This window comes from Pedobacter sp. G11 (assembly GCF_003860265.1).
GTDB classification, from domain to species: domain Bacteria; phylum Bacteroidota; class Bacteroidia; order Sphingobacteriales; family Sphingobacteriaceae; genus Pedobacter; species Pedobacter agri.
Genome location: NZ_CP034190.1, coordinates 1 through 57,671, shown reverse-complemented (window position 1 = coordinate 57,671; position 57,671 = coordinate 1). Strand labels below are relative to the sequence as shown.

At 38.1% G+C, this 57,671-nt stretch carries 45 protein-coding genes, 2 tRNA genes and 1 rRNA gene (1 of these 48 running past the window's edge); 25 read left to right on the top strand and 23 right to left on the bottom strand.

The window, feature by feature from the left end; all coding sequences use genetic code 11:
• On the top strand, positions 1-157 hold the end of the coding sequence (locus tag EA772_RS00240) for an ABC transporter substrate-binding protein (RefSeq protein WP_124910744.1). The gene continues 1,055 nt to the left of window position 1, outside the view; only the last 157 of its 1,212 coding nucleotides appear in the window; its start codon lies off the left edge, out of view; the stop codon is at positions 155-157.
• A gap of 18 nt (positions 158-175) precedes the next feature.
• Positions 176-1,336, top strand: a complete 1,161-nt coding sequence (locus EA772_RS00235; RefSeq protein WP_124910743.1) for an RsmB/NOP family class I SAM-dependent RNA methyltransferase — start codon at positions 176-178, stop codon at positions 1,334-1,336.
• Between the two features lie 291 nt (positions 1,337-1,627).
• Here EA772_RS00235 and EA772_RS00230 read toward each other — a convergent pair whose 3' ends face one another.
• The 4 genes from EA772_RS00230 to EA772_RS00215 all read right to left on the bottom strand — a co-directional run bounded on the left by EA772_RS00230 (position 1,628) and on the right by EA772_RS00215 (position 7,527).
• Complete coding sequence (locus EA772_RS00230; protein WP_116170839.1) at positions 1,628-2,194, bottom strand: MarC family protein; 567 nt, start codon at positions 2,192-2,194, stop codon at positions 1,628-1,630.
• A 76-nt stretch (positions 2,195-2,270) separates the two neighbouring features.
• On the bottom strand, positions 2,271-3,593 hold the full coding sequence (locus EA772_RS00225; protein ID WP_124910742.1) for a porin: 1,323 nt from the start codon (positions 3,591-3,593) through the stop codon (positions 2,271-2,273).
• Between the two features lie 100 nt (positions 3,594-3,693).
• Entirely contained in the window at positions 3,694-5,151 is a 1,458-nt protein-coding gene (locus EA772_RS00220) for an amino acid permease (protein WP_010603110.1), read from the bottom strand.
• Positions 5,152-5,280: 129 nt separating this feature from the next.
• Positions 5,281-7,527: a sodium-translocating pyrophosphatase gene (locus EA772_RS00215; RefSeq protein ID WP_124910741.1), complete on the bottom strand. Its 2,247-nt coding sequence runs from the start codon at positions 7,525-7,527 to the stop codon at positions 5,281-5,283.
• A 322-nt stretch (positions 7,528-7,849) separates the two neighbouring features.
• Here EA772_RS00215 and EA772_RS00210 point away from each other — a divergent pair, with 322 nt between their 5' ends.
• The 6 genes from EA772_RS00210 to EA772_RS00185 all read left to right on the top strand — a co-directional run bounded on the left by EA772_RS00210 (position 7,850) and on the right by EA772_RS00185 (position 15,147).
• Positions 7,850-9,295: an APC family permease gene (locus tag EA772_RS00210; protein ID WP_124910740.1), complete on the top strand. Its 1,446-nt coding sequence runs from the start codon at positions 7,850-7,852 to the stop codon at positions 9,293-9,295.
• A gap of 313 nt (positions 9,296-9,608) precedes the next feature.
• Positions 9,609-10,643 carry a hypothetical protein gene (locus EA772_RS00205; protein ID WP_124910739.1) on the top strand — a complete coding sequence of 345 codons (1,035 nt, stop codon included), beginning with the start codon at positions 9,609-9,611 and terminating at the stop codon, positions 10,641-10,643.
• Between the two features lie 108 nt (positions 10,644-10,751).
• Positions 10,752-11,699: a TIGR01212 family radical SAM protein gene (locus EA772_RS00200; RefSeq protein WP_010600512.1), complete on the top strand. Its 948-nt coding sequence runs from the start codon at positions 10,752-10,754 to the stop codon at positions 11,697-11,699.
• Positions 11,700-12,044: 345 nt separating this feature from the next.
• Positions 12,045-13,433: an ammonium transporter gene (locus EA772_RS00195; protein WP_010600513.1), complete on the top strand. Its 1,389-nt coding sequence runs from the start codon at positions 12,045-12,047 to the stop codon at positions 13,431-13,433.
• 36 nt (positions 13,434-13,469) lie between these two features.
• Positions 13,470-14,486 carry a porin gene (locus EA772_RS00190; protein ID WP_010600514.1) on the top strand — a complete coding sequence of 339 codons (1,017 nt, stop codon included), beginning with the start codon at positions 13,470-13,472 and terminating at the stop codon, positions 14,484-14,486.
• Positions 14,487-14,568: 82 nt separating this feature from the next.
• A complete protein-coding gene (locus EA772_RS00185) occupies positions 14,569-15,147 on the top strand; it encodes a DUF4468 domain-containing protein (protein WP_124910738.1) in 579 nt (192 codons plus the stop codon).
• A 16-nt stretch (positions 15,148-15,163) separates the two neighbouring features.
• Here EA772_RS00185 and EA772_RS00180 read toward each other — a convergent pair whose 3' ends face one another.
• From EA772_RS00180 to EA772_RS00170, 3 genes are read right to left on the bottom strand one after another with little or no spacing between them, the layout of a single operon-like run.
• Positions 15,164-15,631, bottom strand: a complete 468-nt coding sequence (locus tag EA772_RS00180; protein WP_168187445.1) for an SRPBCC family protein — start codon at positions 15,629-15,631, stop codon at positions 15,164-15,166.
• Between the two features lie 29 nt (positions 15,632-15,660).
• Positions 15,661-16,185 (bottom strand): TlpA disulfide reductase family protein, encoded by a 525-nt coding sequence (locus tag EA772_RS00175; protein ID WP_246834014.1) that lies wholly within the window; start codon positions 16,183-16,185, stop codon positions 15,661-15,663.
• A gap of 48 nt (positions 16,186-16,233) precedes the next feature.
• Positions 16,234-16,707, bottom strand: a complete 474-nt coding sequence (locus EA772_RS00170; RefSeq protein WP_010600518.1) for a ribonuclease H-like YkuK family protein — start codon at positions 16,705-16,707, stop codon at positions 16,234-16,236.
• Between the two features lie 241 nt (positions 16,708-16,948).
• Here EA772_RS00170 and EA772_RS00165 point away from each other — a divergent pair, with 241 nt between their 5' ends.
• The 4 genes from EA772_RS00165 to EA772_RS00150 all read left to right on the top strand — a co-directional run bounded on the left by EA772_RS00165 (position 16,949) and on the right by EA772_RS00150 (position 19,651).
• Positions 16,949-17,167 (top strand): hypothetical protein, encoded by a 219-nt coding sequence (locus EA772_RS00165; protein ID WP_010600519.1) that lies wholly within the window; start codon positions 16,949-16,951, stop codon positions 17,165-17,167.
• A gap of 42 nt (positions 17,168-17,209) precedes the next feature.
• Positions 17,210-18,514, top strand: a complete 1,305-nt coding sequence (locus tag EA772_RS00160) for a DEAD/DEAH box helicase (RefSeq protein WP_124910737.1) — start codon at positions 17,210-17,212, stop codon at positions 18,512-18,514.
• Between the two features lie 159 nt (positions 18,515-18,673).
• Positions 18,674-18,907 (top strand): DUF1456 family protein, encoded by a 234-nt coding sequence (locus EA772_RS00155; RefSeq protein WP_010600521.1) that lies wholly within the window; start codon positions 18,674-18,676, stop codon positions 18,905-18,907.
• Positions 18,908-18,928: 21 nt separating this feature from the next.
• Positions 18,929-19,651 (top strand): GDSL-type esterase/lipase family protein, encoded by a 723-nt coding sequence (locus EA772_RS00150; protein WP_124910736.1) that lies wholly within the window; start codon positions 18,929-18,931, stop codon positions 19,649-19,651.
• A gap of 42 nt (positions 19,652-19,693) precedes the next feature.
• Here the strand turns inward: EA772_RS00150 and ettA are convergent, their stop codons facing one another.
• The 3 genes from ettA to EA772_RS00135 form a co-directional block, all read right to left on the bottom strand.
• The gene (gene ettA / locus EA772_RS00145) at positions 19,694-21,373 is read right to left on the bottom strand and encodes an energy-dependent translational throttle protein EttA (RefSeq protein WP_124910735.1); all 1,680 of its coding nucleotides are present in this window, start codon (positions 21,371-21,373) and stop codon (positions 19,694-19,696) included.
• Between the two features lie 205 nt (positions 21,374-21,578).
• Entirely contained in the window at positions 21,579-22,223 is a 645-nt protein-coding gene (locus EA772_RS00140) for a hypothetical protein (protein ID WP_010600524.1), read from the bottom strand.
• Positions 22,224-22,410: 187 nt separating this feature from the next.
• Positions 22,411-24,684, bottom strand: a complete 2,274-nt coding sequence (locus EA772_RS00135; protein ID WP_124910734.1) for a GH92 family glycosyl hydrolase — start codon at positions 24,682-24,684, stop codon at positions 22,411-22,413.
• Between the two features lie 574 nt (positions 24,685-25,258).
• Here EA772_RS00135 and EA772_RS00130 point away from each other — a divergent pair.
• From EA772_RS00130 to EA772_RS00100, 7 genes are read left to right on the top strand one after another with little or no spacing between them, the layout of a single operon-like run.
• Entirely contained in the window at positions 25,259-28,351 is a 3,093-nt protein-coding gene (locus EA772_RS00130) for a TonB-dependent receptor (RefSeq protein ID WP_124910733.1), read from the top strand.
• Between the two features lie 20 nt (positions 28,352-28,371).
• Entirely contained in the window at positions 28,372-29,727 is a 1,356-nt protein-coding gene (locus EA772_RS00125; RefSeq protein WP_124910732.1) for a RagB/SusD family nutrient uptake outer membrane protein, read from the top strand.
• A 10-nt stretch (positions 29,728-29,737) separates the two neighbouring features.
• The gene (locus EA772_RS00120) at positions 29,738-31,051 is read left to right on the top strand and encodes a beta-carotene 15,15'-monooxygenase (RefSeq protein WP_124910731.1); all 1,314 of its coding nucleotides are present in this window, start codon (positions 29,738-29,740) and stop codon (positions 31,049-31,051) included.
• An 18-nt stretch (positions 31,052-31,069) separates the two neighbouring features.
• Complete coding sequence (locus EA772_RS00115; protein WP_124910730.1) at positions 31,070-32,515, top strand: hypothetical protein; 1,446 nt, start codon at positions 31,070-31,072, stop codon at positions 32,513-32,515.
• Positions 32,516-32,519: 4 nt separating this feature from the next.
• Positions 32,520-33,290 carry a hypothetical protein gene (locus EA772_RS00110; RefSeq protein WP_246834013.1) on the top strand — a complete coding sequence of 257 codons (771 nt, stop codon included), beginning with the start codon at positions 32,520-32,522 and terminating at the stop codon, positions 33,288-33,290.
• Entirely contained in the window at positions 33,290-34,744 is a 1,455-nt protein-coding gene (locus EA772_RS00105; protein ID WP_124910728.1) for a rhodanese-like domain-containing protein, read from the top strand. The genes EA772_RS00110 and EA772_RS00105 overlap by 1 nt, the downstream gene beginning before the upstream one ends.
• Positions 34,744-36,165: an NAD(P)/FAD-dependent oxidoreductase gene (locus tag EA772_RS00100; protein ID WP_124910727.1), complete on the top strand. Its 1,422-nt coding sequence runs from the start codon at positions 34,744-34,746 to the stop codon at positions 36,163-36,165. Before EA772_RS00105 ends, EA772_RS00100 begins: the two co-directional genes overlap by 1 nt.
• Before the next feature lie 51 nt (positions 36,166-36,216).
• Here the strand turns inward: EA772_RS00100 and EA772_RS00095 are convergent, their stop codons facing one another.
• Positions 36,217-37,740 (bottom strand): DUF4394 domain-containing protein, encoded by a 1,524-nt coding sequence (locus EA772_RS00095; protein WP_124910726.1) that lies wholly within the window; start codon positions 37,738-37,740, stop codon positions 36,217-36,219.
• Between the two features lie 53 nt (positions 37,741-37,793).
• Positions 37,794-38,114, bottom strand: coding sequence for a hypothetical protein (locus tag EA772_RS00090; protein ID WP_124910725.1), 321 nt, complete (start codon positions 38,112-38,114; stop codon positions 37,794-37,796).
• Positions 38,115-38,680: 566 nt separating this feature from the next.
• On the opposite strand from EA772_RS00090, the gene EA772_RS00085 reads away from it, so the two are divergent.
• The 3 genes from EA772_RS00085 (at position 38,681) to EA772_RS00075 (ending at position 41,936) form a co-directional block, all read left to right on the top strand.
• On the top strand, positions 38,681-41,233 hold the full coding sequence (locus EA772_RS00085) for an ATP-dependent Clp protease ATP-binding subunit (RefSeq protein WP_010600533.1): 2,553 nt from the start codon (positions 38,681-38,683) through the stop codon (positions 41,231-41,233).
• 184 nt (positions 41,234-41,417) lie between these two features.
• Positions 41,418-41,672, top strand: coding sequence for a hypothetical protein (locus EA772_RS00080; RefSeq protein ID WP_124910724.1), 255 nt, complete (start codon positions 41,418-41,420; stop codon positions 41,670-41,672).
• A gap of 9 nt (positions 41,673-41,681) precedes the next feature.
• Complete coding sequence (locus EA772_RS00075) at positions 41,682-41,936, top strand: CAP domain-containing protein (protein WP_124910723.1); 255 nt, start codon at positions 41,682-41,684, stop codon at positions 41,934-41,936.
• Positions 41,937-42,016: 80 nt separating this feature from the next.
• On the opposite strand, the gene EA772_RS00070 is transcribed toward EA772_RS00075, so the two are convergent.
• From EA772_RS00070 to EA772_RS00020, 11 genes are all read right to left on the bottom strand, one after another.
• Positions 42,017-42,889: a RimK family alpha-L-glutamate ligase gene (locus EA772_RS00070; protein ID WP_124910722.1), complete on the bottom strand. Its 873-nt coding sequence runs from the start codon at positions 42,887-42,889 to the stop codon at positions 42,017-42,019.
• Between the two features lie 35 nt (positions 42,890-42,924).
• Entirely contained in the window at positions 42,925-43,989 is a 1,065-nt protein-coding gene (locus tag EA772_RS00065; protein WP_124910721.1) for a PA0069 family radical SAM protein, read from the bottom strand.
• 55 nt (positions 43,990-44,044) lie between these two features.
• Complete coding sequence (locus tag EA772_RS00060; RefSeq protein ID WP_124910720.1) at positions 44,045-45,280, bottom strand: carboxypeptidase-like regulatory domain-containing protein; 1,236 nt, start codon at positions 45,278-45,280, stop codon at positions 44,045-44,047.
• Between the two features lie 71 nt (positions 45,281-45,351).
• On the bottom strand, positions 45,352-46,587 hold the full coding sequence (locus EA772_RS00055) for a carboxypeptidase-like regulatory domain-containing protein (protein WP_124910719.1): 1,236 nt from the start codon (positions 46,585-46,587) through the stop codon (positions 45,352-45,354).
• A gap of 50 nt (positions 46,588-46,637) precedes the next feature.
• Positions 46,638-48,290, bottom strand: a complete 1,653-nt coding sequence (recN, locus tag EA772_RS00050; protein ID WP_124910718.1) for a DNA repair protein RecN — start codon at positions 48,288-48,290, stop codon at positions 46,638-46,640.
• A gap of 105 nt (positions 48,291-48,395) precedes the next feature.
• On the bottom strand, positions 48,396-50,348 hold the full coding sequence (locus EA772_RS00045) for a M56 family metallopeptidase (protein WP_124910717.1): 1,953 nt from the start codon (positions 50,346-50,348) through the stop codon (positions 48,396-48,398).
• Positions 50,349-50,430: 82 nt separating this feature from the next.
• Positions 50,431-50,802, bottom strand: a complete 372-nt coding sequence (locus EA772_RS00040) for a BlaI/MecI/CopY family transcriptional regulator (protein WP_116170831.1) — start codon at positions 50,800-50,802, stop codon at positions 50,431-50,433.
• Between the two features lie 322 nt (positions 50,803-51,124).
• Positions 51,125-52,018: a DUF4835 family protein gene (locus tag EA772_RS00035; protein WP_124910716.1), complete on the bottom strand. Its 894-nt coding sequence runs from the start codon at positions 52,016-52,018 to the stop codon at positions 51,125-51,127.
• Positions 52,015-53,211, bottom strand: coding sequence for a bifunctional phosphopantothenoylcysteine decarboxylase/phosphopantothenate--cysteine ligase CoaBC (gene coaBC, locus EA772_RS00030; RefSeq protein WP_124910715.1), 1,197 nt, complete (start codon positions 53,209-53,211; stop codon positions 52,015-52,017). The genes EA772_RS00035 and coaBC overlap by 4 nt, the downstream gene beginning before the upstream one ends.
• Before the next feature lie 78 nt (positions 53,212-53,289).
• Positions 53,290-53,616: a DNA-directed RNA polymerase subunit omega gene (locus EA772_RS00025; protein ID WP_010602351.1), complete on the bottom strand. Its 327-nt coding sequence runs from the start codon at positions 53,614-53,616 to the stop codon at positions 53,290-53,292.
• A 7-nt stretch (positions 53,617-53,623) separates the two neighbouring features.
• Positions 53,624-54,568 carry an outer membrane protein assembly factor BamD gene (locus tag EA772_RS00020; protein ID WP_010602350.1) on the bottom strand — a complete coding sequence of 315 codons (945 nt, stop codon included), beginning with the start codon at positions 54,566-54,568 and terminating at the stop codon, positions 53,624-53,626.
• Positions 54,569-55,711: 1,143 nt separating this feature from the next.
• Here EA772_RS00020 and EA772_RS00015 point away from each other — a divergent pair.
• The 3 genes from EA772_RS00015 to EA772_RS00005 all read left to right on the top strand — a co-directional run bounded on the left by EA772_RS00015 (position 55,712) and on the right by EA772_RS00005 (position 57,663).
• Positions 55,712-57,231: ribosomal RNA gene (locus EA772_RS00015) — 16S ribosomal RNA — on the top strand.
• A 270-nt stretch (positions 57,232-57,501) separates the two neighbouring features.
• Positions 57,502-57,576 (top strand) — tRNA-Ile (locus tag EA772_RS00010).
• A 13-nt stretch (positions 57,577-57,589) separates the two neighbouring features.
• Positions 57,590-57,663, top strand: a tRNA-Ala gene (locus EA772_RS00005).
• Positions 57,664-57,671 lie beyond the last annotated feature (8 nt).

Genomic DNA, 57,671 nt, shown 5'->3' with positions numbered 1-57,671 from the left:
TCATTACGGGGAAGATTACCGCGACTACATAACAAAGGAGAAATATAGGGGGCTCCATAATAATTTTTCATTTATTCATGATGAAAAATTAGGCTATATTAACACCAGTTTAATGCTGTTGAAATTCAAAAACTTTGCATTAAATATTATCGAATAATTTACAATTTTATTTTCTATGAGGGCTGACCATCAGTTAAGGGCTTTTGAACAAATTTTAAACACTTATGATGGCAATTTGCCCCTACATCGTTTCCTGCCTGGCTATTTTAAACAAAACAAGCAAATGGGATCGTCTGACAGAAGGTGGGCAACCAGGCATGTTTACAGTTTTTTTAGGTTGGGGAGGGCGTTGCCAAATTTGGCTCGCGAGGAAAGACTGTGCATTGCTGATTTTCTTTGCCACGAAACCTTGAGTCCGGTAGTAGAGCAAAATATGCCAGCATTACAGGATGATATTCAACTTCCACTGGCAGAAAAAATTACGATCATTGCAGAAAAATATCATGATTTTAACCTGGAAGATGTATTTCCTTTCGGAGATAAATTATCTGAAGGGATAAATAAAATAGAGTTTTTTACTTCGTTTTTTAGGCAGCCCGATTTGTTTATCAGGGTTGCGGCGGCTGATATAAAATCAATCATAGCAACGCTTGAGGCGGCAGGCATTACAGTTCATCAAGTCTCAGAAACTGCTTTAGCATTACCGAATGGTACTAAACTCGAAACGGTGTTAAAAGAAGGAACTTATCAGGTTCAGGATTTATCTTCGCAGAATACAGGAAGCTATTTCGAGCCTAAAAAATGGGATAAATGGTGGGATTGCTGTGCCGCATCGGGTGGCAAATCCTTATTGTTACACAGCCTGGAGCCTGTAGTTGAGCTGTTGGTTACAGATTTAAGAGAATCAGTACTGATGAATCTTGACGAACGTTTTCGCCTTGCCGGAATTAGAAAATACCATAAAAAAGAGTTAGACCTATTAAAGAATAATGATCAGGTTTTGCATCATTATCAATTTGATGGGATTATTTTAGATGCACCTTGTACAGGCGCCGGAACCTGGGGAAGAACGCCGGAAATGCTGACTTTTTTTGAGGAAAAGAAGATTAACCAATTCGCAGCAATTCAGAAAGCTATCGGGCCAAACGTAGTAAAATATTTAAAGCCAGGAAAGCCCCTGATTTACATTACCTGTTCTGCCTTTGCTGCTGAAAACGAAGCGGTAGTACAACACTTAACAGATACTTTGCCATTAGAATTAGAAAAAATGGAGGTGATCAAAGGGTTTCAAAATAATGCTGATACCATGTTTGTGGCCAGGCTCATCAGAATTTAATAGCTTCAAAGACCTTGTTATTAATGTTTGTCAGTATAAGCGTTCAGACAAGTTTATACATGCTCAAACCAGGATTTGAAGTTCTTTTTTAGGTATTTTACTGCTTCAATTAAAACAGCAATTGCCCCGATTATTAATGTATATTCCTCGAAGCTGTTCATCTTTGGTTAGCTTTATGTTTAGATGAATATACGAAATTTTTGTTACAGTACGATCTTATAGTAGATAAGATTTCTCGGTCTCGTTGGAAATGACGATTGGCTTACAGTTGATTCTTTGTTGCGGTTTGATCTACAATCCGGTATTATTTCTGAATAATTTGATAGCGATAGCCAGTAAAATTACGCCGAAAGCTTTACGAAGAATGTTTAATCCTGTTTTACCAAATAGCTTTTCTAAGCGTTCGGTGTTTTTTAATACGAAGTAAACAAAAAGCATGTTCAGGATAATACCCACCAAAATATTCTGAGTTTGATATTCGGTTTTGAGCGATAGCAGCGTGGTCATTGTACCGGCACCTGCAATTAAAGGAAATGCAAGGGGCACTATCGAAACCGTTTCTGGCGCCTCTTCTTTGAAGATGGTTAAGCCCAAAACCATTTCCATCGCAATGAAAAAAATTACAAATGAGCCAGCAATAGCGAACGATTCTACATCAAGTCCAATAACTTTTAATAATGATTCTCCCAGGAATAGAAACAAAATCATGAGCGCAGTTGCTACAATCGAAGCTTTTTCAGATTCAATATGTCCCGCTTTCCTGCGAAGTTCGATCACTACCGGAATTGATCCCAAAATATCAATAATGGCGAAAATTACCATCGTAGTGGTCAGAATCTGGTTGAAGTCGAACTTCATGAAATCATATTTCATAGGGAACAAATTTACCCAAAGGTAAGCCAATTGTATTAAATACTTATTATGAAACTATTTATTAAAAGTAGAATTGTGTTCTCAATGTGAACACATTATCTTTCCTGTCTTCAGTATAACCAGAAATTTGGGTTGATTCATTTTTGATCATGTCGTAATATATTACCGCTTTAAAATGGGGATTGAAATGATGCAGGAAGCCAAAGCCAAAAGTATCGAACCGAACATCCGCGGCCGTTAATCCCTTTAATGCTGAAATATCCATCCCTGCAACTTTTGCATTGGGATCGTACCAATCATATTTAAAAATCAATTGATTGTCTGTACTATTTAAAGTTTGTACGAAGGTGAAATAAGCGCCATTAAAATTCCTGGTATAGTAGGGAAGTGCTACCGATTTATTATCAACCGGATAAGAACCAGGCGTTGCCGAGGTAGTTGCTGTGGCCGATTGTAGTCCTGAAATAACTTCTGCCCTTAATTCTGATTTCCAGCTTTTCAGGGCTGTGGCTAACTGAACATCAGCACCGTAATATCTGCGTGGTGCTACCTTATTAATCGTATTTACTGAAGAATCTTTCACCATCGCCAGGCTTCCATTTAAATTTTCCATTCTGTAGCTTACAGGCAAACGATGATTTAATCCGCCTTGCAACGTGCTTATTCCTCCGGCAATAGAAAATCCTAATTTTTTAAATGTGTATGGCTTGTGGCTTAATCTGGCAATTACATCTTTGCTGTTATCAAATTCGCCGGGGCCGGCCAGTCCCTGGCCATTGTAAATACCCAAGTCTAGAACTACATTCTTAAGTTTGGCATCTTTCCAGCGAGGATTAAAAGTGAAGGTTGCGCCCAAATCACGCTCGGTTCTCATTAAAATCTGCGACATCCTTCCGCGTTCGGGAGCCTCTCTACCTGCTGATGAAAGCTGTAGTTCATTTCCAAACGGACGGCCTGATAGTCCCAATGTGACGTGAAAAAGTTTCCACTTATTTTCATAATACCGTCCCCAAAAATCCCGGATATTTACACCCTGTTCAGTTCCATCAAATTGCAATACGAAATAGGTAGATTGATTACCTTTGTCATCCAGCAGCATATAATCTGCCCTTAACCTGCCTCTTCTTAAGCGAAAACGATTGTTACTAAATTCGCCGAAATTTCCACCCTGGTATTCCGCAAGTGTACCGTTTGATTGAGCAGCCTGAAACTGTGGTTGCATGTAACCGCTAAAAGATAGTGAACCGTATTTTTTAGAGATGATAAGCAGGTGGTTAACCGTTGTGGAGTCCATTATATCATTAATGGTTCTTTGTGCTTGAGCGGAGAATGAAAAGAACAGTAAAGTGATAATGGCTAAATGCTTGTTTTTAACTCGTTGCATACGTTTCGATGGATTGTGTGGCAAAGGTACTTTATTAACAATTATTTAACACAAAAAAAGCCCCGACATTTGTCGGGGCTTATAAAATTTATATTATTTGTTATAATTCAGGTTTTGGAGGATCAACAGGATGTACAACTTTTCCTTTGTTGCCTAAAACTGAATTTCCTTTACCGTAGAAGAAATAGATGGCTACACCTAAAGCCATCCAGATTGCTAACCTGATCCAGGCTTCTAATGGTAATGACGACATCAGGTAAACACAAACAATTACACCCATAATCGGCACGAAAGGAACCAATGGTGTTCTGAATGGACGAGCTCTGTTCGGATCCGTTTTACGTAATAACATTACACCGATACATACCAATGAGAAGGCAAACAGCGTACCAATAGATACCATGTGACCCAAATCAGTTACCGGAACAAAACCAGCGAAAATACTTACGAAAACCATAAAGAACAGATTTGTTTTAAATGGTGTTCTGAATTTTGAGTGGATGTTACTGAAGAATTTCGGTAATAAACCATCTTTTGACATGGTATAGAAAACCCTTGATTGTCCCATTAACATCACCAGGATTACTGAAGTATATCCCGCTAAAATTGCGATAATTAATCCCATTTGCAACCAACTGTAACCAGTTACTTTAAATGCAGTAGCTGCCGGAGAAGCATCGCCTTTAAATACTGAGAAAGGTACTAAACCTGTCATCACGTGAGCAAATAATACATAAAGTATGGTACAAACTACCAAAGAACCTAAAATACCAATTGGCATGCCTTTCTGCGGATTTTTTGCTTCCTGAGCCGCTGTAGAAACGGCATCAAAACCAATAAATGCGAAGAATACCAACGCAGCACCTGCAGCGATACCCGAAATACCAAATTCTCCTTTAACACCAGTGTTTTCCGGGATATAAGGCGTATGGTTAGCAGGATTAATAAATTTCCATCCTAATGCGATGAAGATGATTACTACGGCAACTTTAACAATTACCAGGATATTATTTAGGCTTGCAGACTCTTTAGTTCCACGGATGAGCATCAGTGAAAGCAGAGAAACGATGACCACTGCTGGAAGATTGATTCCTCCACCATCTACTTCTGCAAATGATTTTGTGAGGTAGAGCGGCATTTCGAGGCCAAATTCGTGTAGCAGTTTGTTGAAATAACCAGACCAGGAAACCCCAACCGTTGCAGCGCCAAGAGCATATTCTAATACTAAATCCCATCCGATAACCCAGGCCATAAACTCACCCATTGTAGCGTAAGAATAAGTGTAAGCACTACCGGCAACAGGAATCATTGAAGCAAATTCTGCATAACACAAACCGGCGAATGCACATCCAACTGCTGCCAGTACAAATGATAATGTTACGGCTGGTCCAGCGTGATCAGCTGCTGCGATACCTGTTAATGAGAATAAACCTGCCCCAATAATCGCTCCAATGCCCAGAGCAACAAGGCTCGTACTGCTCAGCGTACGTTTGAGCGTCCCCTCGCCACTTTCAGCAGATTCTGCTATAAGCACATCAATAGGCTTTTTAAGATTCATAATTTGTTTAGTCTTTTATGTTTGTTGATTTATGATAATAAGCGGTAAACCTAAATAAAAATTGCGAAAAAGAAAAAGGGATTTTGTTAAAATCCCCATTTCAGTACTATTATCTCTATGTTTTTACAACTAATTTGCCAGTGTATCGGTAGTATTCATTAAAGTGTCGTTAATGATGTTACCTGAAGCATCAGTTTTTTGCTCAATTCTGATTTCTTTGCGAACTTCCTGCCTTTCTTCAGTAGGTATAGCCTTCACTGCGATGTAAGGAGCAATAACCAGCGAAACAATAGACATTAATTTGATTAAAATATTCATCGATGGTCCTGAAGTATCTTTAAATGGATCTCCAACGGTGTCGCCTGTTACTGATGCTTTGTGTGGCTCAGATTTCTTGTAGAACATTTCTCCGTTAATCATTACACCTTGTTCGAAAGATTTTTTAGCGTTATCCCATGCACCGCCTGCATTGCTCTGGAAAATTCCCATCAGTACGCCGGTTACAGTAACACCTGCTAATAGTCCCCCCAAAACTTCTGGTCCGAAAGTGAACCCTATTATGATTGGCGTGATTAAAGCAATTGCACCTGGAAGCATCATTTCCCGTATAGACGCTTTGGTAGAAATGGCCACACATTTTTCATACTCAGGTTTTGCTTTGTATTCCATAATGCCAGGGATTTCCCTGAACTGGCGGCGAACTTCCTGAACCATATCCATAGCGGCTTTTCCAACTGCCTGGATACATAGGGCAGAGAAAATAAAAGGAATCATACCGCCAATAAATAATCCCGCTAATACCGGCGCTTTATAAATATCAATCGCACTAATTCCGGCAATCCCTACAAAAGCAGCAAAAAGTGCCAGTGAAGTTAATGCTGCCGATGCGATGGCAAATCCTTTACCGGTTGCAGCAGTCGTATTTCCTACCGCATCCAAATTATCTGTTCTTTCACGAACCTCAGGTGGGAGCTGACTCATTTCTGCAATACCGCCTGCGTTATCAGCTATCGGCCCGAATGCATCAATGGCCAATTGCATCGCTGTTGTGGCCATCATGCCGGCAGCTGCAATGGCTACACCATATAAACCTGCAAAATAATAGGAAGCCATAATTCCACCAGCTAAAACCAAAATTGGAATTACTGTTGATTTCATCCCCACAGATAAACCTGCAATAATATTTGTGGCATGCCCTGTTGAAGATTGTTGAATGATGGAATTTACAGGGCCTTTGCCCATAGCCGTAAAGTATTCAGTTACCACACTCATAATGGTGCCCACAACTAAACCAACAATGATGGCGTAAAATACATTGATACTGGAAAATGCATAGCCGCGTAAACTTAGTGTTTCCGGCAGCATCCACTTCACAATAAAAAATGACGCAACGGCAGTAATCACAATTGAAGACCAGTTGCCAAGATTTAAGGCGTTTTGAACATTAGATTTTTCATCTTTAATGGTCACAAACCAGGTACCGATAATAGAAAAGATAATACCCAAGCCACAAATTACCATTGGCAATAAGATAGGAGACATCCCGCCAAAATTATCTTTTACATCAATTTCCTGACCTAAAACCATTGTCGCCAAAATTGTAGCTACATAAGAGCCAAATAAATCGGCGCCCATACCTGCAACGTCGCCCACGTTATCACCTACGTTATCGGCAATGGTTGCAGGATTTCTCACATCATCCTCTGGAATTCCTGCTTCCACTTTACCCACTAAATCGGCGCCAACATCTGCAGCTTTGGTGTAAATTCCTCCACCAACACGTGCAAATAAGGCGATAGATTCCGCCCCGAGTGAAAACCCGGTTAATACTTCAATGGCTGTTTTCATTTCTACGCTGTTCACCGATACAACATTGAAGTATTTCAAAAAAACGATGAATAAGCCGCCCAAACCTAATATCGCCAAACCCGCTACACCTAAGCCCATCACGGTACCACCTGTAAAGGATACTTTTAAGGCCTGTTTTAAGCTCGTCCTCGCTGCTTGTGTGGTTCTTACATTAGCCTTTGTGGCCGATTTCATTCCAATATATCCAGCAGTAGCAGAAAAAATGGCACCGATTAAAAAGGATATAGAAATAATCCAGCTGGAGTGCATGGGCACACCTTTAATTTCTGTAATGGTTCCGGAGTAGGCTAATAATGCAGCGGTAAAAACTGCGAAAATACTTAACACTCTCCATTCCGCCTTCAAAAATGCCATGGCGCCATCGGCAATGTAACCAGCCAGCTCCTGCATATTTTTATCTCCGGCATCTTGTTTGTTTACCCAGGCGCTTTTAATCATCATCACAATAATCCCAACCAGGCCCAAAGCCGGGATACTGTAAATTAAGTTCTCTTGTAAAAAATTCATAGTTAATATTTGGTTATTGGTTCGCTGATATCAAGTTCATTGATTTACCCTCATCGGTAAAGAACATTGATTTCTTAAATTTTGGTTATTAGGTAAGCAATATAATAATTTTATTTCCTTGTACTTAAATAAAAAATGAGAGTTTAACGGAATGAATAACGCGATCGATATAATCACAAGAATCATCATTCATCGTCTTTGTGATGTTTTTATTAAATGAGTCGTGAGTCTACGTCAATTAAAATAATACAGTTTAATGGATGTTATTTTATTTATTTATAAATAAATTAGCCGGAAACTAAAGCTAAACCAACAAAAAAAAATGGAAAAACAACAGGGCGAAAGTGCTCCCAAGCGAAAGCTAGGTCTTTTTGATGCTGCAATGCTAGTCATGGGATCGATGATTGGAAGCGGTATTTTTATTGTAAGTGCCGATATCATGAGAAATCTGGGATCTGGATACTGGTTAATTGTGGTTTGGGTGATTACGGGTGTTATGACTGTGGCTGCCGCGATCTCGTATGGCGAACTTTCAGCCATGTTTCCAAAAGCGGGGGGACAGTATACATACTTAAAGGAAATCTTCGGTAAAATGATGGGTTTTTTGTACGGTTGGGGATTATTTACAGTAATTCAAACCGGTACCATTGCAGCAGTAGCTGTGGCATTTGGTAAATTTACAGCTTATTTGATTCCGGCATTAAATGATGCCGCACCATTATTTCAAAATGGCAGTTACAAAATCACCTGGATTCAAATTTTGGCAATTGGCGTTATTTTGCTGCTTACCTATATAAATACTAAGGGCGTTGAGAGTGGAAAATTGTTGCAAAATGTTTTTACCGGATCAAAAATCGTTGCGCTCATTGGGTTAATTCTTTTAGGCTTTCTTTTGGTGAAGAATAATTTCTGGTCTGGAAACATGAGTTTTGGATGGGATGCTTTTAATAATTTAAAAACCGATTCGGGTGGCAACTTTTTAAAATCCGGTTGGGAATCAATTTCCGGGATGGGCATTATGGCTGGAATAGCAGCTGCTATGGTTGGATCTGTTTTTTCGAGCGTGGCCTGGGAAAACGTGACTTTTGTTTCTGGCGAAATCGAAAATCCTAAAAAAAATGTAGTCAGATCGATGGTGTTAGGCACATCGGCAGTAATGATACTTTACCTCCTGGTTAATTTCATCTATCTTAATACCTTAGGTCGCGATAGTATTGCATTTGCAGCTAATGATAGGGTTGCGGTTGCAGCGTCTGAACAAATTTTTGGAAGTGGGATAGGTACAGTGGTGATGGCTGTGCTGGTGATGATTTCAACTTTCGGTTGTGTAAATGGGATTGTATTGGCAGGCGCCAGGGTTTTTCAAACCATGGCACAAGATGGTATGTTTTTTAAAGCTGCGCTTCATAATAATAAAAACGGTGTTCCCGAAAAATCACTGTGGATGCAGGGAATATGGGCTTCTGTGTTGTGCTTGAGCGGTCAGTATGGTAATCTATTAGATATGATCTCGTTTGTGATTGTATTATTTTACATGATTACTGTTTTTGGGGTAATCTATTTAAGGGTTAAAAAACCAGCACTTGAACGCCCTTATAAAACATGGTTATACCCCGTTACGCCCGTTATTTATTTATTAATCGGTGCGGCGTTCTGCATTTTGCTCCTCATTTATAAACAGCAATATACCTGGCCTGGATTGGTAATTGTGTTGTTGGGCGTTCCGGTTTATTTGTTTATTAATCGAAAAAAACAAGAATCAATTTAATGACTTTATACATTTATTAAGTTTAAGCCAAAGGAGGAACAGAAACATGTTCCTCCTTTTTCGATTTATTTGAGCAGCAAAGCGACTGGTGTTAAACGTTTTCTATTAACATATATGCCTGGATTCCGGGATATCCAGAAAAGAATATCAACGCTTTGCTCATTAAGCTCATACGAATAAAAATTGCTATGCAGCAAATACGCTATAGAATCAGGCAAATATGAAATGGGAATTTTCTTTTAATCAGTTTAGCTTATTTTTAGATCGGTAATCAGTTTTATGCAGAACTATTAACGAATTTGAAACTTAAATAATGCGAGTAATAAAATTATCAATCCTGGCGCTTTTCACTTTAGTTTGTCTGAGTTGCAGTTCGCAAGACACTGAAACTTACTGGAAAATAGACAATATTTATCGCGAGGATAAAAAACCATTCATAGGTTTAACAGGTGCATTTATGCAAGAAATTATAGATCATCAATTTCATTTTATAAAAAAGGGTGATAGCCTGTATTTTGATCTGCCAGAGAAATTTCAAATAGATACTAAAAATTTTAAAAGCCTTCGTCAGCTTCATATTACTGATAGGGATTATTATGAGATGTACGCCCAAAATTTCAGCAGCGGCATCTTCAAAATAAAATTTAAGGATAATGCTACGCTTTCAGATTCAAAGAATACCATTATTGAGTTTAAAAAGATTACCAAAGAAGAATATTTAAAAAGTGTTCAGGAAGTTATTAACCATCAAAAATCAATTGAACAAAAGGTAAATTCGTTAAAAAGCCAATTAGAACAGCAACCTCAAATAATTTTAAATCCTGTAAAGAAAATGCCAACAAAAGTAGCAGAGTTGATGAACAATATGGGTGAACAGATCTTTTTAAACATTCCTACAGAAATAGAATTAAGGGAGTCGGGAGATTTAAAAAATGAAGTATTCGGGGATATAAAAATCGGCACATTTAAAGATAAATCAGTGATCTATGATGTAGATCATAAGGAAAACGATTACGGATTAAAACAGTTAACGATATGGATTTCATCAGATTCATCAGCATTTAGTATGGATAGGTACCTGGCTGATCAACCTAATCTCAAGCTTTTCAGGCGGGATGGTAATAATGTTGTTGGTTACGATGTTGGCTACGATGGAAGAGAAGACAAAGCGGTTGTGCAATCGTACTTCTGCTTAAAATACTATAAAGTTGAAAATTCGCACATTTTTATCTATGGCGATGTTTTTCGTTCACAGATGAAAAATGCACCTAATTTGGAGGAGATGAATAAAATTTTAAATTTTAACTATAATATCTCTCAAAACATTTCAGTAAAAGTTAATAATTAAAAATCATTCATCTTGCTAACGCGACCTGATTCTAATAAGCATATAACTTCATAGTCTTAAGTGGTTCCAGCATGATATATTAATTCTATTTTGTGTATTTTTGCAGCAATGGGAACACAGGTAGATATTGGAATTAAGGGTTATAACGCTTACGGGGTTCATTTGCGTCAAAAATATAATGGACAACGGGTATTCAAAGTTATTGTTGATGGCGGCTTTACCTGTCCGAACAGAGATGGAAGTAAGGGTTATGGCGGATGTACATATTGCAATGTAGATTCTTTCACGCCTGAACCGTCTCGTAAAATGCCGACCATTAGAGAGCAGCTGGAAGAGGGGATTAAGCGGGCGAAAAATGGATACAAAGCCGATAAATTCATTGTTTATTTTCAGCCCAATACCAATACCTATGCGCCAGCGCATTATTTAAAAATGATGTACGATGAGGCGCTATCTGTAGAAACTGAAAATATTGTGGGTTTCGCAGTAGGTACTAGGCCTGATTGTATAGATGCAGAGAAGGTGGCACTGTTGGAAAGTTATACCGACCGTTTCGATGTTGATTTGGAAATGGGTATGGAATCTATTTATGATGAAACTTTAGAGCAGATTAACAGAGGCTGCAGTCATGGTGAGTTTGTAGCTGCGGTTAAACTTTTAGAAAATAGCAAGCTTGATTTATGTGTGCATACTATTTTTGGCTTCCCCTGGGAAACCAGAGAGATGATGTATGGTTATATCCATGAAATTAATCGTTTTCCTCAGATTAAGTTCGTAAAATTTCATCATCTGCACATTGTTGAAGGATCAATTATGGGGGCTAAATATAAAAAGGATCCTTTTAAACTATTCACTTTGGAGGAATATACTGATTTGCTTTGCGAATTAATTCCATTGCTTCGACCGGATATCGTAATACAAAGATTATTTGGAATTTCTGACTGGGATTTATTAATTGCTCCAAATTGGGGGTTAAATAAATCGGCGATTCAAACTTATATTGATAAAGAGATCGAAAAACGAGGTGTAGTTCAAGGTTCTCGTTATTTTGACTAAATTTTAATAATTTTTATAATTTTTTAGTAGAAACCCATGAATTTTCATGGGTTTTTTGGTTTTGTATGAATATATATGTCAATATTCTTCAAAAAAATGATAAATATTCATTATTTGTATAAATGATATGATTTTGTTTTTGTTAAAAACGCATCTTAAATAAGTTTATTTTTTGATTAAATTGTATTTTTTGGATAAAATTTTGAGTTGTTTTACAAAAATTTGATGTTTTTGTTATAATTTTTTGATTAAATAGTGTAAAAATTACATTATGTCGTACTTTTATGAAAATATTTATCGAATAATTAAGAGAATTTTTAATAAAAACAAATCAAACTAAAAACTATGAGTAAATTTTCCTTAAAACAGTATGCGCCCTTTGCAGTCTTGATGATTGTAGCGATTGCAGCGCTATTTATTCCACTACTTCCAAATTTCGACGATGGAAAATACAGTGCACCTGATATTGCTTTCGTTTTAATTTCTGCAGCGTTGGTGTTTTTAATGACTCCTGGTCTTGCATTTTTCTATGGTGGTATGGTTCATCGTAAAAATGTTTTATCAACCATGATTAAAAGTGTGGTTGCGGCTGGTGTAATTACTGTTCTCTGGACTGTAGTTGGTTTCAGTCTTGCATTTGGCGAAACAATAGGTGGATTTATCGGAAACCCAGCAACATTCTTGTTTTTTCAGGGTGTAAACTCAGGTCCGGCCTGGGGAACAATTCCATTATCACTTTTTGCTGTGTTTCAATTAATGTTTGCCATTATTACACCAGGATTAGTTGTGGGAGCCGTTGCAGAGCGTATTAAATTTACTTCGTATATTTTATTTATCGTATTGTTCGCAATATTTGTATACTCTCCTTTAGCACACTGGACTTGGTCGCCTGACGGATTTTTATTAAAAATGGGCGTTCTTGATTTTGCTGGTGGAACGGTTGTACACATTTCAGCTGGTATGGCTGCATTGGCTGGTGCATTGGTTTTAAAACGTAGAAAATCACACTTAGAGCATAAAGAGGTTCCACCTGCTAATATCCCTTATGTGTTAATTGGAACAGGATTACTTTGGTTCGGTTGGTTTGGTTTTAATGCAGGTTCAGCTTTAGGTGCAAATTCTTTAGCAGTTTCGGCTTTCTTAACTACCAATACCGCTGCCGGTGCCGCTGGATTATCATGGATGTTCTTCGATGTAGCTAGAGGTAAGAAACCATCAGTTCTTGGTTTCTGTATCGGTGCCGTTGTAGGTTTAGTTGCCATTACACCTGGAGCAGGTTTCGTAAGTATTCCATCAAGTATCTTTATCGGTGTGATTGCATCCGTGATCTCTAACTTAGTGGTTTCGTGGAAACAAAAAACAAGTTTAGATGATACTTTAGATGTTTTCCCTTGTCATGGTGTTGGTGGTATTGTTGGTATGATTTTAACTGGCGTTTTTGCTACCAAAACAGTAAATAGCATCGGTGCTGATGGTTTATTATACGGTGGCACTGAGTTTTTCTTTACCCAGGTTAAAGGTGCGGTTATCGTAATCATTTTCAGTTTTGTGGTATCATTCATCATTTTCAAATTCATTAACCTAATTCAACCAATTCGCGTTTCAGAAGAGGAGGAAGAAATGGGTCTTGATGAATCACAACACAATGAAAAATATTCTCAAGGCACTTTGCTAGTGGAGGAAAGAGCTGTTTATATTGAAAAAAACAGTCCGCTTACTGAACCAATTGCATAAAACAAACTATATCTAAACTCAAATTCAAGCTCAAACATGAAGAAATTTTTAACTGCTATTTTCGCAATGGCCAGCGCTAGCTGCGCCCTGGCTCAGGAAACTACGACCTCTCCACTCGAAATTTCGGGATCGGTTGATACCTACTTTAAATACGACTTTGCTAAACAGCCTAATATTGGAACATCATTTGCATCTGATCATAACTCAGTTTCATTAGGGATGATTGATTTGGTGTTGAAAAAGAAAACAGGAAAAGCCTCATTTGTCGGAGAATTATCTTTCGGTCCGAGAGGACAGGAGCAATCGCTGATAGATGCTTCAAGTGGAACTTCGTCTTTTCATATCCAAAACTTATATGTAAACTATGATTTTACCGATCAGTTTTCGATGACTGCAGGTTACATGGGAACGTTCATTGGTTATGAGGTAATTTCTCCGGTAGGAAACTTTAATTATTCTACTTCATATTTATTTACAAATGGTCCGTTTCAAAATGCCGGTATTAAGGCTACATACAAATTCTCTGATAAAGTGAGTTTAATGGCTGGTTTATTTAATGACTGGAACGTTTACACAGCAACACGTGGGGTATCAAGCATTGGCGGACAATTAATGGTTTCTCCTGTTGAAGGCTGGACAGCCTATATCAATGTATTGTCTGGTGCTGGCGGCGGCGGTTACGGAACCATTGCTGATTTAACAACTGCTTATCAGATTACCGATAAGTTTAAATTAGGCTTAAATGCTGCTAATTACGACATTAATGATGATGCCGGTGGTTATGCAGGGGCTGCGTTGTATCCGCAGTATGCTTTCACTGATGCTGTAGCATTAGGTTTAAGAGGTGAGTATTTCAAATACAAAAATGTTGGTGGTGTTGAAGGGGATAAATATACTTCGGTAACACTTACTGCAAATATTAAATCTGGAGGGTTAACTTTTATTCCTGAGGTAAGGTTAGATCATAGTGGTACCAAACCTTTCGCAAAAGAAAATGGAATGGCTGCACCAAACGCAGGCCAGTTCTCACTAGCAGCAGTTTACGCTTTCTAAAAGCAAATTAATATGATTATAGCCGCCAGTTCATTTAAACTGGTGGCTTTTTTTTACCTTAGTAATTAGTTTAAAAGGATTTATGAGATACATACTTGCCATCGCACTTTCTGTTTTTGTAACCAGTTTATCGGCTCAGGAGAAGCAATTTCCTAAAGATGAAACAGGTAAATTCATTTATTACAAGGTTGTTGATTCACTAGTATTGAGTAAGACAATTTTATTAGAAAGGGCTAAAAATTTTGTGGTATCGACAAATAAAAAAACAATGAAGTTGGAAAGCAGTACCGATACTTCAATTTTGGCAAAGGGCAAAATGATTATCGATAAAACGATATTGGTGGCTGGTCATCCCAGTGGCGAGGTAAGCTACGATTTTGTTTTTGAAGCAAGAGCAGGAAAATATCGTTATTGGTTAACCAACTTTATATTCATTCCTTACCAAAGAGACCGTTATGGAAACTTTGTACCAAAAACAACTATTGGAAGTCCACTCGAAAAATCTGCTGATAAATTAAACGCAGGATCATGGAAAGATATTCAAACAAGCACTTATGCGGAAGTGGCAAAATTTGGAGATTCGTTTAAAAAATTCCTTGCAACAGATAAAAAGAATTCTGAACCCGTTAAAAAAGAAACTGTTTCTACCAAAAAATGGTAATCAGTTCTTTTATTTTTTACATTTTGCCAAATAAGGATTCTACTTTTTTATATCGAAAATTAAAAATCTCATTGATTTTATTGTTCACTATCACACCGTTTGCAACTTTGCCAATAACACCCCAGCCTACACTATAATGGAGAATATCTTTCATTAATACACCGCCGTCAATGCTTTGAAAATGATGTTGATGGTGCCAAAAGGCAAATGGCCCAAATCTTTGTTCGTCAATAAAGTATTCGTTTTCTTTAACGTGAGTAATTTCCGTAACCCAGTCTAGTTTAATCCCGAATAATGGAGAAACTTTGTAGGTGATGATTAAACCAGGATACATTTTGGTGTTTGCCATCTTAGGCGAGGTCACGTCAAATGTCATATCTTTTGGTGTAATCTCTGCAAGGTTTAGCGGCGATGAGAAAAAATCCCATGCGGTATCCAAGTCTACGGGAATTTTCTGAGTAAATTCTAATCGATGTATTTTCAAAGTATCTTTTAGGCTTAACAGCAGTGCTGCTATTTTGTTGCAGATAAACTGAGTTTATCGGTAATTAATTTTACTAATGCATCAAATTCTTTTTGCTCGTAGCCGATAGATTGATAAATGATCTTACCATTTTGATCAATTAAAATGTTCCTTGGTATGCTTTGTTTAGCGAACTTGCTGAAAATACTTCGATCTAAGTCTGGAAGTATTGGGAAGGTAAATCCTTTTTTGCTTTTATAGGGTATTAATTTCTCCCATCCTTCTTCTCTGCCGAATACAAAAAAGGCAAAGTTGCTGTTGTCTTTGTGTTTTTCCCAAATTTGGGTTTGAACCTGTGGCAATTCTTTGTTGCAAGGTGGGCACCAGGTTGCGAACAAATTAATTAAAATCAATTTGCCCTTGTAATCGGCAATGTCAACGGTTTTACCTTTTTCGATCTCAAATTTAAAGGAAGGTATAGTGTCTCCAATTTTGGTAATTGTGCCATCATCAGCAGTTTGAGCCATTACATTGGCAGTGATGAATAAGCAAATGATTAGGAATATCTTTTTCATAATAGGGGATGATGAATAAAGATACTCCTATAAAAAATCTTTACAAAATTAATGTACCATTTTGTCGGCACAGGTTGAGCTGGCAAAGGCTTCAGGTTTGGCTTTAAAAATAAAACCCATGCTTAATATGTAGCCCATGGCATCATTCAATGCTTTATTTGATTTAAATGATGGGTTGGTATTAATGTCTGCATGAACTTCCAGTGCAACGTCATAAATATCCAGTAAATCGCAAATGGAATAAGCCGTTTCAATTGATTTTTGAACTTCCATTAACATCCTTTCTTTAATACCCACTTGCTGAGTATTTTTTTCCTGATGGATGTACATAAAACCGCCGTGATGTTCTCGCAACAATACAATAACGGTAGCAAAATCGGTAACCAGGCCTTTCACCTGCGAATCGGTGCCGATGCAGACTTTCAGTTTATAGCCATTTTCTGTTTCTCTGATAATTGCTTTTTCTACTTCTTCGAGGATAGAAGATTGAATAATTTCGCCACTAAATTTTTTCCAGGTCATACACAATGTTGTTTTGAGGTTAATTCCAAAGAAATTCCTTTGGATACATGGTAATCAGGTTTTTATAAAAATAAGTGCTTGAAATTAAATTTATGTTAAGATGAAATTGTTTATTTGCTAACAGCAGCTTAGTTTTCAACAAGTTAGCGTTTTTTCTGGGGAACGATTGCAATTTTTTTATATTATTTACAACCGAATTGCCGTTTTACTTGTTAGATTAAGAACTAAAATTCAAAAGAATATGAGAGCGGAATTAATTCAGGAACTTCAGCTTTTGCAGAATAGCAGAGCGAATAAATTTGCAGATGATTTATCGGATAGACTAAAATCGTCAGTTGATTTGGTAACAGAAAAAGTCAATTCGTCAATCTCAAAAAGAGGAAATATGTTAATGTTGCTAGAGAAAAAATTTGATTTCTCTACCATCAGAAAACTTAAATCGAAGTTTTTCAAGTTGTAGTGATGTAAGATTGCAGGCGTTGAAATGCTTATCTTTAGCCCGATGATAGAGAACGCCTTAAAAAAATTAAACATTACAGCACTTAACCAAATGCAGGAAGCTGCATTAAAAGCAGTAAAATCCGGGCACGATGTTTTGCTGATTGCACCTACTGGTTCTGGCAAAACACTGGCATTTTTTTTACCGCTACTGGCAAAATTAAAGCCTGATGTTAAAGGTGTTCAGGCGCTTGTTTTAGTGCCATCGAGAGAACTTGCACTTCAGATTGAGCAGGTATTTAGGCAAATGGGCACGCCTTTTAAAGTAAACTGCTGTTACGGCGGCCATGCGGTTCGGGTAGAAAAGAATAATCTTGCTCATCCGCCAGCGGTATTAATTGGCACGCCTGGCCGAATTGCCTATCACCTGGAACATCAGAATTTTGATGAATCTTTCGTAGAAAATCTGATTTTAGATGAGTTTGACAAATCGCTGGAGTTTGGCTTTGAATCCGATATGTCGTACATCATTGGTAAGTTGCTTTCCTTAAAACAACGAATACTTACTTCGGCAACGAAGATGGAAGAAATTCCTGAGTTTGTAAAGTTAAAAAATGCGCTTGATATTGATTTCTCTCAGAACCTTCAATCGAAACCTAATTTAAAACTGAAGAAAGTTACTGCGCCGGCGGCAGATAAATTAGAGGTTTTATTTAAATTGTTAACCAAGATTGGAGGCAAGAATACGCTGGTTTTTTGTAATCATCGCGAAACGGTAGATCGGATTAGCGATATCCTTTTCGAACATGGCTTAGGGCATGATGTTTTTCATGGTGGAATGGAACAAATCGACCGTGAGAAAGCACTTTTGAAGTTTAGAAACGGTAGCCATAAAATTTTAATTACTACAGATTTGGCTGCCCGTGGACTTGATATTCCGGAAATTGAGCACATTGTTCACTATCAATTGCCTTATACGGAAGATGCTTACATTCATCGCAACGGAAGAACTGCACGAATGCATGCAAAAGGTACCGCATATGCTGTAATCACTCCGGAAGAAAATTATAAGTATCTGCCTGAAGATATTGAGGAGGAGCCTCTATCAGATCATTATGAAATTCCTGAAGCGAGTGATTGGGTAACCTTATATCTGGCTCATGGCAAAAAAGATAAAATTAATAAGATAGATATCGTGGGGTTGTTTTTGCAAAAAGGCGGCTTGGCCAAAGATGACCTAGGTTTGATTGAAGTAAAAGATACCACGAGTTACATAGCCGTAAAACGAGAGAAAATTGAAAAACTCTTAAAAATATTAACAGGTGAAAAAATAAAAGGAAAAAAGTTAAAAATGGAAATAGCGAGTTAGGTCGGTTCATTGGTTCAATTGTTCTTTGTTGGAAGGTTTAAACGTTACAACATTCTAACATTTCATTATTCCAATAAAACACATACTAGCAATGTTATTCATTCAAATTCACTTATCAATTATTCACTAATTCAAAATTCATTCATTGAAAATTAAAATATGAGCAATAACGATATATTAAAAAAATTAAGAGTAGCGCTGTCATTAAAGACAGAAGATATTATTACCATTTGCGATTTGGTTGGCTTTAAAGTAACAAAGGCAGAACTGGGTGATATTTTTAGGAATGAGGATCATGAAAACTTCAAACCATGTGGCGATCAGATTTTGCGCAACTTTTTAAATGGTTTGGTAATTTACAAAAGAGGCCCGAAAGAAGAAAAGAAATCTTAGCAGAGCGTTTTAAGCGAAATTATGAAATTTAAATTCCTCTTAATGGGGCTGTTTTTGTACTCAGGCAGCTTGGTTGCTCAACAACGCGAATCTGTTCAGAAAGAAGATTTTTCAGATGACTGGGCGGCACTTTCTAAATATCAGAAAGAAAATGACTCTTTAGGTGCCCCGAATAAGGGTGAAAAGCGTGTGGTTTTTTTAGGTAGTTCGATATTCGAGTTCTGGAAACAGAAAGACCCACAATATTTTAATAACGGCTCTTATCTTGACAGGGGAATTAGCGGACAAATTTCCCCTCAATTGTTAATCCGATTTCGGCAGGATGTACTCAATCTAAAACCAAAAGCTGTGATTATTCTTGCTGGAAGCAATGATCTGGCTGGTAACAAAGGCCATGTAAGTAATGAAACCGTTATGAATAACATCAAATCGATGGCCGAACTGGCCAGGAAAAATCGAATTAAAGTTATTCTCTGTAAATACTTACCAATTTATGAGTATCCCTGGAACAAAAACTTAAAGGGCGTAGCAGATCAGATTATTTCCTTAAATAACGAGATTGTAAGCTATGCGAAAGCCAATCGTTTCGTCATTTTAGATTATTGGACCCCATTAGTTGATGAACGAAACGGACAAAAGGCTGCTTATACTACGGATGGAGTTCATCCGAACCTGGCAGGTTATAAGGTAATGGAAAAGGTTACTGAGGAGGCAATTGACAAAGCTTTGCACAGAAGAAAATAAATATCTGACAAAAAAAGTCCCGATTTTCACCGGGACTTTCTACTAGTTTAATTTTTTATATCTGATTCGTTTTGGAGTAACATCGCCTAAACGTTTCTTGCGATTTTCTTCATAATCAGAATAATTTCCTTCAAAGAAATAAACTTCTGAGTTTCCCTCAAAAGCCAGAATGTGGGTACAGATCCTATCCAGGAACCACCTGTCGTGACTGATGACTACCGCACAACCACCGAAGTTTTCCAATGCTTCTTCTAAAGCACGTAAGGTATTCACATCGATATCATTGGTGGGCTCATCGAGTAAAAGTACGTTTGCACCCTTTTTCAAAGTAATGGCCAGGTGAACACGGTTACGTTCACCACCTGATAAAATGCCTACTTTTTTCTGCTGATCGCCGCCGTTGAAGTTGAATTTAGAAACATAAGCACGGCCATTTACGGCTTTGGTGCCTAACTGAATGTTATCTAAACCATCCGTAATATTTTCATAAACAGTTTTATCAGCATCCAGGTCGTTATGCATTTGATCTACATAACCCAGCTCTACCGTTTCGCCAACCCTGAAAGTTCCATTATCAGGTTCTTCTTGTCCGGTAATTAAGCGGAATAACGTTGTTTTACCCGCACCATTTGGCCCGATAATCCCCACAATACCTGCTGGTGGAAGTGAAAAGTTCAGGTTATCAAATAAAATTTTATCACCATAGGCTTTGGTCACATTGGTTGCTTCAATCACTACATTACCTAAACGCGGTCCTGCAGGGATGAAAAGTTCCAGTTTATCTTCTCTTTCTTTGCCATCTTCAGACGCAAGTTTATCGTAGTTTGCTAAACGAGCTTTAGATTTGGCATGACGGGCTTTTGGTGCCATTCGTACCCATTCTAATTCACGCTCCAGAGCTTTCTGGCGTTTGCTTTCGGTTTTATCTTCCTGAGCCAAACGTTTTGCTTTCTGATCTAACCATGAAGAATAATTTCCTTTCCATGGAATCCCTTCACCACGATCTAATTCTAAAATCCATCCCGCTACATTATCCAGGAAGTATCTATCGTGGGTTACCGCGATCACGGTTCCTTCATAGTTTTGCAAAAATTGTTCTAACCAGTCAATACTCTCTGCATCCAGGTGGTTGGTAGGCTCATCCAGTAACAAAACATCAGGTTTTTGCAGTAATAAACGGCACATCGCCACACGGCGACGTTCACCACCTGAAAGTACGCTAATTTTGGTTTCCGGATCTGGGCAGCGTAATGCGTCCATTGCTCTTTCCAATCTCGAATCAATCTCCCAGGCACCCAAAGCATCAATTTTATCTTGTAGTTCGCCCTGGCGAGCCATCAATTTATCCATTTTATCGGCATCAGAATAGTTTTCTTCTAAACCGAAAGCTTCATTCACTTCCTCGTATTCTTTTAAAATAGCGGTTACTTCGGCAACGCCTTCTTCCACTACTTCGCGTACCGTTTTATCAGGATCAAGAACTGGTTCCTGAGCCAGATAACCTACAGAATAGCCCGGAGAAAATACAACTTCGCCTTGTATTGATTTATCTAAACCAGCAATAATTTTTAATAAAGATGATTTACCAGAGCCGTTTAAACCTACAACGCCAATTTTTGCACCGTAAAAAAATGATAAGTAAATATTTTTTAAAACCTGTTTTTGTGGCGGATAGATTTTACTCACTCCAGCCATTGAAAAGATTATTTTTTCGTCTGACATGTTGAATTTTGCTATTAGTGAATTAAACCTTAATTATAAGGATTTGTAAATAATGGCAAAGATAATAACAACCTGCCGATAACAATTGGTTTATCTGGGAATATTATTTCTGACATCATTTAGTATTTACACGAAAAAGCCCTCAAATTAAAAAGATGAGGGCTTTCAATAAGTGATTATTATTGAATTTAGAGATTATATCTTATTATTTACTGTAAGGGAAATTTCTTGATACTTTTCTCATCATTCTATCGATCAATTCGTCACTTGAGGTAAAAACGCCATCATTCATTGCTTTGAAAAAGCGCCATTGCATATCACCTGTTTTTCCATCATTTACTACCATTGTTAATGATCCAGAACCGGTTTTACTTCCAAGTCCACCAAATAAAACTGTTGTTACAATCGCCCCGGCTTCTGATCGGGTTTGTTCTGTTTCAAATTTACCTGAGATAACTGCATCCACACCTAACGCTTTAGCAACTTCATCTTTTGTAAATTCATCCAGTTTATCTAAAAGCCCCGCTTTTTTTAATAAAATATTTGTCTTTTCAACATCCTGAAATTCTACAGTATAATTGCTTGATTTTCTAAGCAAAAAAGTATACATGCTCGATTGTATAGATGTTGACATCGTTTTCTCCTTTTGTATATGAGCATCAAGATTGAAATCTTTTGGTTGTTTTTTAAAGGAAATTTTTGTGTTAAATGGAAGAATAGCAACAGTTTTGTGTGTAGCAATTACCTCTTTTAATTTTGGACTTTCAAATACTTGCTTGGCATTTTCATATTGAGCCAAAGCAATCAAATTGGTACTAACAAGTACCAGGAGGAGTAACGTTTTTTTCATTATACTTTTTAGTTTGTTTGGAGCAATATTAAAAAAAAATCTTCACTTAATTATTCTTTCTTCAACATCTCAAAAATGGTATCGATAAAAATAAATGACAATGATGACTATGTTTTTAGAAAGTAAACCGTTGTAAAGATTTTGATTAATAACTTTGATTTAATAACCAAGGTATATTTAACAATGTTTATTTGCCCGGCATTTTAAAAGATGGTGGCGTTGCTGCATCATCTGCTGCCCATTGCTTGTTTGGTCTTTTGCCCATTATGAGCTCAAGACTTCCACCTTTCATTAGTTCCTCATGTGTAAACCACGATTTGTTCCAAACCTTTCCATTTAACTTTGCTGATTGGATATATTTGTTTTCTGGAGCATAATTTCTACAGGCAACCTCAAATTTCTTCCCGTTTCCAATATCAATTTTAACGTTTTCAAAAGTCGGGCTTCCTATTACATACATTGGTAAACCCGGTGTAATCGGGTAGAAACCAATTTGAGAAAAAACAACAAATGAGGTTAAACCACCGCCATCTTCATCGCCTGGGATACCCATTAAATCATTTCTAAACCATTGAGATAATAAACTACGCACTCGTTTTTGAGTGCGCCAGGGTTGTCCGGCATAATTGTACAAATAAGGAATGTGCATGGCCGGTTCATTACCCATTGAAAATTGCCCCACATTTCCGGTATGATCTGGTAGTTGTGAATAAAAATCAAATCTGCTTTTCCCCAGCGGCGTATTATACATTTTCTCCAGTTCCTCAACAAAAACGCCTTTACCACCAATCATTTCTACTAAATCATCCACGTTATGCAGCACATCCCAACGGTATAACCAACCATTGTTTTCATCATAAGTTTCTCGTGCACCCAAGCCGCCAGAAAACCTGTAATCCAATGGCTCAATAAATTTTCCACTCGCATCTTTTGGATGGAAAAATTTAGTTTCTGGATTGAAAACGGTGCGATAGGTTAAGCTCTTGTCCAAAAAATGCCTGGCTTCTTCTGTTTTACCTAACTGTTGCGCAATATTTCCTAAACACCATTCATCATAAACGGTGCCTAGTGTAACGGCAATAGGCTGGCGCTTTTCGAATCCGTGAACTTCAGGTGCAGTTTCCTTTTCGCCCGCGGGTAGTGCAGGGAAATAACCATGATCTTTAAAAAACTGATCTAATACACCTGCTTTTTTAGCAGACCATGGAGCCAGCGTTTTTTCAGTAATGCCAGCTTTGCAGTATTGATAAGCTTCTTCCAGGTTAAAGGATCTCAAACCTTTATTATAAGCGTCGATGATGGTTGCCACCCCATGATTACTGTTCATTCTCCGACTATCGCCCGTAACCTCCGGGAATGTTGGCATCCAATGATCGTCCATCTGCTCGGCCATCCTTAAATAGGAATTAATCATATTACTTTCCATTTTTGGCTCGATGATCACACGAAGCGGATGGGTTGCTCTATAGGTATCCCAAATCCAGTCATCTGTAAAAAATGGCGTTCCATTATCGTTATGGATCTTTCCATCAAATGCGCTAAAGTATTTTCCATCTTCCGATAGGTTGATCATCCGTTCGTAAGTACGATATAATGAGGTATAAAAAATGGTTTTGGCATTTTCATCCGAACCTTTAATAGCTATTTTGCCTAAAGTAGTATTCCAGATGTTTTTTCCCAGCTCTGCAACATTTGCTAAATTGTAATCTTTTATTTCGCGTTGCAGATTCTTCTTTGCCTGTTCAACACTGATGAAAGAGATTCCATAGCGGGCTTTCACCCGTTGAGTATTGCCGGCATATTTAAGCACCAAAAAGGCATTACGGCCAGAAACAGCTTTTTTCTGATTTTCGATTGAACTATTTTGATAACTGCCTGCTTCAACAGGTTTCAAATCCGTTTCCAGATAGATAAATACTTTGGTATTATTGCTCAACCGCTGAAAGCCACTTACAGTATTCTCGTTGGTACTCAATTCTCCATCGCGTGTATTTAAAATTAAGTATGAGGATGCCTGGCTTTTACTAAAATTAATTTCATAAATGCCTGATTGATGCGAAGGTGCAAATTTTGCATTAATGCCAAAGTCATCCAGGTCAACTTCGTAGTAATATGGTTTGATGATTTCATTATCATAACCATACCGTATGGTATTCTTAATCTCTCTTACATCTCCCTGAAAAGGGCTTAGGTTAAATGCAGAACTTCCGCGGTGACTTGTAATTACGAGTGGCAATCCATTAACTGTGTTACTGGTGTAGTTTTCTCTTTCCGGATAAAAGCGAAGCATACTGTTTGGCAAGTGAACAGTAGGATAGGTCGGTACCAGCAGGTGGCTGATGTTACCTACATAAGGATTTACATAATCTACAGGTTGTTTGGTAACTTGTGCTGATGTTGATTTTGCTGAAATTGTTATCGATAAAATCGCACTAAAGAGATAGCAGAAATATTTATTCATAATTTATTTGCAGAGGATAGACGCCAAATTTAAGATTTTTACCAGGGGATTTAGCTGATTATCGAACCAGAAGTGTATCAATTGTGTGGTAATAAAAACGATTTAGTTACCGATGGGAGGGAGAAAGCTTGTATTTTCAAATAATACAGTACACCAACTTGTCGACCACAACTGCAATAAAATTTGATCGAATAACATATTTGTATATAAATTCTATAGAATTGGTAGTCTATTTAAAATAATCTTATATATTTGCCGAAACCTTTTACAATTCAATATGATTACATCCCTACTATTTCAATTTTCCCGAACATTTCGAAAAGGAAATCCTTGTCCGCACATGCAATATTGTTGTTGTTGCTAGTATAAGAAAGCACTATAAAGATTCCTTATTCAATCAGAATTCCTCTGAGATCAAACTTTTGTATAATTCAATGAAGTAATTTATAAAATGAAACCGACAAGGAAGCCTTGCCGGTTTGTAGATGAATGACAGCCCAGCCGTAACGCCAATCACTAAACTGGTCTTCATTCTTGGTTCCATTAAGATTTAACCTTAACAAACATTTTAAATATGGAAATAAATATCCATGTCAAGAAATTTTACGATCACAATTTTTCAGACCCTCTTTCCCTAGCGAGCATTATTTTGCTCTTAATTTTCTCACTTTCTGCGTCTGGTCAGGATGTAAAGCCATCCGTTATTAATTCTCAGCTTATCGGTAAGGTAATCGATGTAGCAACTAAAGAGCCGCTACCGGGAGTAGTAGTTAGAATTAAAGGTACTACTCATGCAGTGGCCACATCAGCCGATGGTTCCTTTTCATTTCGAACCGGACAAAGTTTTCCTTATACTTTAACCGTAAGCTTAATTGGTTACGATACTCAGGAAAAAAGAGTTGATGGTTCTCCAGTTACTGTAGCTTTGAAAGCATCGGCAAATCAATTAAACGATGTGGTTGCAGTTGGTTATGGAACACAACGCAAGGCTGATTTAACTGGAGCAGTTTCTAAAATCAAAGCTTCTGAAACGGTAAAACTTCCGGTTGCCAGTTTTGACGCACAGTTACAGGGGCGGGCTGCCGGAGTTCAAATCAACTCCAACTCGGGTGTACCTGGTGAAGGTACTTTTGTTAGGGTGCGGGGAACAACTTCGATTAACTCGAGTAGCGAGCCACTTTACGTAATTGATGGTGTATTTTTAAATAACACCTCTTTACAAACCACCAATCTGGGAGGCAGAACAACTTCTCCGCTGGCAGATATTAATCCAGCTGATATTGAAAGTATTGAAGTACTTAAAGATGCTTCTGCAACCGCTATTTACGGCTCCAGGGGAGCTAATGGGGTAGTTTTGGTCACTACAAAAAGAGGAAGTTTCAACGCCAGAACTAAAGTAAGCTTAGATGTTTCTACCGGTTGGGTTGAGGCAGATCAATCTACTGTTCCTCAATTGGCGTCGGGTCCTGAATCGGCATTATTAGCTAATGAATATTGGATCAATTCGGGCATCGATCGTCCGGCATTAAACCAAACTTTTGCCAATCGCCCATTTAGACCAGTATCTGAAGGTGGAGCTGGTTTGCCAGAAGAGCAACAGACTTTCGATCGAATTGGTGACATTCTCCAAAAAGGATTAATCCAGGATTATAATTTATCTATTCAGGGTGGAACTGATAAATCAAGATTTTATGTAGGTGCAGGTTATACTGATCAGAAAGCGCTGATTAAAGTGCCACAGTTTCAAAGAACCAGCTTAAAGTTTAACTACGATCATAATTTAAGTGATGCCATTTCTTTTGGTTTAACCAATAGCATTTCGAAAAGTGATCGGAATCAAGCCAGAACAGGCGATGGTCCACAGGTGAATTTATGGAACGCTGCCACCAGCGCCGCCACCTACACGCCAAAATTTGCACAAGATGGCACTTCCACTGGTTCTGATAACATCTATTTGTTAATTGATAATTATGATGTAAACACCACTAGTTTAAGGTATGTAGGTAGTGCCTACGCGGAAGCGAAAATTATCGATGGATTAAAATTTAAAAGCAGTTTCTCATTGGATTATAATCACTATGATGAATCGGCATATTGGAACAGCCAAACCAGTATTGGAAGGGCTGTGGGTGGTAACGCTACTTCATCTATTACGCAAAATAGTACCTGGATTAATGAGCAGACCCTAACCTATATCAAAAATGCTGGCGATCATCATTTTAATGCATTGGTAGGAAATTCACTTCAAGCAAATGTAATTAGCCTAACCGCCGCAGAAGGAAGTGGGTTTGCTAATGATAACTTTAAATTAATTTCTTCTGCTTCTACAAGAACATCATCTCAAAATTGGAGTAAGTATTCGTTGGCATCGTTTTTTGGTCGCTTTGATTATAACTATGCAAGCAGATACTACATTGGTTTAAGTGCCCGGGCTGATGGATCGTCGAAATTTGGTGCAAACAATAAATGGGGATATTTTCCTGCCGTTTCAGGTGCATGGCGATTAAAACAAGAATCATTTTTAAAAGATGCAAAATGGATAAGTGATTTAAAACTTCGTGTTTCCTATGGTGTAACAGGTAACCAGGCTGGTATCGATAATTTTGCAGCTCAAGGTTTATGGACAGGTGGTAGCAGCTATCCAGATGTTGCCGGATCGCCTCAACCAGGTATTGGACCGATTCAATTGGGTAATCCTGATTTACGCTGGGAAAAAACGGCTCAAACCAACCTTGGTTTTGATTTAGGCTTGTTAGACAATAGAATATCACTTACTGTGGATGTATATAATAAGTATACTACAGGCTTACTGCTACAAAAACCGATTGCTGCATCAACAGGTTTTGCCACTTATTGGGCTAACGAAGGAGAAATGAGCAATAAAGGTTACGAGGTTGGTATTAATACCACCAATATTGCCAACAATAACTTTAGTTGGAAAACGAGTTTGAATTTCTCAGGTAACAGAAACAGAATTGAAAAATTGCCCACACAAATTACACAATACACCCGCGATTGGGTGATTATGAAAGAAGGTTATTCTATGAACTCTTTCTGGTTGTATAATCAGTTATATGTTGATCCGCAAACAGGAGCACCAGTATTTGAAGGGCAGGCTGCAAATGGAACAGTGACTACTGCTAATCGTCAGATATTAGGCGATTCTTACCCGAAAATATTCGGTGGTTTAAGCAACAGTTTTACCTTCAAAAGTTTCGATTTGAGTTTCTTGTTTACCTTTCAGGCCGGAAACAAATCCCTCAATTTGAACCGTTATTTCCGTGAACGTAATCCAACAAGTGGAGGTGTATTGGCAAATGTATTAAACCGTTGGCAAAAGCCTGGCGATATTACTGATATCCCAAGATTAACGTCAATTGGCACCAATTACACCATTGATCAAAGTTCGAGATATTTAGAAGATGCATCATTCCTTCGTTTAAAACAACTCACTTTTGGCTATAACCTTCCAGGCGAATTTTTGAAAAAAATCAGGTTGAGTCAGGCAAGATTTTATTTTGTTGGTTCAAATTTATTCCTGATTACCAAATATACAGGCGATCCCGAATCGAGTGTAACCTCAAATCCTAATGCTCAAGGGTTGGGTTCATTTGGAACCCCGCCACAGCCAAGATCATTTCAATTTGGCTTAAACATTACCATTTAATCACCCAAAAAAGAAAACACATGAAAACCTCAATATTAATGGCTTTAGGATTATCAGGGCTTTTGATTGTGGGAAGTTCCTGCAAAAAGTTTATTGATGTAAAGCCAGAACTCAATATATCTGATGAATTAACAATTGTTGACGGAAATTCAGCCCAAACCGCCGTACGTGGCATTTATAACCAACTTCAATCTAATGATTATTATGGTTATACTTTTCAAACACTGGGACTTTTCTCTGGCGACAATGTTCAGTATGTGGGTTCTCAAACCGTTAATCAGCAGCTTACCAATCACACTGTGCTGGCAGATTTAGCTGCGGTAGGAAATTCCTGGGCAGCAATATACAATACCATCAACAGGGCCAATAATGTAATTGCAAAAGTACCTGCACTGCCTGTTTCTACAACATTTACCGAAACTTTGCGAAATCAACTTGTGGGAGAGGCATATTTTTTAAGGGCATTAGCTTATTTTGATCTGGCCAGAACCTGGGGTGGTGTTCAGCTGGTTACCACACCAACTACTTCAGCTGCAGATCAAACACTTGCTAAACGAAGCACGCTTGCTGAAACTTATGCTCAGGTTTTAAGAGACCTTGCTCAGGCAGAAACACTTTTGCCAAATACAACAAATAGAATTAGGGCTACCAGAAAAACCGCATACGCTTTGCATGCCCGTGTTGCACTTTATCAAAAGGATTATACAAATGCCGCTGCTTATGCAACAAGGTTAATTGAGGATACAAATTATGCCCTCATTGGCCCATATAACTCATTTTTTGCGGCAAATGCTACCGTAACTCAAGAGTCGATTTTTGAGCTTCAATACAATATTAACGTAACCAATAGCCAGGCTTATAACTGGCAGCCAAGCAGTAATGGTGGAGTGGGGTGGGTAACGCCAACTCCTGCAGTTGCTACTTTATTGCTCAATACGGCAGTATCAGGAAATAGAAATTCATTGATTCTTACACAAACCACCGGTGGGGTTACACGATATTTTGGAAATCTTTATTATCGAACTGCTGGAACTGATCCTATTTATTTAATTCGTATTGCAGAATTATACCTGATTAGGGCGGAAGCTTTAGCACAACTTAATGACTTAGCCGGTGCCACACGAGATCTTAATGCAATACGAAGCAGGGCAGGCTTAACAGGAACAACAGCAACAACTCAAGCCAATTTAATTTTGGCGATAGAATCCGAAAACCGGTTAGAATTTGCTTTTGAAGATCATAGGTGGTATGATTTGATCAGAACTGGCAGAGCGGGGACGATTTTAGGAATTAGTGATCCAAATAAATTGCTGTTACCAATCCCGTACGCCCAATTATTAATCGATCCGAATTTATCTCAAAATCCAGGTTACTAAATATTGAGTTATGAATGATTCAAAAATTGAACAAGACGAACTTTTGCGTGGCTTTGCTTTCAGAACAACCTTTGTGTTTCTATTGCTGTTAACCATTCCGCTTACTGGAACTTATTATAGGCAATTGTTTAAAACAGATTGGTCACACTTTCAGGATGTTTTCCAAGCTGCTAACTACGTTCCTAAATTTTTTATAGGTAGCGATTGGGGCTTTGGAAGTTTTTATGGTTGGGGCATCGCTTTAATTATTAGCTTAATTGCGGCTTATTTTTGGGGCTTTTTAGTTAAAGATATTAATCAAAAGGAACCTGAACTTTATTACTGGCTGCGGGTAATCGTTCGGTTTAGATTGGCCATTGCATTATTGAGTTATGGGATCATTAAAATTTTTCCAGTCCAATTACCTGGGCCCACATTAAGTGATTTACACACTGCATACGGCGATTTTTTACCCTGGAAGTTATACTATTTATCAACAGGCGTGGCTTCTGCCTATTATGAACAAAGTTTGGGCGCCATTGAATTTTTAGCAGGCTTGTTGCTCATGTTTAGGCGCACAACAATTATTGGTGCCGGATTGGCAACTGCGTTATTGGTTAATATCGTGTTGATCAATTACGCCTATCACTTGAGTGATCAACTTTACAGCGTTTATTTGTTAATCCTTTCCGTATTTCTGCTATTATACGATACACCGCGACTTTATAATCTTTTGGTTAAGGAGCGACGAGCAAAGCCAGATGAATTTAATCCCGCTTATAAACCAAAACTTAAGCTGCCCCTAAAATTTGCTGTTATAGTTTTTGCAATTTTCTTCAGTACCATTACTTATGCTAATTATCGAAATAGCAATTGGCCCTATCCGAATACACCAGGCTTAGCTAAAGCAGCTGGTTTTTATAATGTAGAAAGTTTTCAATGGAACGGGGAACAGAAACCCTATTCGTTAACTGATAGTTTGAGATGGGTTGATGTTGTTTTTGAAAAATGGAATGTATTGAGCATTAGAAAAAACATTAATGCACCAATTAATCCAGTTTCACCCAGTTTAACTTTTCAAAAAAATGGTTTAGGAGATTACGAATCTAAAGGCAATGCTGGGAGGTTTTTTTATACATACATATTATCTGGATCGAAACTCAAACTCACAAATAATAATGATCCTACAGATACTTTACAACTTTCTATTTCCAGGACGGATAATGATATCATCTTATTAAACGGGGTTGATGCAAAACATGATTCTCTTAAGGTGAGTTTGAAAAAATTACCGAAGGAATATTTGTTGCAAAAAGGACGTCGTAAAAAAGTAAGCGTTTATTAATCAATTTAATTATAAGCTATGGAAACGCTGGTTACATCGAAAATACATACACAAAATTTAACAGAACCAAACCAATGGCAGGTTTGGAGCAAATGGGAGAAGATCCTGTTTAGGATTGCCTTTATCTTTATATTTTTGCTCATTATTCCGGTTACAACCGATTGGTATTCAAAAGCTATTTCTTCCAAAACAGTCTTCGCTTTTCTGAATAACCTCACGGGTTATCGCCCAAATTTTTATAGCCTGCAAACACCCAGTGGGCGGTGGGGAATAGGTGCTTACGCCACTTGGGGTGTCGCTTTAATAGTTGCACTACTGGGTGCTTCAATTTGGACTTTTATCGCCAGAAAGAGCAAAAGAACAAATTATAACACACTTTATTATTGGCTTCGTGTTGCGGTTCGCTATCGCATCGCTATTGGTATTATTGCATTCGGCTTTTTAAAACTCTATCCCATGCAAATGCCAGACCCTTCCATTTCCAATCTCGATACCAATTTTGGCGATTACAATACCTATAAAATTTATTGGCAGATAGTAGGTGTGTCTATCTGGTACGAAATTGTTTTGGGTTTGGTGGAAATTGTGGCCGGAGTGCTGCTTTTTTTCAGGGGAACTGTTGCCATTGGTGCAGTATTGGTTGCGGGGGTACTCTATAATATTGCCCATGCCAATTTTGCTTATGATGGGGGCGTTCATGTTTACAGTAGTTTTTTTGTCCTTTTATCCCTGTTTTTACTTATCCAATATGTGCCCAACCTGTGGCGACTGCTGATTTTGAAAAAGGAGGTTAGTCCAAACTATTATTATCCTCCGTTGAAAACGAAAAAGCAACGCAGTATTTTCTACTCCACTAAATATGCCTTTGTAATTGTTTTTACCATCATTTTTGCTTACCTGAGATACGATGTACATTATCATGTTGGTCAACTTAAAGAGCCTATTACACCAGGGCTGCCAAATGCTGCGGGATATTACAACGTGACAGAGTTTAAACTAAATGGTAAGTTATTGCCATTTAATCCGCTTGATTCAGTCAGATGGCGTAGTGTGGTTTTTGAAAGATGGAGTACTTTGATTTATCAGGTTCATAAGCCTTTTTCAATTTCATTAGCGAATGGAACACCAAATCCAAAAGATATAGACAGGAGTTATGAGTTGGCTGGCATTGCCGGAGGAAGACGCTTCCTTTATTATACCATTGATCATAAAACGCAGAATTTAATATTGCAGGATAAAAATCGCCCTTCAAGAGACGAAGATGGACCTGGTAAAAAGAATAAGTCGAAAGAAAAGGTGGTGAAGGAGCAAAAATTGGTTTGGCACTTTAAGCGTGATGGAAAAAATCGGATCATCCTTTCCGGATTGAATGATCGTAAAGACTCTCTCTATGTGGTTTTGGATAAAGTGGATAGGAAATTTGCTTCGAAACTGGATAGAAGTGAACTTAAATTTAATAAGTAAAGTGATGTTAAAAAAAATAGTAGGCGTTGTTTTTGCCATGATGATGAGTTTTCAAATTTTTGCCCAGCTGAATACGCAGGTACTAATTAGGGCGCAGGCAAAAGATGCAAAGTTTATTGGCACCGGCATTGGTGGCGCACTCGTAGTTGTACGAGACCATCTAACAAAAGAAATTTTAGCTAAGGGATTAACTACCGGAAGCTCTGGTAATACTGAGGTGATTATGAATCAAGCTAAAAAGCGTGGACAATCTATTACAGATAGTGCTACAGCAAAATTTATAGCCAATTTAAAAATCGCTGAACCAACTTTTGTAGACATAGAAGTACTGGCGCCAGTGAATAGGAAAAATGCAACTATTAATGCCTCCACCCAGCTATGGGTAATTCCCGGTAAAAATATTTTAGGTGAGGGTATTGTGCTGGAAATACCAGGGTTTATAGTGGATATTTTATCACCTACCACACACCAGCAAATCAAGCAGGCCAGTTTAAAAAATGGTTCGCTAAATTTCAAAGCAAGTGTTACGATGAGTTGTGGTTGCCCAATCACAAGTGGAGGTATTTGGAATGCTGATAAAATTAAGGTTCAGGCAATTGTTAAAAAGGAGGGTGTTAAAACAGAAGATTTGGCCTTAGTATTCACCGGACAAACCAATCTTTTCGAAGGAAAACTAAACATCAAAGAAAAGGGGAATTATGAGATTTTGGTTTTCGCTTATGATGAAAAAACCGGCAATACTGGGGTGGATAAAATTAACTTTGTAATTCAGTGATGAGAAGAAGATCATTTATTCGGCAGGCAGGCGGATTTTTCCTGCTATCTGCAGCCTGGCCTTCAAAGGTTTTTAGTGGCAGTAGAAATTGGCATATTGAACAATTTCAAGATAAAGGTCTTGCTCATTTTTCTTATGCAGTTTTGGTAAATGGAAAAATTATATTAATTGATCCGGGCAGAAATCCTAAACCTTACCTCGACTATGCAAAATCTCAAAATGCAGCAGTAACAGGTGTCATTGAAACACATCCGCATGCTGATTTTACCAGTTCACATCTGGAATTTCAAAAACTGAATAATATAAAAATTTATGCCAGCAGTTTAACCAAAGCTGGTTACCAGCGTACCGGTTTTGATGATGGGAACAAAATAAAGCTGAGCGACTCCGTTAGTTTAAGGTCTGTTTTCACACCTGGCCATGCACCAGACCACATCGCTGTTGTACTTACCGAAAACGGAAAAGATATCGCTGTTTTTTCAGGAGATTCATTATTAATTGGAGACGTTGGCAGACCAGATTTACGAGAAATTGGAACGGATGCAACCACACAGCGCAAACGATTGGCCGAACAATTATTTTATACCCTCCATCAAAAATTTGCGAAGCTTGCTGATTCAGTAATTGTATACCCAGCTCATGGTGCAGGTTCTCTTTGTGGGAAAGCGATCCGGGACGCTGCAAGCTCTACTATTGGAGATGAAAAAGCTCATAATCCAGCTTTTCAGATAAAAACCAAAGAGGAGTTCGTTAAAAATATTTTAAATGATCTTCCATTCACACCCAAATATTTTTCATATGATGTGGCCTGGAACATCAAAGGCTTGCCTGGCTTTGCAACTAGTATTGCCAGTGTAAAGCTGCTTGAGACGAATTTTGTACCTTCGGAAAATAGCATTATTGTTGACGCCAGGCCTGAATCGGTTTTTAAAAAATCTTATTTAAAAAATGCGATCAATCTACAAAATGGTGCAAAGTTCGAAACCTGGTTGGGCAGTACAATTCCTCCCAATACGAGTTTCTATCTCGTCGCAGCCGATAAGCGTGTGCTAGAGGAAGTGATTGCTAAAACAGCAAAAATCGGTTATGAACAACATATAACAGGAGCTTTTATTTACAATCTCGTAGACGGACAAAAGCTCGAAAAATATGAAACTACAACAAGCGCTATTGATGAATCAACCTACACTATCATTGATGTGAGAACAGAAAGAGAGTTTAGGGATGAGCCCATTTTTAAAAGTGCAATTAATATTCCTTTGCAGGATTTAAAAGATCAATTAAATAAAATCCCTCAGGATAAACCAATTTTAGTTAACTGTGCGTCGGGTTATCGTTCTGCTGCGGGGAGCAGTATTATTAAGAACAAATTTCCAAACCACGCTGTTTATGATTTGGGAACAGCCGTTTTAGATCTCGAAAAGACAGGTACCTCACACAAACCCAATCACTAGTGCAGAAAAATTACGAATATGATGCTGTTGTAGTAGGCTCAGGTCCGAATGGACTGGCTTGTGCGATCCAGTTGCAGCGAAGTGGATTATCGGTATTATTAATCGAAGGATCAGAACAAATTGGTGGCGGTATGCGTTCCAAGGAATTTTTCCCAGGATATTTGTCCGATGTTTGTTCGGCAATTCATCCAATGGCCGCCGGATCACCTTTTTTCAGTCAGCTGCCACTTACCGACTATGGATTAGAATACATTAATCCACCCGTTCTGGCAGCTCATCCATTTGATAATGGAACAAGTGCTTCGCTCAAATCTTCACTATATGAAACGGCCAATGGATTGGGTATAGACAAAGGAGACTATCTCGATTTGATGCAGCCAATCGTTGAGAATTGGCCAAAATTAGCTGAAGATATTTTAGGCCCATTTAAAATTCCTAAAGAACTTATTGCAAGTCTACAATTTGGTCTTTCTGCGATGAAGTCAGCTAAATGGCTGTCGAACAGATTTAAAACAGAAGAAGCAAAAGCATTATTTGGCGGAATGGCAGCGCATTCTTTTTTACCACTCGATCAATTATCAACTGCTGCAGTGGGCCTGGTATTGATGGCAAACGGACACCTAAAAGGTTGGCCATTGCCAAAAGGCGGATCACAGGCTATAGCTAATGCATTGCTTAGCTACTTTGAGTCTCTTGGCGGAAAGGTGCAAATGGGCTGGATGGTACGGTCTTATGGTGAAATTCCACCCGCGAAAGCGGTAATTTTTGATACGGGGCCCAAACAATTGATAGAAATTGCTGGCGATCATTTGCCTTCCTTCTACAAAAAAAGGCTTCAGAAGTTTCGCTACGGACCAGGCGTATTTAAAATAGACTGGGCATTAAGCGAACCTGTTCCTTTTACTGCTTCAGATTGCAGAAAAGCAGGAACAGTTCATTTAGGAGGAACATTTGATGAGATTGCAGCAGCTGAAAAAGCAACCTTTAATGGTAAAATTGCAGAAAATCCTTTTGTTTTGCTTGCTCAGCAAAGTTTGTTTGATGCAGATCGTGTACCCAAAGGGAAACAAGTTCTGTGGGGTTATTGCCATGTTCCAAATGGTTCTACGGTTGATATGACAAATGCAGTTGAGCAACAGATTGAACGTTTTGCACCGGGTTTCCGAGACACTATTATTGATAGGCATATAATCAATACTGCCCAATTTGAAGCCTACAATCCGAATTATATTGGTGGAGACATCAATGGTGGTGTTTTAGATTTGGCTCAGTTATACAGTCGCCCAATTTTGAGTCTTTCGCCTTATAGAACACCTGCCAACGGTATTTATATTTGCTCTGCAAGTACGCCTCCTGGAGGAGGTGTGCATGGTATGTGCGGATTTCATGCCGCTAATGCTGTATTAAAAGATATTAAATAAAAAAATGCCCTCCGAAATCCGAAGGGCATTTTACATTTAAAAAAATTAACACTAAAAGCCTAAACCTAAAGCAAATCCTCTTGAGGCATTTGTAATGGTTGCACCAGCTGTAGCAGCGCCGGTAGTCAAGTTTACACTATAAATTCGCTGTGTTGTACCTACGGTAAATAAGCCATAAGCCAGTCCACTTGTACCGCCAATATCAAATCCGTTGCTTCCTTCTACGTTAATGCCTAAGGCACCAACATCAACCAATAATCCTAAATTTGGGTTATCCTGTCTAACCAATTTATCGCTATTTGAATCGATATCAAATAAAACGGTTGTAGTTGCACCCGCAAAGTTGTTGGTATATGCCGCACCAGTAATTCCAGTTGTAGCAGGGTTCAGCACACCATCAACAGTTACGCTACCATCTAATGGGTTAAACCTTAAATTTTGACCTGTATTACTTACAATTCTGATTCTATCTACCGTTGGGTTAAAATCAAAACCAAATTGTGTTCCGCTTAATAATGTAGTTAATGGAGCTGTACCCACAACTGCGGCTGCGCCGGATGAAGTGTTGATTGTATAAATACGGCTCGTGCTTCCTAAAGCGTAAAGTTGTCCATTTAACGGACGGAAATCAATTCCTAAAATTTGTTCGCCAGTTTGAATACCGGAAATGGTTTTTACACTAACCGTTGGCGTAGCTGCCAATGGGTTGAAAATTAATAACTCATTATTGTTAGATACCGAATAAGCTACTGGTTCGGTAGGAATAGCTAAAGCCGTAATGTTCGCAGGCAGGTTTCCTATTTTCGAAGCTTTTCCACTGTTCACATCAATCGTAAATAATGCAGATGTTCCTCCTACAGTTAATGCAGCAAGTGCTGCGGTTCCATCGGGGTTAATATCGAAACCACCTGCATCTTCTACGTCGAAGCCTAAACTTCCAACTTCAACTAATTTTCCATCATTCGGCGGATCTTGTTTATAAAGTTTATCAGTTGCGGCGTCGATATCAAAAAGCACTGTTGTAGTTGCACCGGCTTTGTTTTGCGTGTAAGCTACTGAAGAAACTCTTGCATTTGTAACGCCGTTGATAGCGCCATCAGCAATCATCACCGCTCCACTTTCTGGATTTAAACGCAGGTTTTGACCAGTATTCGTTACCAATCTAATGCGATCAACAGTTGGATTGAAATCAAAACCCACTGAAGTTCCGCTAATGGCTGGTGTTAGCGGAGAAGCTGAAATTGATCTTGCCACACCGGTTTTATAGTCAATTACATATAAACGGCTTGTGCTTCCAACAGCATAAAGCTGGCCTGTTGCCGGGCGGAAATCAATTCCTAAAAGTGTTTCACCTTGTTGTAAACCAGAAATGCTAACCGTTGCACTAACAGAAGATGGATTTTTTGCATTGATTAATAACAACTTGCTGTCAGATGTTAGCGCATAAAAATTTACGTCTGGTCCCGGAACAAGTGTTTCGGTAGGGTTGTTTCTGTCTTTTTTGCAGGCAGAGAATAAAATAGGTGTCATAAGGGCAAGCAAAGCCATTATGAAGAAATGTTTAGTTTTCATCATGATTTTAATGTTTAATTAAGTATTGAGTTAATAAATAGGAGCCAGGTGAGCTGCTATTTTGGGGGTTGTTCGGGAATTTGAAGGTGGCAATAAGCCAATAGGAAGTTGCCAGCGAAGGAATGTTGGTTGGCATTGCCAGAGGAAGCAAAATCAAAATTTGTGATATTGTTTAAATGCAGATCAGCAAGTTTAACTTTATCTTCCAGTTGATTTTGTTTTTCTGATGATTCGGATTTCTCACTCTCAGCTGAAGAACTCTTTTGGATCAACTCTTTCGACATCTTGTGAACGGGAATTGCATATACTGCAATCCTACCCGCAAATGCAAGCAGTAAAAGAAGTACAATGAAATACCGTTGGTAAAAAGGTGCCATAGTTATGATCCACGAATTTGGATTCATAAGCACTTACGTAAATAAAATTTAGTTAGATTTCTATTGCAAAGAAATAATGCGAACTAAATGATCTAAGGCCACATCTTTAAAAACAAAACGCCTTCACAAATAGTTATTTGTATGGTTTAACATCAAGTGATAGGATTATTTAGTATCAAAAAAATTTTGGAGTATTATTTGTTAAAAGATGTCACAAACTTTTATTTTTCTGTCAAAACTTGTAAATTGCTTGTGCAAAAGGTTACAAATTGTCAGTTTCCTGTTGCATAAATATCCTTACAATAAACCGACAAAATTTTAGGTTAAGCTGTAGAAAGATTAAAAAATCTGCTTTAAAACCTTCAAAACACTTATTACGTAGATAGATATAACGGACACGATATTTATCACGACGCGATTCTTAAGTTAATTTCTGGGTAGTAAGTCTTTCAAAAGCTTGTTTATCCACCTATATGGCGCAATTGTTGATAAAATAAAGAAAACAGCAGGTACTCTTTTTATAATTTATTTTATAGTTTAGGGACGTAGCTGTTAAGAAAGGTATTATGGAAGCAAAATTTTCACCACAGGTTAAAGATGTAATCTCTTTTAGTAGGGAGGAAGCGCTCCGTTTAGGGCATGATTACATTGGAACCGAGCATTTATTATTGGGCCTCATTCGCGAAGGCGATGGCATGGCTATAAAAATTTTACGATCGTTAGGAGTTGATACCGGTAAATTGCGCCGCTCAATTGAAGATGCTGTTCGCGGTACTTCGAGTGTTACAGTTAACTTAGGCAATATTCCGTTAACTAAACAGGCAGAAAAAGTTTTAAAAATTACTTACTTAGAAGCTAAAATATTTAAAAGCGATTTAATTGGCACAGAGCATTTGTTGTTATCTGTTTTGAGAGACGATGATAACATTGCTTCGCAGATATTGTTACAGTATGGTGTTACTTATGATGTTTTTAAACAGGAGGTTGAAGTGAATAAAAATGGTTTCAGAGATGATATTTCAAACAGCGCATCTACGGGTGGCGATGATGATTATCGTGAAGAAGAGAGCTTTAGTACACCTAAAAAGGTTTCGGATATTAAATCAAAAACACCGGTTTTAGATAACTTCGGTCGTGATTTAACCAAGGCAGCAGAAGAAGGGCGCTTAGACCCGATTGTTGGCCGCGAGAAGGAAATTGAACGTGTTTCGCAGATTTTATCTCGTAGAAAAAAGAACAACCCGATTTTAATTGGAGAGCCAGGTGTTGGTAAATCGGCAATTGCAGAAGGTTTGGCCTTGCGCATTGTACAACGTAAAGTTTCACGTGTGCTTTTTGGCAAACGTGTAGTTACTTTAGATTTAGCATCGTTAGTGGCTGGTACAAAATATCGTGGTCAGTTTGAAGAACGTATGAAAGCCGTGATGAACGAGCTTGAAAAATCTACCGATGTAATTTTATTTATTGATGAGATTCATACTATTGTTGGTGCTGGTGGTGCTTCAGGTTCACTTGATGCCTCAAATATGTTTAAACCTGCTTTAGCCAGGGGAGAAATTCAATGTATTGGTGCTACCACTTTAGATGAGTATCGTCAGTATATCGAAAAAGATGGTGCGTTGGATCGTCGTTTCCAGAAAGTAATGGTTGAGCCAGCTACACCTGATGAAACTATCGAAATTTTAAGCCGCATTAAAGACAAGTATGAAGAACACCATGGTGTAACTTATACTCAAGAAGCAATTGAAGCTTGTGTTACTTTAACATCTCGCTATATTTCTGATCGTTTCTTACCAGATAAAGCAATTGATGCTTTAGATGAAGCAGGATCCAGAGTGCATTTGACAAACATCCACGTTCCTCAGAACATCATCGATATCGAGGCAAAAATCGAAGATATTAAGTTAGAGAAAAACAAAGTTGTTCGCAGCCAGAAATATGAAGAAGCAGCAAAATTACGCGATACAGAGAAAAATTTAATTGAAGAATTAGATAAAGCTAAAGCGGAATGGGAAGCAGAAACTAAAACAAAACGTTACGAAGTTTCTGAAGATAATGTTGCTGAAGTTGTAGCCATGATGACTGGTATTCCGGTACAACGTGTTGGACAAACCGATAGCCAAAAGCTATTAAATATGTACGATAAAGTTGCGGAGAAAATTATTGGTCAGGATGATGCCATTAAGAAATTAACCAAAGCCATCCAACGTACCAGAGCAGGATTAAAAGATCCTAAAAAACCAATCGGTTCATTTATTTTCTTAGGTCCAACTGGTGTTGGTAAAACAGAATTGGCAAAAGAACTGGCTCGTTTCATGTTTGATAGTGATGATTCGCTAATTCAAATTGATATGAGTGAGTACATGGAGAAATTCGCAGTATCTCGTTTAGTGGGAGCGCCTCCAGGATACGTGGGTTATGAAGAAGGTGGACAATTAACTGAAAAAGTTAGAAGAAAACCATATGCTGTAATCTTGTTAGATGAGATTGAGAAAGCTCACCCTGATGTTTTCAATATCTTATTACAGGTTTTAGATGAAGGACAATTAACAGATAGTTTAGGTCGTAAAGTTGATTTTAGAAATACAATCATCATCATGACTTCTAACATTGGTGCCCGTCAGTTAAAAGATTTTGGTCAGGGAGTTGGTTTCTCTACATCTGCGAAAACAAACCAGGCCGAATCTCACAGTCGTGGCGTAATAGAAAGTGCTTTAAAACGTGCTTTTGCTCCAGAATTCTTAAACCGTGTTGATGATGTAGTCGTTTTCAATAGCTTAGGTAAAGATGAGATTTTCAGAATCATTGATATCGAATTAAAAGCTTTATTCGGTCGCGTTCATACTTTAGGTTATGAAATTGCATTAACTGATAATGCTAAAGATTATATTGCCGATAAAGGTTTCGATAGTAATTTTGGTGCCCGTCCGTTAAAACGTGCCATTCAGAAATATTTAGAAGATCCGATCGCAGAAGAAATACTCAAAGGTGAATTAACTGAAGGCGATGTTTTGGAAATTGATTATAATAAAGAAACAGAGTTGATTTCAGTAAATCACAAAAAAGGCGAAAAGAAGAAAGAAGAGCCTAAAAAAGAAGAAGATTCTTCAAGTAAATAAAAAAAGCTCCCGATGAAAATCGGGAGCTTTTTTTATGATACACCTTTGATCATTTATCGTATTAGTAGAATTACAAAAACTATAAAAGTTGATTTAATCAAGGTTTAAGGCACAAAAATGTGATTCGATAGTTTTTAATTATAAAATTTTCAAGCTATCTTTCCACACCAAACAACCCTATTTAATGAAATTATACGTCCCAATGATCGGCTTGGCAATTGCTTGCTTTGCTACCTCCTGTAAAAAAGGAACTGAGTCTACTGCAATAGAAACCCTAACTAAAATTGAAACACCATTAGTTACTAATCTCAATAATGAACTAATGTTAAAGCTGGTAAATGATATACGTTTGGCTGGCTGCAAATGCGGAACCACTACAATGCCACCAGTTACTGCGCTTACCTGGAATGGCAATTTAGCAACTGCTGCGTCTAATTAAAGTAAATACATGGAGTCGATCAACAAAATGCAACATGAATCTGCAAATGGAAAGGGTGTTGGAGATCGTGTAACTGCTAGTGGCTACCAGTGGAAGTCTGTTGGTGAAAACGTTGCTCAAGGACAAACAACCGAAAACCAGGTTTTTAATGATTGGCTTAAAAGTGAAGGACACTGCAAAAATATGATGAATGCGGATTACAAGGAAATAGGAGCAGCGAGGGCAGGTGCTTTCTGGACTCAAGTATTCGCTGTGAAAATGTAAACTTGTTTAGCCACAGCTTAGCATAACTATAGGAATCTAATGTTAAACTGTGGCTATCTCATTTTTAAATGAATTACCCGCTAGATCATTTTGATTAATGCCTGGTAATACCGCTCGTAATTTTCCGGATCGGTATTCAGGAATAGAAAAGGTTCAATCAGTTCCAGCTCCATTAATAAAAATCTTCCATTAACAAATGTTCCGTCAACTCTTGCATACAGGCAGTTTTTTGCAAAAAGATTTACATATTTGGCAGCCATGTCAATTACCTCCTGACGGGGCTTTTGTGGGTGAACAGAACCTCCATGCGCAGGCTGAACCCGGAAATCACCAGGTTTTGCCTTTTTTACTAATGAGTGGCTGTAAGTTCCATTAAAAAATACAAACGACCACTCTCCATTTTCTATTATTTCAGGTAAAAATGGTTGAACAATAAAATCTTCTTCTTTAACAAGCACCTGCAGTTGATTATTTATTTCCTCCACATTTTCATCTGTCACTTTAAAAGTATTTTTCGCTCCACCGCTTACACATGGTTTTACAATAAGCTTTTTCGAATTAAACTGCTCAAAAAAATCATTAAGTAAAAATTGATCATTTTTACTGATAAATACACTTGGTGTAACTGCCAGTCCTGTGGCTTCAATTTCCTTGAGGTAATGTTTGTTGGTATTCCAGCGTACAACATCAATCGGATTTAATAGCTTGACTTCTTTTGTTTCCAGATGATCAAGCCATTTATGAAATTCATTAATCCTGTCAAAATAATCCCATGGAGATTTTAATACGGCCAATTGAAAGCGCTCCCAATTTACAGCTGGATCATTCCAAATTACCTTTTCAATGTGGAGTCCTTTATATTTTAGAAAGTTTAATAGTTTATCATCTTCACTTTCAACGGTTGTTGAATCGTATTTTCCCTTATCCAAATAAGTTACCAGTGCAATATTCATGTGTTAAAACTATGTTTTATCCCTCAAATTTCAAACTAGAACAATGACATCTGGTCATTTGGGACTTTAAAATGCGAATGATTTAAAACAATGCGCTTCACATTAAGACCATTTAAACGGCAGTGCAGCTTAAAATTATCTCTGATCATTTTTGCAATATGGCCGTCTCCACGCATGCGATCTCCAAATCTGCTATCATTTACATTTCCTCCATGGCAGCTTTGTATCATATGCCAAACCTTCTCAAAACGATCTGGAAAATTCTTCTGTAGCCAATCTTCAAAAATTTGAGCAATTGCGCCATTTAATCGTACTACGGTATAACCTGCCTGTATCGCACCAGCACTAGCCACCGCTTTTAAAATTTTTGGAATTTCGTGATCGCTTAGGCCCGGAACAAGTGGCGCAACGACTACGCCCATCGGTATTCCAGCTTTGCTCAATTCTTCCACTACTTTTAGTCGCTGTTTAGCAGTTGTGGTTCTTGGCTCCATTACTTGCCTTAAATCTTCATTTAAACTATTAATAGAAACATAAACCATGCAGAGATTTAGCCTGGCCATTTCCTGCAGAATATCTTTGTCACGAAGAATAAGCGAATTCTTTGTAATCATGCCAATGGGTTGCTTGTACTCCAGTGCTATCTCTAATAGCTGACGGGTTAATTTGAATTTCCTTTCCGCAGGTTGGTAACAATCGGTATTTCCAGAAAGTGATATCGTGGAAGCATCCCATCCTTTTTTCTCAAGAAATTTTTTAAATAGGAGAGGAGCGTCCTTTTTCACGATAATTTTGCGCTCGAATTCGATGCCTGCACTATATCCCCAGTATTGATGAGAATTGCGGGCATAACAATAAGTACAGCCATGTTCACAGCCCTGATATGGATTTAGCGAATAAGCCATTCCAACATCCGGACTATCAACCTTATTTACAATAGATTTTGAGTTTTCGAAAATAAAGGACGTTTTGTGGTCACTTTCCTCCCAATCATCAATGCCCTCATCATACTCTTTTACATAAACATCCTTTAAGAATTTGTTATGTGGATTAACCTGAGCACCCCTTCCTCTGAAATACTGTTTTTCTTCGCCAGTCATTAATTAAAATTACTAATATTTTTAGTAATTTTAATTAAATGTGGAAAGAATCTAGTTAAATTTTGGCGGGTGGTATGTAGTCCATTGGCACCATATCGGCAACTTTTTCGTAAGCCCAATAACCTTCATAAAGCAGCGATCTTGAATCATAAATACCACCGTTTTCATAGAAACGAACGCCACTGCTTGTTAAGTTAGCTACTGAGATTTGATTTTCGGGAACATCCAATGGCCTGAAAATCCAAAATCCGGTTTTTGAATAGCCCAGCGATTCTTTTTCTTTGGTATATTGAACAATGAGTGCGTCAGTATAACTCAGGTATTTTAAATTTTCATCATAATCATGCACCAAGGTATCTGGGCGTACATCGCCTCTTGAAAACCTGTCGATAGTTATTGGCATTTCCTTTTGTTTGGTCCAGAAGTTGAGCAATGCGGTGTCAATCTTTCCTGCACTTTTTCGCACACCTGTTTTTTCTGGCAGTGTTTTGATCTTCTCTAAATTCGCATTGATCACATATTCTGGATAACGATTCGGATTTGGTATTTTAAGCATTTTATTAATGATAAATCCTTCTTCTTTGCTTTTTCCAGCGTAAAGCGACCTAAAAAAATGTTGTGATGATCCATAGTAAGCAATTTCTCTGGCTGCGATATATTTTTTCTTTTTAGCCGCAGAAGCTTTTAGTTCCTCGAAGAATGGGTGACCTGAATAATAAATAATGTGAGTTCTCGAGTTATACTCAAAATGATCCAGCATATATTTTAAACGATAGCCTAAAGCTTTATTTTCAACAACAAGAAACTCGGTGGTGCTAACAGTTAACGTACTTTTTGTAATATCGAAATCAACATTGAGTACCTGAGGATTTAAAATTTTACATTGAAGCGAATTTGGCGATTTGCCAATGAAAAACTCTCTAAACTGATTGATGTACTTTTGCCTGTTCGGATCTGCCCGGACAACTACCTCATCCAATTGAGCGACGTTCTCTTTCAAAACCAGATCAACAGTAACTGATTGATCAGAAATAATTACGCTTTTAGAGTAGGGGAGGTATCCTACAATTTGAACAAGCAAATCATAACTGCCTGGTTTAAGGTTTTGAAGTTTAAATTTCCCATCATTGTCGGCAACGGTAGCAATTTTATAGCCGCTCAAATAAATACTTGCACCAGGTAAGCCATCTCTGCTATCTCTAACAGTGCCGCTGATGGTAAACGTGTTTTGTGCAAAAGCACAGAGACCAATAATAATAAGGAATGAGGTTGCCAGTAGGCTTTTAATCATGAAAGCGAATGTAACCAAAAGCGGTAATATTCCGAATGTCAGGATATGAATTTAACAAATTTAACTTTTTTTCAAAGCGATTCTTTGAGGCTAAAATCCATCGGCACACTATCTGCAATTTTTTCCCAGGCCCAATATCCTGAAAACAACATGGATCGGGGATTATAAATGCCACCATTTTCATAAAAATACACAGGTGCAACCTGTAAATCGATAATAGAAACCTGATAATTTGGCATGTCTAAAGGACGAGATATCGACTGACCAAGTCGGTTTACAAACATGGGATCTTCAGTTTCGTTTTTGTAAATCACGTAAAGCTTGTCGGTAAAGTTGATTGCTTTAATGTTTGGATTGAAATATTTAACCAAAGTATCTTGAAGTACATCCCTACGATTTAAGATTGAAATTCCTTTATTCAGGTTTTTCTTTCTGGCCCAAAAGCTTAATGAATCATCTTGATCGTTTCTAATTGTAATATTGCCGTTTGAACCAATTTGCTTTTGAGCCAGGCGCCTCATGTTCGCATTGATTATACTATCTGATGGCCGATCCGGATTAGGTTTTGTAATTAGCTTATTGATAATATATCCCTCCTTGGTGGCGCTATTCTGAAACAGCGATTTGAAAAAATGTTGCGGTGACCCTAAATATGCCTCCTTTCGTTTCTTCGCCCAAATGCGTTTTTTCCGTTCTGATCCTTTTAAATCTTCATAATAAGGAAAACCCTCATAATAAATTATTCCTGTTTTGCTTTCCCATTCGAAGTTTTTAACGAGGTATTTAATTCTGTAACCAAGCGCTTGATTCTCAATAATTAAAAACTCATTTGTTTTGACCGTTAATTTTCGATCTTCCTGATCGTAATCGATAAGTAATACATTCGGGTTAACAATTTTGCAAATTTGAGCATTAGGTGTGGTGCCGATAAAAAAATCACGAAACATTGCAATGTAATGCGCCCGGTTTGGATCAGGTTTAATAGTTACTTCGGCTAATTGTGTAATGCTTTCTTCAAGAATGATATCCAGTTTGATCGCTTTATCTGAAATGATCACATTTTTGTTAAGTGCTTTATATCCGATTAACTGGATTAAAATATCATAATTCCCTGGTTTAAGTGGCAGAATGTATTTACCATCATTGTCTGCAACTGTGGCTATTTTATAACCGCTCACATAAATTCCAGCACCCGGTAAGGCTTCACCTCGTTTATCATTTATAGTACCCGATAGGTTGAAGCTTTGTTGGGCAAATGAAAATAGAAAAATCAGGTTAGAAAATATAAACAAAACAATCGATCGCATTTTTAAAACTAGTGTTTTAGTTTGAATGATGCAAGTGTATTGTTATGTAACTATCCTAACAATTCCTTTGCGTTTTCAATTGCTGAAGCACCCGGATTTTTACCGCTCAACATCTCTGCAATGATACCCACACGTTCGTCAGCCTTAAGTTTTCTGATGCCGGTACTTGTTTTGCCACCAGATTCATTTTTGTGCACGAAGTAATGTGCATTACCTTTCGCAGCAATTTGTGGTAAATGGGTGATGGAGATTACCTGCATATTTTCGCCAAGATCTGAAATAACTTCACCGACTTTTAATGCTGTCTCGCCAGAGATTCCGGTATCAATTTCATCAAAGATGATTGTGGGTAAGGAGGTGTGTTTAGCAAGTAGGGCCTTAATCGCCAGCATCAATCGTGATAATTCTCCGCCTGAGGCTACTTTATTAACAGGAGCAGGGCTTTGTCCGGCATTTGCAGTAAACAATAAGGAAATTTCATCTAAACCGTCCTTATTTAAATCTGATAATTGTTTTTGATTCAAAACCAACTTTGCACTCGGCATTCCTAATCTTTTTAGCGTTAAGGCGGTTTGGTCTTCCACAATTTTAATCGCTTTTTTACGATTACTGCTCAATGCATTTGCTTGTTTAGTTAAGCTAAGTTTAAGTTGTTCAATATCTTTTTCGAGCTGTTCAATATTTGCATCTGATGATAACAGGTTATTTAAGTTTTGCTCAAGTTGATTTTGGAGTGCCAGTAATTCGTCGTTATTACTTACACGATGCTTTTGCTGCAATGAATAAAATAAGTCCAATCGCTGATTAATGATTTCAAGGCGATCGGCACTGTGCAAAGTATTTTCTTCCAACGATGAAACTTCATCTGCTATATCTTTAATCTCGATGATCGATGATTTTAGCCGCTCAAAAAGTGCGTTAATTGCCGGATCAAACTTCTCAATAGCCTGTAACTGTAATTGCGCTTCTTTCAGTATCTGCAGTGCTGATGGTTCACTTTCTGTTAATAAACCAGTTGATGTAAGTAAACCTCTTTTTATGGTTTCGGCATGGGTAAGCTTTTCCAGTTCCAACTCCAATTCTTCTTGCTCGCCCGATTTTAAATTGGCCTGTTCCAGTTCGTTAAACAAAAATTGCTCATAGTCTTGCTTATTTCTAGCTTCAGCAGCATCTTCAATGAGTTTTTTTAAACGATTACGCTCATGTCTCAATTTTTTAAAACCATTTCTGTACTCAACTAATAAAGTTTGATGATTAGCCAATGAGTCTACGATGAGCAATTGAAAGTCAGCATCGTTTATTTCCTGCGTAGCATGTTGGGAATGGATATCAATTAACTTTTCGCCAATTTGCTTTAATATGGATAAGTTAACAGGCGTGTCGTTAATAAAAGACCGCGATTTTCCATCAATAGAAATCTCACGGCGAAGAATAGTTTCATTAAAAAAGTCCAGGTCATTTTCCTCGAAAAAATCTTTGAGCTGATTGTCAGCCAAAGCAAAATTTCCCTCAATCACACATTTTTTATCCTGGTTAAAGAAATATTTACTCTCTGCCCTTTGCCCTAAAATTAACGATAAAGCACCTAAGATGATAGATTTTCCGGCGCCTGTTTCACCGGTGATGATATTTAAGCCTTTATCAAATTCGATATCAAGGCTATCAATTAATGCGTAATTACGAATGGAAAGTTTTTGTAGCATATCAGTCTACGAAAATACTAAAAAGTTATTTCAACATGATGCTTAAAACACAAACAGCGAAGATAAATCTTCGCTGTTTTATGGTTTGTTTGGTTTATTTTATTTTTATGATTTTTCTTTCTTCTCTTTTTTCTCCGCCTTTTCTATCTTCTCTTTGAGTTCTTTTACCTCTTTATCAAATTTCTCTTTCAGCCTTTTATATTCTTCAGTTTGCCTTACTTTATTGTTGGGCTGGTGATCATTTAAATAAATCGTTGAACTTTCAGGTGTAGAAAAATTATATTGGTAAACCTTCGCCAAAGAATCATTTTTTAATCTTGATAAGTTTGTAATTCTTCTGCTATCAGCCTTTCCAATACGATCTTTTAAGGCGTCTAATTCGGCTCTAAATTCTGGCGTATTCAATTTAGCGGCAGTTTCTTCACTCATTTTTCTCCACTTTTCCATCGCTTCAGGAGAATTAAATTCTTTAGACATATTTTCTGCAAGCTTTTTCCATTTGGCCTGCGCTTCAGGAGATGAGTATTGCTTTGAAATATCTTGACCAAATTTTTTCCACTTGGCCTGCGCTTCAGGAGATGAAAATTCCTTTGCGATATCCTCTCCAAATTTCTTCCATTTAGCCTGAGCTTCGGGCGAGGTATATTCTTTCGCTACATCAGCCCCAAACTTTTCCCATTTAGCCTGAGCTTCCGGAGATGAATATTCCTTTGCAATATCCTCTCCAAATTTTTTCCATTTTGCTTGCGCCTCAGGAGAATTAAACTTTTTGTAAATCCTTGCCTGAAACAATGAATCCTTAAATTTAAAATTAGAATCACTGGTTAATCTAAATACATTTTTGCCAGAAAAAAGCTCATCCTTATAAAAATTCCTTCTCAAACTATCTGGCATTTCATTTAACGAGTTATACTCCGTTTTTTTACCGTTGGCATCAATGGTTACAATTTTAATTTTACGCTTTTTACTCGTATCAATTTTTACAAATGTCTTCACTGTGCCGTCTGCACTGGTCATGGTCATTAATTCGTTTTTAGCAACTATTTTGTTGTCTTTTTGCCGATCAGTTGGATTAATCCATGCGATAGAAAACAGACATGCAACGCCAAGGGTGAGGGCAGCCATTTGCTGTTTAGCATTTAAGTAATTTGTTTTCATATTGGTTATTCTTTTTATGCGCTGATATAAATTTTGGGTTTTCCCTGTCGCAGCCAGGGCGTACGCAGGACTGCTCTTATCTTTTAATAATTCAAGTTTGAGTAAGGCGTGAGCATAGTTTAATGGTTTGCCGGTTATTTTAAGTACAAGATCATCGCAAGCGTGCTCTCGTTCAATGTGGATAAATCTACCAGCCATCCAAACAAAAGGATTATAGAAAAGTAATGTTTCAATAGCGGTTTTGATTAGGTTTAATAGGAAGTCATTCCTTCTCACATGAGAAAGTTCGTGGATTAAAATCGCCTCAACCTGATCATTATCCAGCTGGTTAACCAGTGCGATTGGGAACAAAACAACGGGCTTAAAATAACCAACAACCAATGGAACGTTTACAATGGAGGATAATCTAAAATTAATCGCCTTTTTAATCTTTAACTTAGCAGTTACTTTCTTAAATAATAAATTCCATTCATCAGGAATAGCGCTTAGATGCAGTGTTTTTAATTTATTAAGTTGATTATAGCCCTTTATAATGACAAAGAGTTGAAGTAAAATGCCAATTAAGTAAAATATTACTACGATTGGGAAATAAGCCTCTGCTTTGCTATTGAAGCTCTCTGGCAAATTATTTAAATACTGTTGGAACTGAAGGCCTTGCTGTTTAATTACAGCTGATTCCTGAGGGATGTTGATGAGCATTTGAGTTACAAAGTGATAAACAAATCCTATAAACATCAATACAATTGAACCGAAAGCAAGATTATGTTTATATTTTGCTGCCAGTTTCGGTAAACTCATCATGATGATGAATAAGATACCGTAAATAAGGGCACTTTGCCAAAGGGAATTTAAAATACTCCATCCAAATGCCTTGATGAATTGTTCTACTAAAGTTTCCATAGTGGTGTTTTTATCGATTACTCGAACATTTAAGTTTTATTTTAGGGCTAAACCCTACACCTTTCATCCTCAACCAATAGCACTACTTAAGGCTATCTAAATATTTTTTGATTTCGTCAAGCTCATCTGCACTTGCGCTATGATTACCCAGTGCCTGCATTACTAATCTCGCCGCCGAACCATTAAAAACATTATCAATCATTTTTGTAACCAGCTGCTTTTCCGTTTTGTCTCGGTTAACTATGGCTTTATAGATATGTGTTTTTTGGTTAGTGTCCCTTTCAACCATTCCTTTTTCATGCATAATCTGCATTAATTTTAAAGTAGTGGTGTAGCCAGAATCCTTTTTATTTAAAGCTTCATGAACCTCCCTTACCGTAGCAAGCCCTTTTTGCCAAAGCACCTGTAATATTTCCATTTCGCCTTCTGTAGGTTTGATGTTATTAATAGTCATATTGTTACACGTTGTACGAATTATTTCGTAATCAAATGTACGAAGATATTCGTATAATCAAAATATTTTAACATTTTTTTTTATTAATAGACGCAGGAACGTGTAAAACGTTGCATAATTAAGAAACGAGGAAGGTGATATTTTGAGTTTTCAGCACCAGGTTAAGTTAATTAAACCTGATTGAAGTGGATACCGGCCTTGTGCAGAAGGCTTGCAGGCGTATAAACGGAAAGCAGGACTGACTTTAATTTGAAAGATGGAAATTGGTTTTCAAATGGATTCAGATTATAAATTAACTTTATGCCAATTATCAACCATAAATTTAATTTTTTTTCAATCCTTCGTATTTACCAATATTGGCAGGATCGATCTCAGCCAGCATATTATATGCTTTCATCCGCTCCTGAGTATTTAATTTAGAAAGTACATTGGTCACCTCTTCAGCTTTAGAAGCAAAATAAACATTAGGAAAAATAGATCCTAGTTTTTGTTTATCCATTTGCTGTAATGCTGGCAGGGCCGATACAATTTGTGTTAAACCTTTATCATTGTCGGTAAGCTGGTCTAAGCCGTTTAGGTGATAGGCGTAGATAAAAACACGCAGTTCGCTAAAAACCGGATTCAACACGTTTTCATTAAACCAAAAGCGATTGCGTAAACCATCAATAGCCTTCCAGCCAGTATTACCAGAGGCCTGCGCTAAGTTTATAATATTCTGTGCTTTTTTAAAGTAAGTGCTTCCACCCAGTTTGGCAAAACTATCTTTATCAAGTCCGATAATGGTATATGCATAATAGGAGAGAAGTGCACTGATGTTGGAGATATAATTTTGGTCAGAAAAATCTATAGTAGATCCATCGTTATAGCTAAAGTCGAAATTCTTATCGCTCATATTTAGCAGTGTACTATTGTATGAACTGTTAAAAACCGGGCGACTACTTTGTATCTGTGCTTCAGCGGTATAACCTGAACCACCATCCCACGAATTAATCGTAATTACAAAACTACATTCAATGCGCTCTTGTGGTTTGTAGCTTTCAACACTAAATTTATTGTTGTTCAAAAAATCGCGGATTGTTCTTTGCAAGGCTTCCAGAGTAGGTTTGCTTATGTTCGATACCTGGGGCGCCAAAACGGTTACCCGGGCATTCAGTTCCTGAGCTTGTAATTTCCCAAAACCAATTAACAACAATATCCAAACAATCCTTTTTATCATTTTATGATTTTTAATATAGCGGTACAAATATCTTTAGCTACTTCAGTTTTCGATTTCAGCTCAAACACAGTTCGCTCCAATGCCTTGTTAAAAATAGTAATTTTATTGGTATCTGCCTTAAATCCGGCACCTTGATCATTCAGGGAGTTAAGTACAACCAAATCTAAGTTTTTCTTTTCTAACTTACCCTTGGCATAATTTTCCTCATCGTTGGTTTCTAATGCAAAACCAACTAAAATTTGACTCTCCCTTTTGTTTTTTCCCAGCGTCGCCAAAATGTCCACAGTTTTCTCTAATTCCAAAACCAATGCACTTTCCTGTTTTTTGATTTTTTGTGAAGCTATTATTTTTGGACGATAATCCGCAACGGCAGCGCACATTACCGTAATATCTGTTTCCGAAAAAATAGATATGCAGGCATTTAACATTTCTTCTGCACTTACTACATCAATCCTTTTTAGGTAAGCGTTTGATTTTTGAGCTGTAGGTCCAGCAATCAAAGTAATATCAGCGCCAAGCTTCGCCAACTCGTCGGCTAAAGCAAACCCCATTTTGCCAGAAGAATGATTGCCGATAAAACGGACAGGATCAATTGCTTCATAGGTTGGCCCTGCAGTTACCATTACTTTTTTGCCATTTAACGGCAGTGACTGTTTAATACTATCAAGTAGAAAAGCCACAATTTCTTCCGGCTCAGCCATACGGCCTTCACCATGCAATCCACTGGCCAATTCCCCGCTGCCAGGAGAAATTACAATATTGCCATAAGTTGAAATTTGATTGATGTTGTTTTGGGTACTTTCATGCTTCCACATATCCAGGTCCATAGCTGGGGCCACGTATACAGGGCATTTCGCCGAAAGATAAACTGCCGTCAGTAAGTTATCACAAATCCCGGTCGCAAGTTTAGCAAGTGTATTGGCACTGATAGGAGCAATAATAATGAAATCTGCCCATAAACCTAACTCAACATGGTTGCTCCATACGCCAGTTTCTTCTTCGAAATATTGGGTGTAAACCGGGTTTTTAGAAAGCGTAGCAAGGGTTAATGGTGTAATGAAATGCGCACCATCAGGGGTAAGAATTACCTTAACGTTTGCGCCAGCTTTTACTAAAAGCCGAACCAGAAAGGCCGACTTGTAAGCCGCAATGCTACCGCAAACGCCAAGAATAATGTTTTTATTTTTCAGCATTTAAGCAAAGAGTTAAATCACAGTGCATAGAGCGCATGCGAAACGCCTTAGCTCCAAACTCCATGCGCTATGCCAATGTTATTTTTGTTCTTTAGCAGGATTTCTGTGATAAACCTTATCATTCAAAAACTCATCCATAGCAACTAAAACAGGTTTAGGCATACGTTCGTAGTGTTTGCTGATTTCAATTTGCTCACGATTTTCGAAAATCTCTTCCAGGTTATCATTGCTCGAAGCAAATTCTGCTAATTTACCGTGCAACTCTTCTTTAACGTTATTCGAAATCTGATTTGCTCTTTTAGCAATTACAACTAAAGATTCGTATAAGTTATCTGTAGTTCTATCCAAATCGTGAACGTTTCTGGTAACTGTAGTATTTGGTACAGCAGGTTTGTTAGTATTCATGTATTAATTAATTTTTAATATTCGTGTTATCAGCAGTAGTTGGTTTAGTAGAAACGGTATCCTTTAATTTACCAGTCCTAATCAACATCTGCTTATATTTTTCTTGATCAGCTGCATATAATGCAAGCTCTTGTTTTGAAGCCACAATCCCATCCTCAACATCTTTTTTCAGTTGCTTGGCTTCGCGTGTAAACTTACTGTCAGGGTGATTTTCAGTAAATTCAGTATATAATTCAATCGCCTCGTTATAACGATCCTCCTGGCGGATGATATAACTGTTTTTAGCATATAAATATTGTGCTTTAATCATCAAAAAGTCCATCTCTTCGGCATATTTAATATCCGGATAGTCTCTTTGTGCGTTTTTTAAAGCGATAACAGCCGCCCGATAATTATCTACATTACTCGGACCAGTCGTTAAATACATCTTTGCGTTCTCAAAAGCTTTATCTTCCAATTTACCTCTTAAATCAGCAATATATTTACCCGCTGCCGCCGCCCGATCACTGTTTGGATATAAGTTGATGAATAATTGCAATGCATCAATCGCTTTATAAGTATTTTCTTGATCCAAAGAGAAAGATGGAGATTCTAAGTAATAGCAATAAGCACCCATATAACGAGCTTCTTCAGCATTTTTACTGGCAGGATAAGTATCTGCAAAACTCTTGAATTGATACCTTGCAGTAGTGTAATCACTCAATCTATATAAAGTATACGCATAATAATAGTTCAAATCCTCAGCCTCTGCACGACCGCGATATTTTTGCGAAAGATCTTCAAAAAGAACTAAAGCTTTACTGTAATCCCTTTTATTGTACAATCTAAGTGCTTCCTGGTATTTTTTGGCAACGTCATTGCTCGCTCTCAATTTTTCGAAACGACTTTTACAACCCGCAATACCCAATGCGGCAACAAATACCAAAATAATTAAGTGTTTAACTTTAAACATTCTGCAAAGATAATTAATAATACGATAACATCAATAAAAACAATTCGCCGCTAAGCTATGCAAAGCAAATCAGTACATATATATAGTTAACAATTTTTAACATAACGCTTCATTGTTTCTCTTTACATATATACTATGAAGTATTAATAATTTGGAAATCACTTTCATTACTACTATATAAGTATCCTCCCGCCCTTTGTTCCAAATCCTCGCTCGTACCTCGCTGCGGGTTTTCCACTGCGGTCGGGTTTAGGTGGCGCAGCTTTTGCCCGGAACAAATGGCCAATCGCCGCCTGGCCTAAACAAGCAAATCATCTTAAACTTGTATTTCTCTATATCTATATCTTTTAGAAAGTAGCCTATTCAGAGCCGAAAACGCATTCCCAAATAATATCTTCTCCATCTAAATCATCCGATTCAGGCAAGGCAACCTGATAAAACCATTAAAGACTTCGAAAAGTTTTACCCTATCAATATTTTTTTCTCTTTGAGAAACAGCGTTTTATCCAGTGCTGAGGAATAAAAGGCATTACACTATTTGTGTATTGTGGAATTTTTTCTACTTTTGCAACCCGCTCCGGAGGAGAGGGTTTGTGAATGAAAGTATGGGTCTGTGGGATGTGAGGTAGGAAAAAGCCAATAATTTATTTCAAATTAAATTTGCGGGGATGAAAAAGATCGTTACCTTTGCAGCCCGGTTCGGAAGAACGGGAAGCTGGTTAAAACCGGTGGTATTGAAAAGCGGGAAGGAAAAACAAACAACGAAAAAATAAAATTTATTTTATTTGGAAGTTATAAAAAGATCCTTACCTTTGCACTCCCAACTGAAAGGAAGGGGAAACAAAAAAGATCAGGTGGCGGATGCCACAGCGATTAACAAACAAAGATTGAAACTGGTGAAAACACAGGATGGACGACAAAGACCATCTGAAACCAAAACCAGCAGATATATAAAGGCGACCGTGAGGTTTTAGCCGATTAAGTTCTTACAAGAGATGTCAATGATGCGTAGTGGGGTAATGAAGTACGAATTCAAGTACAGAGTTCCTTATTACATTTTAAAGTCAATGTCTAACAGACAAATTAAAAAGAAGACTATTTTTAACGATAGTTAAAACTGGTCAGAATCTTACAACACATTTTACAATGGAGAGTTTGATCCTGGCTCAGGATGAACGCTAGCGGCAGGCCTAATACATGCAAGTCGAGGGGTAGAAGAGGCTTGCTTCTTTGAGACCGGCGCACGGGTGCGTAACGCGTATGCAACCTACCTTCATCTGGGGGATAGCCCGGAGAAATCCGGATTAATACCGCATAAAATCACAGGATGGCATTATCCAATGATCAAACATTTATGGGATGGAGATGGGCATGCGTGTCATTAGCTAGTTGGCGGGGTAACGGCCCACCAAGGCGACGATGACTAGGGGATCTGAGAGGATGGCCCCCCACACTGGTACTGAGACACGGACCAGACTCCTACGGGAGGCAGCAGTAAGGAATATTGGTCAATGGAGGCAACTCTGAACCAGCCATGCCGCGTGCAGGAAGACTGCCCTATGGGTTGTAAACTGCTTTTATTCGGGAATAAACCTTATTACGTGTAATAAGCTGAATGTACCGAAGGAATAAGGATCGGCTAACTCCGTGCCAGCAGCCGCGGTAATACGGAGGATCCAAGCGTTATCCGGATTTATTGGGTTTAAAGGGTGCGTAGGCGGCCTGTTAAGTCAGGGGTGAAAGACGGTAGCTCAACTATCGCAGTGCCCTTGATACTGATGGGCTTGAATGGACTAGAGGTAGGCGGAATGAGACAAGTAGCGGTGAAATGCATAGATATGTCTCAGAACACCGATTGCGAAGGCAGCTTACTATGGTCTTATTGACGCTGAGGCACGAAAGCGTGGGGATCAAACAGGATTAGATACCCTGGTAGTCCACGCCCTAAACGATGAACACTCGCTGTTGGCGATACACAGTCAGCGGCTAAGCGAAAGCGTTAAGTGTTCCACCTGGGGAGTACGCTCGCAAGAGTGAAACTCAAAGGAATTGACGGGGGCCCGCACAAGCGGAGGAGCATGTGGTTTAATTCGATGATACGCGAGGAACCTTACCCGGGCTTGAAAGTTAGTGAATGATCTAGAGATAGATCAGTGAGCAATCACACGAAACTAGGTGCTGCATGGCTGTCGTCAGCTCGTGCCGTGAGGTGTTGGGTTAAGTCCCGCAACGAGCGCAACCCCTATGTTTAGTTGCCAGCACGTTAAGGTGGGGACTCTAAACAGACTGCCTGTGCAAACAGAGAGGAAGGAGGGGACGACGTCAAGTCATCATGGCCCTTACGTCCGGGGCTACACACGTGCTACAATGGATGGTACAGAGGGCAGCTACATAGCAATATGATGCGAATCTCACAAAGCCATTCACAGTTCGGATTGGGGTCTGCAACTCGACCCCATGAAGTTGGATTCGCTAGTAATCGCGTATCAGCAATGACGCGGTGAATACGTTCCCGGGCCTTGTACACACCGCCCGTCAAGCCATGGAAGTTGGGGGTACCTAAAGTATGTAACCGAAAGGAGCGTCCTAGGGTAAAACCGATAACTGGGGCTAAGTCGTAACAAGGTAGCCGTACCGGAAGGTGCGGCTGGAATACCTCCTTTCTGGAGTAGAGTTGACTACTCACTGCGCAACATGATATTTCGATAAAGTAAAAAAGTTATAAGTTGAGAGTTATAAGTTGAGAGTTGTAGGATATAAGTTGAAAGACATATACCAAACAATTAACATCGAAACAACGGATCAACAAAAAGAAGAAACACCCAGAAGAAATGACGGTTGTCCTTAACCATAGGGTCATCGGAACGAAAGCTAGGTAGCAAATGGAGCGGTAGCGGTAATATACTAACTGCAACACAGCGACCATACAGCACAGTCCCGTAGCTCAGCCTGGTTAGAGCACTACACTGATAATGTAGGGGTCTCCAGTTCAAATCTGGACGGGACTACTTTAATAATCCTGGGGGATTAGCTCAGCTGGCTAGAGCGCCTGCCTTGCACGCAGGAGGTCAACGGTTCGACTCCGTTATTCTCCACATTTAAG

Excerpts from the sequence above, each read along its gene's own strand:
- coaBC (WP_124910715.1), bottom strand. The coding sequence starts at position 53,211 with ATGCTGAAAAATAAAAACATTATTCTTGGCGTTTGCGGTAGCATTGCG.
- EA772_RS00140 (WP_010600524.1), bottom strand. The coding sequence starts at position 22,223 with ATGAAAAAAACGTTACTCCTCCTGGTACTTGTTAGTACCAATTTGATT.
- EA772_RS00130 (WP_124910733.1), top strand. The coding sequence starts at position 25,259 with ATGGAAATAAATATCCATGTCAAGAAATTTTACGATCACAATTTTTCA.
- EA772_RS00225 (WP_124910742.1), bottom strand. The coding sequence starts at position 3,593 with ATGCAACGAGTTAAAAACAAGCATTTAGCCATTATCACTTTACTGTTC.
- EA772_RS00115 (WP_124910730.1), top strand. The coding sequence starts at position 31,070 with ATGGAAACGCTGGTTACATCGAAAATACATACACAAAATTTAACAGAA.
- EA772_RS00060 (WP_124910720.1), bottom strand. The coding sequence starts at position 45,280 with ATGATTAAAAGCCTACTGGCAACCTCATTCCTTATTATTATTGGTCTC.
- EA772_RS00120 (WP_124910731.1), top strand. The coding sequence starts at position 29,738 with ATGAATGATTCAAAAATTGAACAAGACGAACTTTTGCGTGGCTTTGCT.
- EA772_RS00035 (WP_124910716.1), bottom strand. The coding sequence starts at position 52,018 with ATGATAAAAAGGATTGTTTGGATATTGTTGTTAATTGGTTTTGGGAAA.
- EA772_RS00075 (WP_124910723.1), top strand. The coding sequence starts at position 41,682 with ATGGAGTCGATCAACAAAATGCAACATGAATCTGCAAATGGAAAGGGT.
- EA772_RS00070 (WP_124910722.1), bottom strand. The coding sequence starts at position 42,889 with ATGAATATTGCACTGGTAACTTATTTGGATAAGGGAAAATACGATTCA.
- EA772_RS00185 (WP_124910738.1), top strand. The coding sequence starts at position 14,569 with ATGAGATACATACTTGCCATCGCACTTTCTGTTTTTGTAACCAGTTTA.
- EA772_RS00160 (WP_124910737.1), top strand. The coding sequence starts at position 17,210 with ATGATAGAGAACGCCTTAAAAAAATTAAACATTACAGCACTTAACCAA.
- EA772_RS00200 (WP_010600512.1), top strand. The coding sequence starts at position 10,752 with ATGGGAACACAGGTAGATATTGGAATTAAGGGTTATAACGCTTACGGG.
- EA772_RS00215 (WP_124910741.1), bottom strand. The coding sequence starts at position 7,527 with ATGAATTTTTTACAAGAGAACTTAATTTACAGTATCCCGGCTTTGGGC.
- recN (WP_124910718.1), bottom strand. The coding sequence starts at position 48,290 with ATGCTACAAAAACTTTCCATTCGTAATTACGCATTAATTGATAGCCTT.
- EA772_RS00020 (WP_010602350.1), bottom strand. The coding sequence starts at position 54,568 with ATGTTTAAAGTTAAACACTTAATTATTTTGGTATTTGTTGCCGCATTG.
- EA772_RS00055 (WP_124910719.1), bottom strand. The coding sequence starts at position 46,587 with ATGCGATCGATTGTTTTGTTTATATTTTCTAACCTGATTTTTCTATTT.
- EA772_RS00155 (WP_010600521.1), top strand. The coding sequence starts at position 18,674 with ATGAGCAATAACGATATATTAAAAAAATTAAGAGTAGCGCTGTCATTA.
- EA772_RS00105 (WP_124910728.1), top strand. The coding sequence starts at position 33,290 with ATGAGAAGAAGATCATTTATTCGGCAGGCAGGCGGATTTTTCCTGCTA.
- EA772_RS00205 (WP_124910739.1), top strand. The coding sequence starts at position 9,609 with ATGCGAGTAATAAAATTATCAATCCTGGCGCTTTTCACTTTAGTTTGT.
- EA772_RS00210 (WP_124910740.1), top strand. The coding sequence starts at position 7,850 with ATGGAAAAACAACAGGGCGAAAGTGCTCCCAAGCGAAAGCTAGGTCTT.
- EA772_RS00040 (WP_116170831.1), bottom strand. The coding sequence starts at position 50,802 with ATGACTATTAATAACATCAAACCTACAGAAGGCGAAATGGAAATATTA.
- EA772_RS00230 (WP_116170839.1), bottom strand. The coding sequence starts at position 2,194 with ATGAAGTTCGACTTCAACCAGATTCTGACCACTACGATGGTAATTTTC.
- EA772_RS00170 (WP_010600518.1), bottom strand. The coding sequence starts at position 16,707 with ATGACCTGGAAAAAATTTAGTGGCGAAATTATTCAATCTTCTATCCTC.
- EA772_RS00090 (WP_124910725.1), bottom strand. The coding sequence starts at position 38,114 with ATGGCACCTTTTTACCAACGGTATTTCATTGTACTTCTTTTACTGCTT.
- EA772_RS00190 (WP_010600514.1), top strand. The coding sequence starts at position 13,470 with ATGAAGAAATTTTTAACTGCTATTTTCGCAATGGCCAGCGCTAGCTGC.
- EA772_RS00135 (WP_124910734.1), bottom strand. The coding sequence starts at position 24,684 with ATGAATAAATATTTCTGCTATCTCTTTAGTGCGATTTTATCGATAACA.
- EA772_RS00220 (WP_010603110.1), bottom strand. The coding sequence starts at position 5,151 with ATGAATCTTAAAAAGCCTATTGATGTGCTTATAGCAGAATCTGCTGAA.
- EA772_RS00080 (WP_124910724.1), top strand. The coding sequence starts at position 41,418 with ATGAAATTATACGTCCCAATGATCGGCTTGGCAATTGCTTGCTTTGCT.
- EA772_RS00175 (WP_246834014.1), bottom strand. The coding sequence starts at position 16,185 with ATGAAAAAGATATTCCTAATCATTTGCTTATTCATCACTGCCAATGTA.
- EA772_RS00045 (WP_124910717.1), bottom strand. The coding sequence starts at position 50,348 with ATGGAAACTTTAGTAGAACAATTCATCAAGGCATTTGGATGGAGTATT.
- EA772_RS00095 (WP_124910726.1), bottom strand. The coding sequence starts at position 37,740 with ATGATGAAAACTAAACATTTCTTCATAATGGCTTTGCTTGCCCTTATG.
- EA772_RS00125 (WP_124910732.1), top strand. The coding sequence starts at position 28,372 with ATGAAAACCTCAATATTAATGGCTTTAGGATTATCAGGGCTTTTGATT.
- EA772_RS00110 (WP_246834013.1), top strand. The coding sequence starts at position 32,520 with ATGTTAAAAAAAATAGTAGGCGTTGTTTTTGCCATGATGATGAGTTTT.
- EA772_RS00165 (WP_010600519.1), top strand. The coding sequence starts at position 16,949 with ATGAGAGCGGAATTAATTCAGGAACTTCAGCTTTTGCAGAATAGCAGA.
- EA772_RS00065 (WP_124910721.1), bottom strand. The coding sequence starts at position 43,989 with ATGACTGGCGAAGAAAAACAGTATTTCAGAGGAAGGGGTGCTCAGGTT.
- EA772_RS00195 (WP_010600513.1), top strand. The coding sequence starts at position 12,045 with ATGAGTAAATTTTCCTTAAAACAGTATGCGCCCTTTGCAGTCTTGATG.
- ettA (WP_124910735.1), bottom strand. The coding sequence starts at position 21,373 with ATGTCAGACGAAAAAATAATCTTTTCAATGGCTGGAGTGAGTAAAATC.
- EA772_RS00025 (WP_010602351.1), bottom strand. The coding sequence starts at position 53,616 with ATGAATACTAACAAACCTGCTGTACCAAATACTACAGTTACCAGAAAC.
- EA772_RS00085 (WP_010600533.1), top strand. The coding sequence starts at position 38,681 with ATGGAAGCAAAATTTTCACCACAGGTTAAAGATGTAATCTCTTTTAGT.
- EA772_RS00235 (WP_124910743.1), top strand. The coding sequence starts at position 176 with ATGAGGGCTGACCATCAGTTAAGGGCTTTTGAACAAATTTTAAACACT.
- EA772_RS00150 (WP_124910736.1), top strand. The coding sequence starts at position 18,929 with ATGAAATTTAAATTCCTCTTAATGGGGCTGTTTTTGTACTCAGGCAGC.